At 70.3% G+C, this 56,867-nt stretch carries 49 protein-coding genes (1 of these 49 running past the window's edge); 27 read left to right on the top strand and 22 right to left on the bottom strand.

Annotation, left to right across the window (positions count from 1 at the left end; translation table 11 throughout):
* On the bottom strand, positions 1-247 hold the 5' portion of the coding sequence (locus P1Y20_RS18575; protein ID WP_304450185.1) for a MaoC family dehydratase. 203 nt of this gene lie to the left of the window's left edge; only the first 247 of its 450 coding nucleotides appear in the window; the start codon lies at positions 245-247; its stop codon lies off the left edge, out of view.
* A gap of 93 nt (positions 248-340) precedes the next feature.
* Positions 341-1,129 carry an enoyl-CoA hydratase/isomerase family protein gene (locus P1Y20_RS18570; protein ID WP_304450184.1) on the bottom strand — a complete coding sequence of 263 codons (789 nt, stop codon included), beginning with the start codon at positions 1,127-1,129 and terminating at the stop codon, positions 341-343.
* 112 nt (positions 1,130-1,241) lie between these two features.
* On the opposite strand from P1Y20_RS18570, the gene P1Y20_RS18565 reads away from it, so the two are divergent.
* From P1Y20_RS18565 to P1Y20_RS18555, 3 genes are read left to right on the top strand one after another with little or no spacing between them, the layout of a single operon-like run.
* Positions 1,242-2,234 (top strand): hypothetical protein, encoded by a 993-nt coding sequence (locus P1Y20_RS18565; protein WP_304450183.1) that lies wholly within the window; start codon positions 1,242-1,244, stop codon positions 2,232-2,234.
* Positions 2,231-2,662, top strand: coding sequence for a Zn-ribbon domain-containing OB-fold protein (locus tag P1Y20_RS18560; RefSeq protein ID WP_304450182.1), 432 nt, complete (start codon positions 2,231-2,233; stop codon positions 2,660-2,662). The genes P1Y20_RS18565 and P1Y20_RS18560 overlap by 4 nt, the downstream gene beginning before the upstream one ends.
* A complete protein-coding gene (locus P1Y20_RS18555) occupies positions 2,659-3,810 on the top strand; it encodes a thiolase family protein (RefSeq protein WP_304450181.1) in 1,152 nt (383 codons plus the stop codon). Before P1Y20_RS18560 ends, P1Y20_RS18555 begins: the two co-directional genes overlap by 4 nt.
* A 9-nt stretch (positions 3,811-3,819) precedes the next feature.
* Here the strand turns inward: P1Y20_RS18555 and P1Y20_RS18550 are convergent, their stop codons facing one another.
* From P1Y20_RS18550 to P1Y20_RS18510, 9 genes are all read right to left on the bottom strand, one after another.
* Positions 3,820-4,350, bottom strand: a complete 531-nt coding sequence (locus tag P1Y20_RS18550; RefSeq protein WP_304450180.1) for a DUF7344 domain-containing protein — start codon at positions 4,348-4,350, stop codon at positions 3,820-3,822.
* Between the two features lie 271 nt (positions 4,351-4,621).
* Positions 4,622-4,822 carry a hypothetical protein gene (locus P1Y20_RS18545; RefSeq protein ID WP_304450179.1) on the bottom strand — a complete coding sequence of 67 codons (201 nt, stop codon included), beginning with the start codon at positions 4,820-4,822 and terminating at the stop codon, positions 4,622-4,624.
* Between the two features lie 172 nt (positions 4,823-4,994).
* On the bottom strand, positions 4,995-6,041 hold the full coding sequence (locus tag P1Y20_RS18540) for a lipid II:glycine glycyltransferase FemX (RefSeq protein WP_304450178.1): 1,047 nt from the start codon (positions 6,039-6,041) through the stop codon (positions 4,995-4,997).
* A gap of 133 nt (positions 6,042-6,174) precedes the next feature.
* On the bottom strand, positions 6,175-7,818 hold the full coding sequence (locus tag P1Y20_RS18535) for an alkaline phosphatase family protein (RefSeq protein ID WP_304450177.1): 1,644 nt from the start codon (positions 7,816-7,818) through the stop codon (positions 6,175-6,177).
* The gene (locus P1Y20_RS18530; RefSeq protein ID WP_304450176.1) at positions 7,815-9,707 is read right to left on the bottom strand and encodes an asparagine synthase-related protein; all 1,893 of its coding nucleotides are present in this window, start codon (positions 9,705-9,707) and stop codon (positions 7,815-7,817) included. The genes P1Y20_RS18535 and P1Y20_RS18530 overlap by 4 nt, the downstream gene beginning before the upstream one ends.
* 190 nt (positions 9,708-9,897) lie before the next feature.
* Positions 9,898-11,331, bottom strand: a complete 1,434-nt coding sequence (locus tag P1Y20_RS18525; protein WP_304450175.1) for a flippase — start codon at positions 11,329-11,331, stop codon at positions 9,898-9,900.
* 7 nt (positions 11,332-11,338) lie between these two features.
* Entirely contained in the window at positions 11,339-12,454 is a 1,116-nt protein-coding gene (locus tag P1Y20_RS18520) for a DegT/DnrJ/EryC1/StrS family aminotransferase (protein ID WP_304450174.1), read from the bottom strand.
* A gap of 111 nt (positions 12,455-12,565) precedes the next feature.
* Positions 12,566-13,783: an MFS transporter gene (locus P1Y20_RS18515; RefSeq protein ID WP_304450173.1), complete on the bottom strand. Its 1,218-nt coding sequence runs from the start codon at positions 13,781-13,783 to the stop codon at positions 12,566-12,568.
* Positions 13,780-14,925 (bottom strand): SAM-dependent methyltransferase, encoded by a 1,146-nt coding sequence (locus P1Y20_RS18510; RefSeq protein WP_304450172.1) that lies wholly within the window; start codon positions 14,923-14,925, stop codon positions 13,780-13,782. The genes P1Y20_RS18515 and P1Y20_RS18510 overlap by 4 nt, the downstream gene beginning before the upstream one ends.
* Before the next feature lie 188 nt (positions 14,926-15,113).
* Here P1Y20_RS18510 and P1Y20_RS18505 point away from each other — a divergent pair, with 188 nt between their 5' ends.
* Together P1Y20_RS18505 and msrA are read left to right on the top strand one after the other, a co-directional pair.
* Complete coding sequence (locus P1Y20_RS18505; protein WP_304450171.1) at positions 15,114-15,980, top strand: helix-turn-helix transcriptional regulator; 867 nt, start codon at positions 15,114-15,116, stop codon at positions 15,978-15,980.
* A gap of 66 nt (positions 15,981-16,046) precedes the next feature.
* Positions 16,047-16,577: a peptide-methionine (S)-S-oxide reductase MsrA gene (gene msrA, locus P1Y20_RS18500; protein ID WP_304450170.1), complete on the top strand. Its 531-nt coding sequence runs from the start codon at positions 16,047-16,049 to the stop codon at positions 16,575-16,577.
* Here msrA and P1Y20_RS18495 read toward each other — a convergent pair.
* Together P1Y20_RS18495 and P1Y20_RS18490 are read right to left on the bottom strand one after the other, a co-directional pair.
* On the bottom strand, positions 16,552-18,237 hold the full coding sequence (locus tag P1Y20_RS18495) for a glycosyltransferase family 39 protein (RefSeq protein ID WP_304450169.1): 1,686 nt from the start codon (positions 18,235-18,237) through the stop codon (positions 16,552-16,554). The two genes, msrA and P1Y20_RS18495, sit on opposite strands and share 26 nt — an antisense overlap.
* Before the next feature lie 42 nt (positions 18,238-18,279).
* Positions 18,280-19,422 carry a glycosyltransferase gene (locus P1Y20_RS18490; RefSeq protein WP_304450168.1) on the bottom strand — a complete coding sequence of 381 codons (1,143 nt, stop codon included), beginning with the start codon at positions 19,420-19,422 and terminating at the stop codon, positions 18,280-18,282.
* Positions 19,423-19,636: 214 nt separating this feature from the next.
* Between P1Y20_RS18490 and P1Y20_RS18485 the strand changes: the two genes are divergently transcribed.
* The gene (locus P1Y20_RS18485) at positions 19,637-20,896 is read left to right on the top strand and encodes a glycosyltransferase family 4 protein (protein ID WP_304450167.1); all 1,260 of its coding nucleotides are present in this window, start codon (positions 19,637-19,639) and stop codon (positions 20,894-20,896) included.
* Here P1Y20_RS18485 and P1Y20_RS18480 read toward each other — a convergent pair.
* The 4 genes from P1Y20_RS18480 to P1Y20_RS18465 all read right to left on the bottom strand — a co-directional run bounded on the left by P1Y20_RS18480 (position 20,885) and on the right by P1Y20_RS18465 (position 26,665).
* Positions 20,885-21,817 (bottom strand): glycosyltransferase family 2 protein, encoded by a 933-nt coding sequence (locus P1Y20_RS18480; protein ID WP_304450166.1) that lies wholly within the window; start codon positions 21,815-21,817, stop codon positions 20,885-20,887. The genes P1Y20_RS18485 and P1Y20_RS18480 overlap by 12 nt on opposite strands.
* Positions 21,814-23,661 carry a class I SAM-dependent methyltransferase gene (locus P1Y20_RS18475; protein WP_304450165.1) on the bottom strand — a complete coding sequence of 616 codons (1,848 nt, stop codon included), beginning with the start codon at positions 23,659-23,661 and terminating at the stop codon, positions 21,814-21,816. The genes P1Y20_RS18480 and P1Y20_RS18475 overlap by 4 nt, the downstream gene beginning before the upstream one ends.
* 83 nt (positions 23,662-23,744) lie before the next feature.
* Positions 23,745-25,166 carry an oligosaccharide flippase family protein gene (locus P1Y20_RS18470; protein ID WP_304450164.1) on the bottom strand — a complete coding sequence of 474 codons (1,422 nt, stop codon included), beginning with the start codon at positions 25,164-25,166 and terminating at the stop codon, positions 23,745-23,747.
* A 53-nt stretch (positions 25,167-25,219) separates the two neighbouring features.
* A complete protein-coding gene (locus tag P1Y20_RS18465) occupies positions 25,220-26,665 on the bottom strand; it encodes a sulfatase-like hydrolase/transferase (protein ID WP_304450163.1) in 1,446 nt (481 codons plus the stop codon).
* Positions 26,666-26,759: 94 nt separating this feature from the next.
* On the opposite strand from P1Y20_RS18465, the gene P1Y20_RS18460 reads away from it, so the two are divergent.
* On the top strand, positions 26,760-27,818 hold the full coding sequence (locus P1Y20_RS18460; protein ID WP_304450162.1) for a glycosyltransferase family 4 protein: 1,059 nt from the start codon (positions 26,760-26,762) through the stop codon (positions 27,816-27,818).
* On the opposite strand, the gene P1Y20_RS18455 is transcribed toward P1Y20_RS18460, so the two are convergent.
* Together P1Y20_RS18455 and P1Y20_RS18450 are read right to left on the bottom strand one after the other, a co-directional pair.
* Entirely contained in the window at positions 27,791-28,861 is a 1,071-nt protein-coding gene (locus tag P1Y20_RS18455) for a glycosyltransferase family 4 protein (protein WP_304450161.1), read from the bottom strand. The two genes, P1Y20_RS18460 and P1Y20_RS18455, sit on opposite strands and share 28 nt — an antisense overlap.
* A gap of 75 nt (positions 28,862-28,936) precedes the next feature.
* Entirely contained in the window at positions 28,937-29,773 is an 837-nt protein-coding gene (locus P1Y20_RS18450) for a ZIP family metal transporter (protein ID WP_304450160.1), read from the bottom strand.
* A 256-nt stretch (positions 29,774-30,029) separates the two neighbouring features.
* On the opposite strand from P1Y20_RS18450, the gene P1Y20_RS18445 reads away from it, so the two are divergent.
* The 11 genes from P1Y20_RS18445 to P1Y20_RS18400 all read left to right on the top strand — a co-directional run bounded on the left by P1Y20_RS18445 (position 30,030) and on the right by P1Y20_RS18400 (position 43,246).
* Positions 30,030-31,223, top strand: a complete 1,194-nt coding sequence (locus P1Y20_RS18445; RefSeq protein ID WP_304450159.1) for a tyrosine-type recombinase/integrase — start codon at positions 30,030-30,032, stop codon at positions 31,221-31,223.
* A 652-nt stretch (positions 31,224-31,875) separates the two neighbouring features.
* A complete protein-coding gene (locus P1Y20_RS18440) occupies positions 31,876-32,691 on the top strand; it encodes a ParA family protein (RefSeq protein ID WP_304450158.1) in 816 nt (271 codons plus the stop codon).
* Complete coding sequence (locus P1Y20_RS18435) at positions 32,688-33,287, top strand: DUF8160 family protein (RefSeq protein ID WP_304450157.1); 600 nt, start codon at positions 32,688-32,690, stop codon at positions 33,285-33,287. Before P1Y20_RS18440 ends, P1Y20_RS18435 begins: the two co-directional genes overlap by 4 nt.
* A gap of 1,368 nt (positions 33,288-34,655) precedes the next feature.
* On the top strand, positions 34,656-35,855 hold the full coding sequence (locus tag P1Y20_RS18430) for a Cdc6/Cdc18 family protein (protein WP_304450156.1): 1,200 nt from the start codon (positions 34,656-34,658) through the stop codon (positions 35,853-35,855).
* 679 nt (positions 35,856-36,534) lie between these two features.
* On the top strand, positions 36,535-37,110 hold the full coding sequence (locus tag P1Y20_RS18425; protein ID WP_304450155.1) for a DUF7344 domain-containing protein: 576 nt from the start codon (positions 36,535-36,537) through the stop codon (positions 37,108-37,110).
* Between the two features lie 201 nt (positions 37,111-37,311).
* Positions 37,312-37,503, top strand: a complete 192-nt coding sequence (locus P1Y20_RS18875) for a DUF7563 family protein (RefSeq protein WP_438359936.1) — start codon at positions 37,312-37,314, stop codon at positions 37,501-37,503.
* A 451-nt stretch (positions 37,504-37,954) separates the two neighbouring features.
* Positions 37,955-39,763 (top strand): glutamine--fructose-6-phosphate transaminase (isomerizing), encoded by a 1,809-nt coding sequence (gene glmS, locus P1Y20_RS18420; protein ID WP_304450154.1) that lies wholly within the window; start codon positions 37,955-37,957, stop codon positions 39,761-39,763.
* 171 nt (positions 39,764-39,934) lie between these two features.
* The gene (locus P1Y20_RS18415) at positions 39,935-40,669 is read left to right on the top strand and encodes a DUF4129 domain-containing protein (protein ID WP_304450153.1); all 735 of its coding nucleotides are present in this window, start codon (positions 39,935-39,937) and stop codon (positions 40,667-40,669) included.
* Positions 40,666-41,286, top strand: a complete 621-nt coding sequence (locus P1Y20_RS18410; protein ID WP_304450152.1) for a DUF7269 family protein — start codon at positions 40,666-40,668, stop codon at positions 41,284-41,286. The genes P1Y20_RS18415 and P1Y20_RS18410 overlap by 4 nt, the downstream gene beginning before the upstream one ends.
* Positions 41,283-42,566, top strand: a complete 1,284-nt coding sequence (locus P1Y20_RS18405; RefSeq protein WP_304450151.1) for a DUF58 domain-containing protein — start codon at positions 41,283-41,285, stop codon at positions 42,564-42,566. The genes P1Y20_RS18410 and P1Y20_RS18405 overlap by 4 nt, the downstream gene beginning before the upstream one ends.
* Complete coding sequence (locus P1Y20_RS18400) at positions 42,563-43,246, top strand: DUF7519 family protein (protein ID WP_304450150.1); 684 nt, start codon at positions 42,563-42,565, stop codon at positions 43,244-43,246. The genes P1Y20_RS18405 and P1Y20_RS18400 overlap by 4 nt, the downstream gene beginning before the upstream one ends.
* Positions 43,247-43,372: 126 nt before the next feature.
* Here the strand turns inward: P1Y20_RS18400 and P1Y20_RS18395 are convergent, their stop codons facing one another.
* Positions 43,373-44,347, bottom strand: a complete 975-nt coding sequence (locus P1Y20_RS18395; RefSeq protein ID WP_304450149.1) for an AAA family ATPase — start codon at positions 44,345-44,347, stop codon at positions 43,373-43,375.
* Between the two features lie 514 nt (positions 44,348-44,861).
* Here P1Y20_RS18395 and P1Y20_RS18390 point away from each other — a divergent pair.
* The 3 genes from P1Y20_RS18390 (at position 44,862) to P1Y20_RS18380 (ending at position 45,703) form a co-directional block, all read left to right on the top strand.
* On the top strand, positions 44,862-45,008 hold the full coding sequence (locus P1Y20_RS18390; RefSeq protein ID WP_304450148.1) for a hypothetical protein: 147 nt from the start codon (positions 44,862-44,864) through the stop codon (positions 45,006-45,008).
* A 78-nt stretch (positions 45,009-45,086) separates the two neighbouring features.
* Positions 45,087-45,350 (top strand): HalOD1 output domain-containing protein, encoded by a 264-nt coding sequence (locus P1Y20_RS18385; RefSeq protein WP_304450147.1) that lies wholly within the window; start codon positions 45,087-45,089, stop codon positions 45,348-45,350.
* 131 nt (positions 45,351-45,481) lie between these two features.
* A complete protein-coding gene (locus tag P1Y20_RS18380; RefSeq protein ID WP_304450146.1) occupies positions 45,482-45,703 on the top strand; it encodes a DUF7511 domain-containing protein in 222 nt (73 codons plus the stop codon).
* Between the two features lie 176 nt (positions 45,704-45,879).
* Here the strand turns inward: P1Y20_RS18380 and P1Y20_RS18375 are convergent, their stop codons facing one another.
* Entirely contained in the window at positions 45,880-46,428 is a 549-nt protein-coding gene (locus P1Y20_RS18375) for a DUF7344 domain-containing protein (protein ID WP_304450145.1), read from the bottom strand.
* Positions 46,429-46,777: 349 nt separating this feature from the next.
* Here P1Y20_RS18375 and P1Y20_RS18370 point away from each other — a divergent pair, with 349 nt between their 5' ends.
* From P1Y20_RS18370 to P1Y20_RS18350, 5 genes are all read left to right on the top strand, one after another.
* The gene (locus P1Y20_RS18370) at positions 46,778-47,053 is read left to right on the top strand and encodes a PadR family transcriptional regulator (protein WP_304450221.1); all 276 of its coding nucleotides are present in this window, start codon (positions 46,778-46,780) and stop codon (positions 47,051-47,053) included.
* Between the two features lie 138 nt (positions 47,054-47,191).
* Positions 47,192-48,286 (top strand): DUF1616 domain-containing protein, encoded by a 1,095-nt coding sequence (locus P1Y20_RS18365; RefSeq protein WP_304450144.1) that lies wholly within the window; start codon positions 47,192-47,194, stop codon positions 48,284-48,286.
* The gene (locus tag P1Y20_RS18360; protein ID WP_304450143.1) at positions 48,286-48,864 is read left to right on the top strand and encodes a metal-dependent hydrolase; all 579 of its coding nucleotides are present in this window, start codon (positions 48,286-48,288) and stop codon (positions 48,862-48,864) included. Before P1Y20_RS18365 ends, P1Y20_RS18360 begins: the two co-directional genes overlap by 1 nt.
* 401 nt (positions 48,865-49,265) lie before the next feature.
* Complete coding sequence (locus P1Y20_RS18355; RefSeq protein ID WP_304450142.1) at positions 49,266-50,261, top strand: glycosyltransferase family 2 protein; 996 nt, start codon at positions 49,266-49,268, stop codon at positions 50,259-50,261.
* Positions 50,262-50,404: 143 nt separating this feature from the next.
* Positions 50,405-52,642 carry a hypothetical protein gene (locus P1Y20_RS18350; RefSeq protein ID WP_304450141.1) on the top strand — a complete coding sequence of 746 codons (2,238 nt, stop codon included), beginning with the start codon at positions 50,405-50,407 and terminating at the stop codon, positions 52,640-52,642.
* A 174-nt stretch (positions 52,643-52,816) separates the two neighbouring features.
* On the opposite strand, the gene P1Y20_RS18345 is transcribed toward P1Y20_RS18350, so the two are convergent.
* Complete coding sequence (locus P1Y20_RS18345) at positions 52,817-53,722, bottom strand: alkaline phosphatase family protein (RefSeq protein WP_304450140.1); 906 nt, start codon at positions 53,720-53,722, stop codon at positions 52,817-52,819.
* A 536-nt stretch (positions 53,723-54,258) separates the two neighbouring features.
* On the opposite strand from P1Y20_RS18345, the gene P1Y20_RS18340 reads away from it, so the two are divergent.
* The gene (locus P1Y20_RS18340) at positions 54,259-56,835 is read left to right on the top strand and encodes a hypothetical protein (RefSeq protein WP_304450139.1); all 2,577 of its coding nucleotides are present in this window, start codon (positions 54,259-54,261) and stop codon (positions 56,833-56,835) included.
* The last annotated feature ends 32 nt before the right edge of the window (positions 56,836-56,867 follow it).

The raw sequence follows: 56,867 nt of genomic DNA, 5'->3' as shown, positions 1-56,867 counted from the left end.
CGCCGAGCGCGCCCATCCCCGCCTGCTCGCCGAGGACGCCGTCGACGAGCTGGCGCATACAGAGCGCCGCCGTGTGCCACCCGCTGGCGATGAGCCCCCCGTAGGGGGAGTCGGCGGCCGCCTCCTCGTCGACGTGGAACGACTGGGGGTCGTACTGGGTGGCGAAGTCGATTATCTCCGCCTTCGTCACGGTCCGACTGCCACACTCGGTCACGTCGCCGACCTCGATGTCCTCGTAGTACTGCATCGAGGCGGGAGTCGGGTGAGGGGGACAAGAAGCTTCGGTACTCGGTACCGCAGACCACCGTCGGACGCGAGCGCCGGCGGGCGCGGTCCCCGGTCAGCGCCCCTCGAACGCGGGGTCGCGCCCCTCCGTGAACGACCGGACGCCCTCCTCGAAGTCGGCGGTGCGGGCGGTCCGGGCGATGGTGTCGGCCTCGGCGGCGAGGTGCGCCTCGAACCCCCGCTCGAAGCTCTCGGCGAGCAACTGCCGGGTCCGCCCGAGCGCGACGGTGGGCCCCGCCGCGAGGGCCTCGCTGACGGCGGTCAGTTCGTCGTCGAGGGCGTCGGCCGCGACGAGGTCGGTCGCGAGGCCCATCTCGACCGCCTCGGCGGCCGCCACGCGGCGGTTGCGCAGCGCGAAGTCGAGCGCCCCGCGCAGGCCGAGCAGGCGGGGGAGGAAGTACGTCGACCCCCCGTCGCCGGTCAGCCCGATGCGGGGGTAGCCGAACTGGAAGTACGACCCCTCGCCCGCGAGGACGACGTCGCCGAGGATGGCGAGGCTCAGGCCCGCGCCGACGGCCGGCCCGTTCACGCCCGTCACGACGGGCACCTCCGCCCGCCGGAGGTGGACGACGGCGTCGTGGAGGAGCGACGCGCCGCGGCGCATCTCCGTCGACGGGTCCGCGTCGGCGGCGAACCCGGCGACGTCGCCGCCGGCGCAGAAGACGCCGTCGGAGCCGGTGAGCGCGAGACAGCGCACGTCGTCGCCGTGCAGCGAGACGGCGAGGTCGAGCAGTTCGTCGGTCATCGTCCGGTTGAGCGCGTTCATCTTGCTCGTGCTGTCGATGGCGACGCGGAGGACGTCCCCCTCGCGCTCGACGCGGAAGTTCTCGTAGTCGTACGGCATACCCGCACCACAGCCAGCGCCGCCATAGTCCTTGCCGACCAGTAGTTTTTACTCGGCCGCTGTCGGAGTCGCGATGTATGTCATCACGACACAATGACGGAGGCGGGCAGCGGTGGTCGTAGTCGCCGGCTGCGGGGGGTACGTCCCCCTCTACCGCATCGAACGCGACACCATCGCGGCCCAGTTCGGCGAGTCCGGCCGCGGCGAGAGCGCCGTCCCCGCGCGCGACGAGAACCACGTCACGCTGGCGTGCGAGGCGGCCGAGACTGCGCTCGCGCGGGCGGCCCTCGCGGGCGACGACCTCGACGCCGTCCTCGCCGCGAGCGTCACCGACCCGTTCGCCGAACACGGCATCGCGGCCCACGTCGCCTACCGCCTCGGCGCGACCGGCGACGTCCGGACGGGCGACTTCCGGGCGACGCCGCGGGCGGCCACCGACGCGCTGTTCGCGGCGCGCGACGCCGTCGAGGCGACCGAGTCGACGGTGCTGGTCGTCGCGAGCGACGTCCTGCCCGCCGAGTCGGGCGACGACGACGAGCAGTACGCCGGCGCCGGGGCGGGTGCCGTCGTCCTCGCGCCCGACGCCGACGCGCCGGCGGCGTCGCTCACCGGGTGGGGCCAGGAGACGACGGGGTTCGTCGAGCGCCACCGCGAACACGGCGAACGTGCACGGAGCGGCGACGCGCGCTTCGAGCGCCGCCACGGCGTCGCGCCGGCGACCGAGGCGGCCGTCGAACGCGCCCTCGACGGTGGCGAGGCGCCCGCCCGCGCCGTCGCGAGCGCGCCGGACGCGCGACTGGCCCGGACCGCCCTCCGGAGCGTCGACGCCGAGCGGGTGAGCACGTTCGACGACGTGGGGTCGGCCGGCGTCGCCTCCTTCTTCCTCGACCTGGCGCACCTGCTGGAGACGACCGACGCGGGGACGCCCGCGCTCGCGGCCTGCTACGGCGCGGGCGGGGCGGACGCCGTCGCCCTCGAGGTCGGGTCGGGGTCGACCGAGGGACCGACCGTCTCGGCCCTCCTCGACGCGAAGGAGTACGTCACCTACGCGAAACACCTGGAGTATCGCCGGCCGGTCGAGTACCAGGGGGTGAACCGCGCGTGAGCGGCCCGCGCTACGAGCGGACGAAACGACAGGACCAGCGTCTCGTCGGCTTCGAGTGCCAGTCGTGCGGCTGGGTGTCGTTCCCGGAGGAGAAGCGGACGTGCAAGCGCTGCGGGGACGCGCCGGCCGATTTCGAGGCGGTGCAACTCGCCGAACGGGGGACCGTCGAGACGTTCGTCGTCCAGCAGTACCTCCCCGAGGACATCGAGACGCCACAGCCGGTCGCCGTCGTCTCGCTCCCGCAGGCGTCGGGGGCGGGCGAGGCGGCGCGCGCCTACGGCCTGCTGACCGAGACGCACCTGGCGGAACTCGACGTCGGCACCGAGGTCGAGGCGCGCTTTCGCGAACTGTTCAGCGACGGGCGTCGGCCCATCAACTCGCTGAAGTTCGCCGTGCCGCGCGCGTCGAAGGCCGGAGGTGAGGAATGACCCGCGACGCCTACGTCGTCGGCTCGGGCATCATCGAGTTCGGCGAGCGCTACGGGGACTCCTTCGACGACCTGCTGGAGGCGGCGTACCTCGACCTGCTCGGGAGCGTCGACGGTCTCGCTCCCGAGGACATCGACGCCGCCTGGTACGGCACCATCGACATCGCGGGCGAGGGCTCCTCGGGGTCGGCGCTCGCGCACGCGACGGGGCTCTTCGAGACGCCCATCACGCGCGTCGAGAACGCCTGCGCGACCGGGAGCGACGCCTTCCGTAACGCCTCGCTCGCCGTGCAGGCCGGCGCGGCCGACGTCGCGCTCGTCATCGGCGCGGAGAAGATGCTCGACGACACCGCCGGCCTCATCGGGAGCGCCGCGCTCGAACGCCTCTGGCGCGGGCGGGGCGTGACGATGCCCGCCTACTTCGGGATGCGCGCCACCCGCCACATGGCGGAGTACGGCACGACCCGCGACCAGATAGCCGAGGTGAGCGTGAAGAACCACGCCAACGGCGTGAAGTACCCCTACGCCCACCAGCAGTTCGAGTGCTCCGTCGAGGACGTCCGGAACTCCCCGACGGTGAGCTACCCGCTCAACCTCTACGACTGCTGTCCGGTGACCGACGGCGCCTGTGCCGTCCTGCTCGCGAGCGAGGAGCGCGCCCGCGAGTTCACCGACGCCCCCGTCCGCCACGCCGGGTGGGGCCTCTCGGCGGACTCCTTCCAGCGGGGGAGCGACCTCGCGCTGACGAACTTCCCCGCGACGCGACAGGCCGCGGAGCGAGCCTACGAGCGCGCCGGCATCACCGCCGCCGACGTCGACGTCGCCGAGGTCCACGACTGCTTCTCCATCACGGAGCTCATCACGTACGAGGACCTCGGCTTCTGCGCCGACGGCGAGGGCGGGGCGTTCGTCGAGCGTGCCACCCTCGACGGCGACACGCCCGTCAACCCCTCGGGGGGTCTGCTCTCGAAGGGCCACCCCATCGGCGCGACCGGCGTCGCCCAGGTGGCGGAGATATTCGAGCAGTTGCGCGGCGAGGCGGGCGACGTGCAGGTCGACGCGCCGGCGGTCGGCCTCCAGCACAACATCGGCATCGGGCGCAACGCGACCGGGGCCGTCAGCTGCGTCAACGTCCTCGAACGCACCTGAGCGGACTGGTCAGTCGGTGACGGGCATCGCGCCGTCGCTCCGCCACTGGAGGGCGCGGAGGCCGACCAGTACCGTGCCGCCGCCGGCCGCCCAGCCGAGAGCGGGGACCGCCGCCAGTCCCGGCAGGCCGAGGCAGGCGCCGGTGACGGCCGCGAGGCCGGCGAGGCCGGCGGCGACGTAACAGTCAGCCCACGGGAGCGGCTGGGGGTCGTCGAGACCCATGTACCGTTCGACCTCCACGGCGAGGTCGGTCAGCGTCACGACCTTGCGCTGGCGGTCGTACTCGACGACGCCGGCGGCGTCGAGTTTCGGGAGGTGCGACTGGTGGAGCGAGTTGTAGACGCTCTGGCGGACGTTCCGCGGCGGCGGCGACTCGCCCGTCTCGACCGTGGCGATGGCCTCCGCCAGCGTGGCCACCTCGGCGCGCTCGCCGTTCGCGCGTAACTGCTCGATGGCGTACCGCCGGCGGTCGTTCTGGAGGATGTTGTAGACGTCGCTCTCGGCGAGTGTCCGCTCCTCCCTGACTACGTTCGTGCTCATGGGTCCTCGGGCGCCCCGCGGTCGGGGCGATGCGCCGCTCCCCCGGATGGTCGACGACGTATCTGACAACTAGTACGAATGCACCGGAGAAAAAACTACCTGTTAATACAGAATTACCACGTTCAGTAAATATCTGTCGCGGCGCGACTCCGCTGCCCGGGAGGCCAACGAGCCGCGCGCTCCGGGGCGAACGGGGTCTGGCCGCCGTCGCGCGACGGCGACCGAATGAAGTCAATGACCTGCGGTTTCCGCGCGGTACGATGCTGTTCGCCTAGTCGAGGGACGTCCCGACGACGCACCCGCGGAGCTCGTCGGTGAGCGACTGGACGCGGGTGGAGAGGTCGGCGGCGTCGTCGTCGGTGACGACGCCCCGGGCCTGGAGGTCCTGGACGATACCGGCCAGTCCCTCCTCGGCGACGTTCAGTTCGATGATCTCGGCGGTCGTTACGTCGGTAGTTCGTGTGCCAGACATGCCGTCATCGGTGCTACGAGCGGGGGCCGGATACCCCTTACAGCTACGGGCGTGGGCGGACCGCGCCGACCGGGCTAGATGTGTAATGAGCGTGCAGTTTCCGAGACAGTGACACGAAAGGACCGGTCGGTCCGGCGACCGGCACGCGTGACGGACGGTCAGGGGACGGCGATTACTTCACGCGCGTCCGGAGGTCGTCCGCCCGGTCGAGCACGTCCGCGGCGAGCGCGCGCGCCCCCTCGGTGAACGCGTCCAGCGGGGCCTTGCGCTCGATGTTGTAGTACACCTCGGGTTCGGGGCCGAACTTGGCCTTGTACGTACAGAGGCGGGGCATGTTCGCGCCGACGAGGTCGTAGCGCGCGACGTCGCGGTCCATCGCCTCGCACATGATGTGCCAGTCGAGGAGGTCGGCGGCGGGGACGTCGCCGCCGTACTTCGCGCCCCCTTCCCAGCGGTAGATGGTGTCACCGTACTCCAGCGTGATCATCCCGCAGGCCAACTCGCCGCCGTGTTCGAGGACGTAGGGGCGCACCTGCCCCTCCGGGAGCGCCTCGTAGAGGTCGATGACGAACCCCGGGTAGACGCGGTACTCCTTCCCCTGTTCGTCGTGTCGGTCCTGTACCTGCTCGACGATGGCGCGTATCTCCTCGACGCCGCCCTCGTACACCTCGACGTCCTCGGTGTCGGTCTTCCGGATGTTGCTCCGGGCGTCGCGGCTGAACTCCGCCATCACCGCCTCCCGACCGGGCGTGAGGTCGACAACGTAGGTGTAGTACGGCGACGCCTCGTAGCCGTTCCAGAGGAACGGCCGGACGTCGGTGAAGCGCCCGCCGAGGCGGACGTGCGTCTCCGCGGGGGCGATGTCCTCCTCGACGTACTCGAGACAGCCCTCGACGAACTGGCGCTGGTGGCGCTCGGCGCGCCGGCGCTTCGTCCCCGCGAGGTTGAGCAGCGCCGGGCCGAGCGAGAAGCTCTCGAGGAGGTACGGCGGGCACTTCACGATACGGCGACGCCCGCGTTCGACCTCGAAGACGGGCATGATTCCCACGGGCTCCTGACCGTTGTAGCCGATCAGCGGGTGGAGGGTCGCCCCCGAGTGGGCGACGAGGAGCGAGAGCGCCTCGTACTGGTGAAAGAGGTTCGTCTGGTCCGACTGTTCGACACAGCGGTTCCAGACGTCGCGGTCCGACTCGTCGAGGGTGGTGACGTCGATGCTCATAGCGGTGTGTGCGTGTGGTCGTGTTCGTGACGTCCGTCTGCGGGGTCGGTCGGTCGGCGGTGCGTGGCGTCCGGACCGGCTCGCGCCGGCCCGATAGTTCGGTCGGTTCGGAGGGGTCGGGCGGTTCGGACGCTCATTCGAGGTAGCCGAGGTCCGCGAGGCGGTTCTCGACGCTGTACCCCGTGTCGCCCGTCCGGTCCTCGCGCGGCCCGGGACGGGGGTAGGTCGCCTCGCCGACGGGCGCCACCGGGTCGAGGACGCGCCCGTCCATCCGGTCGCTCGCCGGGACGCCGAGGCTCGCCAGCACCGTGGGCGCGACGTCGAGCAGGTGGGCGCCGTCGACGTCCGCGGCGGTGTCGACGCCCGCGCCGGCGGCGACGAGAATCCCGTCGCGCTTGTGGTTCCACGGTTCGTTGGGCGGCCCGAAGTGGTCGGCCCCGAGCCGGGCGGAGGGGAACTGGTCGTAGTTCGCGGGAATCGTCACGACGTCCACCGCGTCCTCGAGGTTCGGCCCCGAGAACACCTCCTCCCGGGGGACGACGCGCTCGAAGACGGGGTCGCCCGCGGGCGTCCGCACGCTCGAGAGCAGGTCGATGAGTTCCTCGCGCAGCGCCTCGTAGCGCTCGGGCGGGACGACCCCCTCGGGTTCGCGCCCCTCGAGGTTGATGCGGACGCCGAGTTCGACGGGCAGGCGCATGTACGCCCGCGAGGCGGCGAAGTCGACCTGCTCCTCGCCGGCGGCCGCCTGCACCAGCGACGCCGGGAGGAGGCGCGTCACGGCGTCGTCGAGGCCGACCCGCGAGAGCAGCGCCACCAGCCGGTCGGGGGTCACCCCGGCGCGGCCGGCGACGGCCATCCCCCGGTCGAGGGTGCGCGCGGCCAGCGGGCGGTCGTCGTCCCCCTCGTCGCCGCTCAACCGGTCGTGGAAGATGGGGACCCACGAGGGGCGCCCCTGGCCCGACCGGGTCGTCTCCAGGTAGCCCCGGTCGCGCAGGAAGGCGTTGACGCGGAACTCCTGGCCGGCGTACGGCCCGATGCCGTGGTCGCTCACGACGAAGACGGTGTCGGGGTCGCACTCCTCGAGGATGCGCCCGAGCTGCATGTCGATGGCCTGGTAGACCACGCGCAGTTCGTCCAGGTCGCCGGGCATGTCGTGGACGACGGTGTCCGACTGCTGGAACTGGACGAACCCGAAGTCGGGGTCGAAGCGCTCACAGAGGTAGCGAAACGCCTTCCCGCGCATCCTGACGAGCTTCATGTACTCGACGTGGCGGGTCGTCGGCGACGCCCGCGAGTTGAACTCCTCGCGCGAGTAGACGCGGTACTCACCGATGGCGTCCTCGACGTCGGCCAGGAGCCCGTCGGGGTGACACGGCGGCGCCTCGGGGGCGGTGAACCCCGGGACGATGGCCCCGTCGATGGCCGACGGCGGCGCCGTCACCGGGACGTTGACGACGACGCTCGACAGCCCACGGGCGTCGAGGATGTCCCACAGCGCGGGTTCCTCGACGTCCGTGGCGTCGAGGACGTCCCAGTCGTAGCCCTCGTACCGGAGGAAACTGTACGCGCCGTGCTTGCCGGGGTTCGTCCCCGTGAAGAGCGACGGCCAGGCGCTCGGCGTCCAGGGCGGGACCTGCGATTCGAGGGGCCCGGCGACGCCCGACTCGACGAGCGAGCGGAGGTTCGGCAGCAGGCCGCGCTCGAACATCGGGTCGAGCACCCCCTCGCAGGCCGCGTCGATGCCGACGACGAGCGTCCGGAGGTTCCGTCCGGTCATCGCGCGTCACCGGAGGTGAGGTCGATGTCCACGCCCCGCGAGGGGACGACGCCGGTGGACGTCGGTTCGATCCCCGCGAGCGCCCGCACCGCCGGCATCTCGAGGAAGCCGACGAGCATGAACAGCTCCCAGTAGAAGTTCTCCCCCTCGGCGTGCCGACGGTAGGTCTCGAGGACGCCGTCCCAGTCGAGGAACGGGAGCGCCTCGACGACGTCGCGGTTCGCCAGCAGGCTCTCGATGGCGAAGCGGTCGTGGCGGAGCAGTTCCGGCCCGTGGACCCACGGCCGGTGGCCGTAGTAGGGGACGTCGGGGGCGGTGTCCCGGCGCTGCCGGCGCATCGACGTCAGGTAGCGCCCGACGAAGTGGAGCGGGTAGGGCCGGTCGAGGCTGACGTCGGTGCTCGCGTGCGGGATGGCCGCGAGGTCGGGGGCCAGGCGCTCGATGGCCGTGTTGACGATGTCGCGACGGAGCTGGTACTTCACCGGGAGGCGCAGCGCGAGGTCTATCATGCGGTTGTCGAGGAACGGCGTCCAGTGGGGCATCGACTGGGTCAGCCCGTAGTAGAACAGGTCGGGGTCGTTCGACATGGGGTAGAACTCCCGCAGCGAGACGAGTTCGCGCATCGAGGGGTAGACGACGCCGTGGTGGTCGATACCGCGAACCGTCTCGCGGACGTTCGCCTCGAACGTCTCGCGCATCGTCATCGGGACGTCGAGGTACGGCGGGAGCGACTGGACCGCTCGGTCGACGTACGCCTCGACCGAGTCGACCGAGCGCTCGACGGGGAGCGTGAGCGTCCCGAGCGGCCCGAAGTCGGCCACCGCCGTCGGGAGCGTCGCGCCCTTGAACAGCACGTCGGCGTACAGTCCCGAGACCACGACGTCGACCTCCTCGCGGAGGCGGTCGTTGAACCCGGCGGTGTGAGCCTGGTCGAACCGACCGTAGAAGGGCATCATCGACGGGTTCTCCACGAGACACTCGCGGTGGTGGTCGGGGCCGCGCTTCAGCCAGACGAACGGGCAGTCGGCGGCGAGCGCGGAGCGCTCGGCGGTGCCGGCCTCGTCGCTCATCCAGTCGGAGAGGTGGTAGGCCGTGGTGTCGTGGTCGGCCGCCGCCGCGAGCACCAGCCGCGAGTCGCTCCCCCCGCTCAGCAGCACGCCGTACCGCCGGTCGTCGCGGAGGTAGTCCGCACAGACGGTCCGGAACGTCTCGACGAACTCGTCGACGAACGCCGAGAACGACCGGTCGACCGGTCGGTAGCGCGGCGTCCAGTAGCGACGCACCGCGGTGTCGCCCGTCTCGACGTCGACCGTGAGCACCGACGACGGCGGCACCTCGTCGATGCCGGCGAACGGCGTCCGACAGCCCGAGACGCGCCCCGTGGTGAAGAACTCCGGGAGGTACGTCTCCTCGAACTCGGCGTCGGTCGCCGCGGCGAGCGACTGGACGTGCGAGGAGACCGCGACCCCGCGCTCGCCCGCGACGTACAGCGGGTGGCTCCCCATCCGGTCGGTGACGAGGTGGACACACCCCGCGTCGGGGTCGGAGACGACGGCGGCGAACGTCCCGTTCAGGCGCTCGACGACGTCGAGGCCGTACCGGCCGTACAGGTCGGCCACCGTCCGCGCCGGCCGGTCGCGCTCCAGTCCGGAGAAGGCGGTGTACCCCGACGGCGACTCCACCCCGTAGACGTCCCCCCACAGCCACACCAGTTCGCCGTCGTCGGTCCGGGCCGGCTGGTCGCCGAACCCGTCGTTGACCGCGACGGAGACGGCCACGTCGCCCGCGGCGTGGTCGAACACCCGCTCTCGGCCCGACCACCGGAGCCCCTCTCGCAGTCGGTCGATATCGCACTCGGCGGCGCCGAGTGCCCCACACAACCCTGGCATTACCTCCCGATTCCGACGGAACATACTTCGTTAAGCAGCGACATCTGCTCTGATGTCCGCGTTTATACCTATCTTTTCTGAAAATACATACTTCGAGTGGTTCTCGGGTACTAAAACGTCGTGTTTCGATGATAGTGTGGTCGCGTCGTCCGGTATGGAGCGTCGCAACGGTCGGCTAAACGGTCCGGCGTCACGCGGCGGGACGGGGGACGAGGTCCGAGACGTACCCGAGGAGCAACGACCGCAACGGTGGGTAGAGGAGGACGACGACCGCGTACACCGCCGCGCCGACGGCCACCGTCGCGAGCAGGCGCGGGACCGTCGTCGTCGGCAGTTGCGTCCGGACGGCGACGACGACGGCCGCCATCACCCCGGAGGCGACGACGCACCACGCGAGGTTCGCGTAGGGGAGACGGAACGCGATGAACTCCCGGAGGTAGTGGACGCGCAGGACCATCCCGACGGTGAACGAGAACGTGGTGGCGACGGCGGCGCCGAGCAGGCCGAACTCCGTGATGAGCGCGACGTTGAGGACGACGTTGAGCGCCAGCGCGACGACGGTGGCCCGCGCGACGAGGTTCGGCTTGTCGAGCCCGAGCAGACACTTGCCGACGACGAGCTGGATGGCCTCGGGAATCTTCCCCGCGACCAGCACGACCAGCGCGAGCGAGGCGGCGCCGAAGTCCTCCCCGAAGACGAGGCCGAGCACGTCGGGCGCCAGCAGCGCCACGCCGAAGATAGAGGGGATGATGAGCAACAGCGAGGGGACGATACTGGAGGAGACGAGCCGTTCGATGCGGTCGGTCTCCGAGTTCGCGTCCCACGCGCTCGTCTGGGGGAGGACGGACATGCTGATGGCCGCCGCGAGCAGCGTCGTCACGCCCGCGACCCGCCAGGCCACCTCGTAGGCGCCGACGGCCGACTGGGTGAGGAACAGCCCGATGATGAGGACGTCCGTCCAGCTGTGGACCTCGATACCGATGCTCGGGATGAGGTTGTACTTCGCGTAGTGAAAGAGCGAGGTCGCGTCGTCGGTCCGGGGGCGCGACAGCGGCGGCCGGTTCCGGACGAGCGCCCACGCGGAGCTGAGCGCCGAGCCGACGAGCACCCCGAACACCAGCGCCAGCACGTCGACGCCGAGCAGGATGAGCGCCACCGACGTCCCCATCTGGAGGAGCGAACTCAGCAGCTGGATGTCGGCGGTGTCGCCGACGCGGAGGTCGCCGCGGTACCACGCCATCGTGAGGCGTTTCACCTGCGTCAGCGTGATGGCGAGGACGAGCCAGCCGGCGAGGTCGGCGCCGATGTAGGCGTTGAGCGGCCCGCGAAACAGCAGCACGCCGAAGGCGACGAGCGAGAGGAGGCCGACCATCAGCGCCGCCGCCGAGGAGACGACGCTGCCGGCGTCCTGGCCGCCGCTGATGCGTTTCTCCATCGCCGTCGCGAGGCCGAGGTCCGAGAGCATCACGAGGACGCTCGACGCCGCCTGGAACAGGAAGAACACGCCCATCTGCGCGCTCCCGAGCTGGCGGGCGAAGAACGCGAGCGCGACGAACGAGACGGCGTTCGTGGCGAGTTGCGCCCCGAACAGCTTCAGGCTCGACCGGGAGATGTTCATCGACATAGGTGGGTCACGGGAGGCGGGCGGCGAGCGCGTCGACGTCCGCCGGCGTCATGTCCTGGTTGACCGGGAGGACGACGAGACTGTCGGCCAGGTCGTGCTCGACCCGGAACGCGCGCGAGACGTCCGCAGGAAGCGTCGGCCACGTGAAGACGGTGACGAACTCGGAGAGCGCGTCGACGACGGCCCCGGGGTCGGCCGCGCGCACCGGGAAGTACCACGGGCAGACGCCCGCCGGGAGGCGCTCGAAGACCGGGGTGAAGCGGTCGTCGGGGGCGAGGTGGTGGAGCCACCGGGCGAAGACCGCCCGCCGGGTCGCGACCACGTCGACGGCGTCGATGCGCGTCAGCGCGAGCGCCGACAGCCGCGACAGCCGCCGTTTCACCCCCTGGTACTCGCCGACCGGGTCCGCCGAGGGCGGCGCGGCGGGGGCGCCCCCGTTCGACGCCGCCTTCGCCAGGCTGTCGACCGCCGCCCCCAGTCGGCCGGTCCGGGCCGCGAGGACGCCCGCGACGTGTCTGACGTCGGCGGCGGTGTAGCGCTCGCGGGTGCCCATCAGGGGGTACCGCGTCGCGGGGTCGACCCGCGGGCCGTTGAAGTAGAGGACCGCCCCGTCGGGGATAGGGAGCGTCTTGTGGAGGCTGGAGAACCCCACGTCGCCGCGCGTCCCGAGGAGGCGTCCCTCGTGGCGACTCAGCACGGAGTGGGAGGCGTTGTCGACGAGCGCGAGGTCGTGGCGCTCGGCGAGGTCGGCGAACGCCTCGAAGGAGGGCTGGGGGAACCCGAAGTAGTGGACGACCATCACCGCCGCCGTCTCGTCGTCGACGCGGGCCTCGGCGTCGGCCACGTCGAGCGTCAGGTCCGGGCCGATACCGTAGTACCGTGGCTCGAGGTCGAACTCGCGGAGCGGTTCGACGATACCCGGCGGGAGGTACGCCGGGAGCAGGACGTTCGACCCGGCGAGGTCGAGCGCCGCGAGCGCGGTGCGGAACGCGACCTTGCTGCTGGAACAGCGTCGATAGGGAACGCCGGCACGGTCGAGCGTCCGGCGGACGCTCCGGCGCGACGGTGACCGCAGCGGCCAGAGGTGCTCGCGGGGTTCGGAGGCGACGTCGGGGGCGGTCATCGCCGGACGGCCGACACGACGCTCGGGAACCGACGGTACTCGCGGGGACGGGCCATCTGTCGTGGGGGGACCCGTCGACCGGGCATTGTTATACGCGGCTTACGCCGCCGCTCAGTCGCCCGGGTCGGGGTGGGGCGTCCCGTGCGGCGACTGTCGCCCCGTGAGGAGGGTGGCGACGGCGAGCGCGAGCGTCCCCGCCGCCGCGACGGCCAGCAGGGGGCGGTAGCCGACGACGGCGCCGAGGCCGGTGAACAGCACCGGTCCCGCAGCGCGCCCGAGGAAGGTGGTGCTGTTGCGGATGCTGAGCGCGCCGGCGCGGTAGCGCTCGGCGACGAGGTCGCTCACGGCGGCGTCGACCGCCGGCATGCTCACCCCGAGGCCGGCGCCGAAGACGCCCACCGCGACCGCGACCGCCGCCGGCGTGGGGGCGACCCACATCGCGGCGAGGCCGACGCCGAAACAGCCGTAGCCGACGGCGACGAGCTGGCGGTTCGTGAAGCGCCGCGCGAGGCGACCGTTCTGCATCGAGACGACGATGGCGGCGCCCTCGGAGGCCAGCAGCGCCACCCCGATGAACAGCGGCGCGAGGGCGAACTCCGCCGACAGCAGGAACGGCAGCGCCGTCGCGATGGCGCCCAGCGTGAGCAGTTCGGTGACGAACGCCGCGCCGTAGTACGTCCCCGCGTCGCGCCCGACGAGCGCGGAGGCGGCCCCGCGCAGGTAGGCGAGGCTCCGCGTCTCGCGGTCGCTCGTCGGCTCCTCGAGGGCGACGGCCGCCACGAGCGCGAGGGGGACGCCGACGAAGTACACCAGGAAGGGCGCGCTCCAGGACACCGCGGCGAGCGCCCCGCCGAGGAGGGGGAACACCGCCGCGCCGAGCGACAGGGCGGCGATGTTCGCCCCGAAGACGGCGTTGCGCTGGACGCCCTCGTAGGCGTCGGCGATGATGGTGACCGTGGTGACGAAGACGCCCGCCGAGGCGACGCCCTGGACGAGGCGGAGCGCGAGCACGACGTCGAACGTCGGCGCGAACGCGATGGCGCCGCCCGTGACGCTGAACCCGAGCAGCGACCAGACGAGCACGCGCCGACGACCCACGCGGTCGACGACGAGGCCGATGAACGGCGAGAGGACGATGCCGACGGCGAAGTAGGCGCTGACGAGCAGGCTCGCCCGCGCGTCCGTCAGCGCGAAGGCGTCCCTGACGACGGGGAGCGCGGGACTGACGAGCGGGACGCCGAGGGGCGCGAGGAGCGTGCTCGCGAGCACGATCTGCACCGTCGGCGAGCGCCACGGGACCCGCGCCCGGTCCGAGTCGCTCCCGGTCATCGCTCCTCCACCTCGATGTCGGTCGCGCGCGCGTCACCCTCGTCCCCGCGCTCGACGGGCGGAATCAACCGGTAGAACCGGAAGAAGTAGTTCTCCACGGGGAGGGTTTCGACCGCCGCGAAGCCGGCGGCCTCGGCGTACGCCCCGAGCGTCGAGGGGCGCATGACCGTCCCCGTGGCCGCCGAGGGATGCTCGGCCCGGCCGACGGGGAGGCAGTGGAGGACGCTCCAGCCGTACATCATCCACTCGACGTCGGTGCCCTCGGCCGTGAACGTCTCGCCGACCCGCTCGTCGACGACGAGCACCGCCCCGTCGGGGCCGGCGAGGCGGCGCATCGTCCGCAGCGCCCCCTCCGGGTCCGACATGTCGTGGACGCACTCGAACGCCGTCACGAGGTCGTACTCGCCCGCGAGCGACGGGTCGCTCGCGTCGCGCTCGTGAATCGAGACGCGGTCGTCGAGGCCGGCGGCGGCGACGTTCTCGCGCGCCAGTGCCACGCTCGCCCGGTCGAGGTCGTAGCCGTCGACGCGCACCTCGGGGTAGTGCTCGGCGAGACCGATACAGGCCCACCCGCCGCCGCACCCGATGTCCGCGACGTGGGCGCCGCCGGCGTGCAGGCGCGCCTCGACGTCCGGCATGGCGGGGAACCACTCCTCGCTCAGGTCCGAACGGAACGCCGGACGGTTGACCCGCGACTGGCCCTCGCGCAGGTCGCGGCCGTACGCCTCGTAGGGGACGCCCGCGCCGGTTCGGTAGGCGTCGACGACGGCGTCGAGCGGCCGGACCGCCCCCGCGAACACCTGGAACAGCGGGACGACGTAGTTCGGGCTGTCGGGGTCGACGAGCGCCTCGACGTGCGCCGCCGGGAGGCGGAACGCCCGGTCCGCGGGCGCGGCGTCCTCCTCGCGCACCTCGAGGAACCCCGTCACGGTCTGCTGTTCGAGCCACTCGCGGACGTAGCGTTCGTCGCAGTCGGTCCGCGCCGCCAGGCCGGCGCTCGTGACCCACTCGCCGTCGGCCAGCGCCTCGTAGAACCCCAGTCGGTCGCCGAGGTAGACGGTGAAGACCTCGAAGGCCCCGCGCGTGGCGTCGAGCAGTCGGTCGACGAACGCCTCGGTCGCGTCGATGTCGGTCGTGGACATACCACATGGTTGCGCGCCGACGGCGTTATAGTTAATTTTCGAGAGAGGTTCGGGGAGGTGGAATCGCTCGCCGGGGTCGGACACCGTTCGCGGCGTGAGACGCGTCTCGTCGCCTGAGATAGGCTTATCCGCGACCACGGCATCCGGTCGCACGGGAGGGTCGAGCGAGACGCTCGGCGATTCGTATCATGACTTCGACAATCGCGGAGGAGCTTCGACAGGAGGCGGCGCGACTCGACATCCGGACCCGGCTGGACGAGGAGCGGCGCATCGACACCGACCGACTCTGCGAGTACGTCCGTCACGGCCCGCTGTTGGAGGCGCTGTTCGACGGTCCGCTCGACCGGCGCGACATCGAGGCGGCGCTCGGCGTCTCGCGGGCGACGAGCCACCGCTTCACGCGCTGGCTGGAGGACGAGGGGCTGGCGACGAAGGTCGACGGGGAGTTCGCGCTGACCGGGCAGGGGGAGGTCATCGCCGAGGAGATACTCCGCTTCGAACTCCACGTGGCGGCCGCCCAGCGCCTCGCACCCCTGTTGTCGAGCATCTGTGAGAACCACAAGGAGTTCGTCATCGAGCCGTTCGCCGACGCGACGGTGACCACCGCCGACCCGGCCGACCCCTACCGCCCGGTGCGGCGGTTCGTCTCGCTGGTCGAGGCGTCGGCGACCCTCCGCGGGTTCAACACCACCGCGATGGCACCGCTGACGATGGAGACGTTCTACGAGCGCCTCTTCGAGGAGATGGAGACGGAGTTCGTCTACCTGCCGAACGCCGTCGACGCGCTGCTCGCGACCTATCCCGAGCAGGCGGGGCGGGTCCTGGAGACGGGGCGACTCACGCTGTTCACCCGCGAGGCGCTCCCCTACGGCCTCGCGCTGTTCGACGACCGGGTCGGCATCGGCGGTTACGACGAGGAGACGGGACTCCTGCACGTCTTCGTCGACACCGACGCCTCGCGCGCGCGTGACTGGGCGGAGCAGGTGTACGACCTGTTCAAGGCGGACTCCGACCCGCTGGAGGGCGTGGCGGGCCTCGACGCGGAGCGGGAGTGAGTCGCGACCACCACGGACGCGGACGCGGACGCCAGGTACATACTCCTCTGTCACCTCTCTCGACCCATGACGGAGCGAGCCACGTTCGGCGGCGGGTGCTTCTGGTGTACCGAGGCGGCGATGAAGGAACTCGACGGCGTGGCGTCGGTCACGTCGGGCTACGCGGGCGGCCACACCGAGAACCCCACCTACCGCGAGGTCTGTAGCGGTACCACCGGCCACGCGGAGGTCGTCCAGGTCGAGTACGACCCCGACGTCATCGGGTACGACGAGCTACTGGAGGTGTTCTTCGCCACGCACGACCCCACCCAGTTGAACCGCCAGGGGCCGGACGTCGGGACCCAGTACCGCTCCATCGTCCTCGCCCACGACGAGGACCAGCGACGACAGGTCGAGGCCTACGTCGAGGCGCTCGACGAGGAGTACGCCGACGAGGTCGTCACGGAAATCACTGAACTGGAGACGTTCTACCCGGCCGAGGAGAAACACCAGGACTACTTCGAGAAGAACCCCCGCGACGCCTACTGTCGGATGCACGCGGCGCCGAAGGTCGAGAAGGTCCGCGAGACGTTCACGGCGAAGCTGAAGCAGGCGTAGGCGGTCTCGCCATCACCCGGTTCGAGGGGGCACGGGTGGGGGTCCCCTGCCGGTCCGAACCCGCGGCGTCGACGGTTTCGACCGACTGCGCTTCGGGAGCGCGCTCGTAGAGGTAGAGGTCGATACCGACGAACGAGCGCTCCCAGGTGCGCGTGTGGTCTCGCTCGACGTGGTCGAGGACGCGCTCGCGGTCGTCCTCGGTGATGTGCGAGAACACGACCCACACCCGGTCGCGCCCCTCGACCATCTCGCGTATCGTCTCGTTGGGCGTCGGGGCGTACCCAGTCCCCGAATCGACGGCGATGACGTCGCGGACGACCAGGTCCTCGCCCGCGCGCGCGGAGTAGTGGTCGACGCCGCGGCGCGTGATGCGGTCGGCCACGAGGACGAAGTCCCCGGCCTCGGCGCGCTCGTCGAGCGTCGCGCCCACCTCGTCCCACTCCTCTTTCTGCGTGGTGGTGTGGTACTGGACGACGCCGGGCAGGAGGCTACAGACGAGCAGGAGCGCGACGACGGCCCGGAGCGGCGGGCGGGGGATGTCCCGGACGCCCTTCGCCATCAGCACGAAGAGGGCGGGGGAGGCCGCGATGGTGTAGCGCGGCCAGAACACCGGCGTCACGAGGTAGGAGACGACCACCGGGACCAGCAACGGTCCGAGGAACCAGAGGAGGACGAGCGCGGTGTTCTCGCTCTCGCCGTCGCGCGGGAGGAGGCGGCGGACGGTCGCCGCGAGCGTCGTGGCGGACCCGCGCGCGCCCCGCCAGCGGCCGAACGCGCCGCGGGCGTCGACCAGACCGACGGCGACGACGGCTCCCGAGAGCGCGAGACCGGCGAACAGCACCCAGCGCGGCGCGCCGGCGTAGCCGACGTGTTCGGCGATGGCGCCCACGACCTGCCGGGGCGTCGGCGGCGGGATGTAGGAGTACGTCGCCGAGCGTCCCCGGAGGAGGGCACCCACGAGCAGCGGCGCGACGGCGAGCGTCACGCCCAGCGCCGGCAGTCGCCAGCGCGGCGGCACCGTCGGCGGCCACCCCTCGCGGTGGAGCCACCGGCCGAGGAGGTACGTCCCCTGGGCGGCGACGACGAACAGGGCGAAGGGGTGGGTGTAGAGGAGCGCGAGCGTGACGAACAGGTACCCCACCCGGTCGCGCCGGTCGTCACCGTCGCGGACGCGGACGAGCAGCAGGTAGGAGACGACCGTCAGCAGCGTCAGCAGGCTGTACATCCGCACCTCCTGGGAGTGATAGACGTGGAAGCGCGAGAGCGCGAGCACCGTCGCCGCCAGCAGGCCGACCCGGCGGTCGAACAGGGTCGTCCCGAGCGCGTAGAGCGCGGCGACGGCCGCGACCCCGAACACCGCCGACGGGAAGCGCAGGGCCGCCTCCGAGGTGCCGGCGAGCGCCGTCCACAGGTCGAGGAGGACGTAGTAGACCGGCAGGTGGGGCTGGTTGAGCGGGATGACCCACAGGAGTTCCAGGGGACCGTTCGCGGTGACGAAATCGAGGGTGATGAGTTCGTCCGTCCAGAGGCTCTCCGCCCCGAGGGTCGCGAACCGCACCACAGCGGCCAGCGCCACGACGAGGAGCCAGCCGTGGGCGAGGAGGGCCCGTCGGAGGCGGGCGGTCGGGGTCGTGGGGCGGTCCTCGCTCGCGTCGGCCACGCGAGTCACCGTCCCTGGGGGACGACCGCCGTGGACGCGCGGTCAGTCATACGCCTCGCGGAGTTCGGCGTCGGGTTCCCACAGTCCGTCGGTGCTCGTCAGCGGCAGCCTGACGGCCGCGCTGAGCAGCGACACCTGCGCGTCGAACAGCGCGTAGAACGGCTGGAACGGTCCGAGGACGTCGCGCGACCCGGCGGCGACGAAGGCGAGGAGCGCGGCGGGCAGGGCGAGGCCGGCGACCCCCGCCGTCGTCACCGCGCCGAGGACGAGCGCCGCGAGGCCCGTCGCGAGCAGCCACGGCGAGACGAGCATGAACAGCCAGTTGAACGGGAGGACGACCCGACCGTAGCGGCCGTGGCGACCGAGCGCGTCGCGCTGCTGGACCAGCAGGCGGACGAGGCCCATCGCCCGGCGGTCCTTCTGTTTGCGGCGCTTCGCGAACGCCGAGTGGGCCGCCTCCATGTACGCGACGGCGGGGTCGAAGACGACCCGGCCGCCGTTACGCCGGATCCGCAGCGCGAGTTCGGAGTCGTCGGCCAGCGACCCGGGGTCGATGGGGACGACCGCCTCGCGGCGAAACGCCGAGAACGGCCCGTGGAAGATGAACGTCGAGTCGAGGTGCGACTCGAGCGTCTGGATGTGCGACTGGATGCCGCGGTAGTCGGTCTCGACCTCGCTCCCGCCGAGGACCTCCGCGTTGCGGCCGGTGACGCCGTCGACGGCGGGGTCGGCGAAGTTCGCCATCGCCTCGCGGAGCGCGTCGGGCGCGAGGCGGGCGTCGCAGTCGGTCTTGACGATGATTTCGTTCTCGGCGGCGGCGTAGCCGTCGTTGAGCGCGCGCGCGAGGCCGCGGCGGTCGCCCTCACGGATGAGCGTGGAGGCGGGCGCGTCGCGGTCGGCGAAGAACGACTCGACGAGGTCGGGCGTCTCGTCCGTGCTCGAATCGACGACCACGATCTCGACCTTCTCCATCGGGTAGTCGAGCGCGACGAGGTCGCGGAGCTTGTTCTCGACGATGCGCGCCTCGTTGTACGTGGGGAGGACGACGCTCACGGTCGGTTCGGACGGTCGCTTCGCGGCCGGCGACCCCGACGGCCTGACCCACGCGTACAGCGCGAGGAAGCCGACGTAGGGGAGTGCCGTGGCCGCGAGGAGCGCGACGCCGAGGGCGACCAGCGCTAGCACGACCCGCCGCGTTCCCTGTTACGCCGACTCCCCCCACGACACATCACTCCCGGTTCCATACATTCGGAGAACAGTGACAGTCGGATTACTATACGGTACGTACTGAGGAGTAGGAGCCCCATACTGCGCGCGAGCGGCCCCGTGGCCGTCTGACGCCGCTCGCGCCGACGGTACCGGCTCCATAGTTATGCCCCTGGTCCCGCTACGCCCGCCAATGAGCGAGCCAGCGGCCGGCGACGCGTCGATGCGCATCGGGATGGTGTTGCGGGGGTTCTTCCCGCACGACGTCCGCGTCGAGAAGGAGGCGCGGGCGCTGTCGGCGGCCGGCCACGACGTCCACCTCCTCTGTCTGGGCCGGGAGGAGGGACGAGAGCCGACCTACGACCGCGTCGGTCCGATAGCGGTCCGGCGCATCCACCGCCGCGAGCGCTACACCACCGTCCAGCGGACCGCCAAGACCGTCCGCTACCTCCTGACGCTCACCGACGTCATCTGGCGCCGCGAGATGGCGCGCTTCGTCGAGGAGGAGCGCCTCGACGCCCTCCACGTCCACGACCTCCCGCTCGTCCGGACCGGCCTCGCCGTCGCCGAGGCGTACGACTGCCCGCTCGTCGCCGACCTCCACGAGAACTACCCCGAGGCGGCCCGCCAGTGGCGCACCGGGATGGCGCTCCCGCGCCGGACGGTACAGACGCTGTTCACGCCCGTTCCCCGCCTCAAGCGCCTCGAACGCGACGGCGTCCGACGGGCCGACCGCGTCCTCGCCGTCACCGAGGAGGGGAAGGCCCACTACGTCGCCGACTGCGGCGTCTCCCCCTCCTCGGTGGCCGTCGTCTCGAACACCGTCGACCTCGACACGTTCGACGCCGAGACGCCACCCGTCGACGGCTACGAGGAGGAGTTCGTCCTCGGCTACGTGGGCAGTTTCGGCCCTCACCGGGGGCTGGAGACGGCCATCGAGGCGATGCCGGCCGTCGTCGAGCGCGTCCCGAACGCCCGCCTGCTCGTCGTCGGGTCGGCCGGCGAGGCCGCCTACGACCGCCACCTGCGCGAGGTGGCCGAGGAGACGGGCGTCGGCGAGCGCATCACCTTCACCGGCTGGGTGGACTTCGAGGCCGTCCCCGCTCACATCGCCGCCATCGACCTCCCGTTCGTCCTCCACCGCGACAACCCCCACACCGCGACGACCGTCCCCCACAAGCTCTTCCAGTACATGGCGATGCGAAAGCCCGTCCTCGTCACGGACGTCGGCACGCTCGGTCGGGTCGTCCGCGAGGCCGACTGCGGCCGGGTCGTCGCCGACGGCGACAGCGCGGCGGTCGCGGACGCGACGGTCGAACTGGCCGAGGACCCCGCGCTCCGTGAGCAGTTAGGGGAGCACGCCCGCGGGGCGGTCGAGCGGACGTACAACTGGGAGCGCGAGACGGCGACCCTCAGAGGGGTGTACCGCGACCTCGCGACCTCAGCGCGCTAGGAGCGACCGGACGCGGCGGGCGACGGCGAGGCCCCGGGGGCCGAGCGGCGCGAGGGCGGCGAGCGCGAGGTGGTCGGGGGTCGGGGCCGCCCGAAACGCGGCCGCGAACCGCCGGGTCGCCTCCCATCGCTCCCCGCGGTCGAGCGCGAGCAGTCCCCGCTCGCGCGCGCTCGCGGCGGCGAACGCACGTGCGACGCCGGTTTCCTCGATTGCTCCCTCGAACTTCTCGGCGACGAGCGCCCGCGCCCGGACGTCGTAGCCCGGGTCGCCGGTGACGTTGTCCCCACCGTGGGTGCGCTCGACGAGCACCTCGGGGAGCAGCGCGACCTTCCACCGGCGACAGAGGCGAACCGTGAGGTCCCAGTCGCAGGCGACGTCGAACCCGTCGTCGTAGCCGCCGACCGCCTCCAGACACGTCGCGCGGGCCATGTGCCCCGAGTGGGGGAGTATCGACATCTCGACGAGCACGTCCGGGTAGACGTCGCCGGCGGCGTCGGACTCGACGCGCGCCTCCAGGCGGCCCTCGCGGTCGACGATGCGGCCGTGGGTGTAGACGCCCCAGTAGTCGTCGTCGAGCGAGTCGAGCGCCGCGACCTGGCGCTCGACCTTCGCCGGGTGCCAGCGGTCGTCGTCGTCGAGCGGGCAGACGTACTCGCCGCGGGCGGCCGCGAGGCCGCGGTTGCGCGCCGCGGGGATGCCCTCGTTCGTCGCGCTGTGGACGACGCGGACGCGCTCGCGGTCGGCGGCGTAGTCGTCGAGGACCGCCCGGGTGTCGTCGGTGCTCCCGTCGTCGACCACCACGACCTCCAGGTTCGAGTACGTCTGGTCGAGGGCGCTCTCGACGGCCCCGGTGACCGCGCCCGAGCGGTTGTACGTGGGGACGACGACGCTGACGAGCGGCCCGTCGGTGCGAGGACTCACGGCGAGCGGTCGGTCGCGTCCGGCGCGCGACGCCGCCCGACGCGGGGCGTCCCGCCGCGGGCGCGCGCGCGTTCGTGTTCGACGAGGTCGGTCAGCGCCATGACGTACGCGCCGACCTCGTAGGCGCCCTTGAACTGCTGGTCGGCCACGTCGAGGCGGCCGTCGGTCGTGAGGAACCGAACCGGGACGCCGAGGCCGCTCACCTCGGTCAGGTCGGCGCCGAGGTCGTTGCGGCCGTAGATCCAGCGCATGGCCTCGCCGAGGGCGTCGTCGTAGTCGCGCTCGCCGCCCGCGGCGTAGTAGTGCGCCACCGCGACGACGAAGAACGTCTGGTGACACGGGTAGAGGAACTCCCAGTGGGGGGGTCGCGAGAAGCCGGTGCCGAGGCGGCGGCGCAGTTCCGCCCCCGCGTACGTCCGCCGGGAGGGGTCCTCCCAGATGAACGCGCCGTCGTCGCGCATGCGCTCCTCGATGGTGTAGTCGAGGACCGCCTCGACGTTCTCCAGGTAGCCGGTGCAGCCGGTCACCTCGACCGCCCGCGAGAGCGCCCAGAGGGTGTACATCTGGTTCTGGTGGCGGCGGGTGGTCGGGTTGTCGAAGTAGAAGAGCGTCTTCCAGGCGTTCTGTCGCTCGACGAGTTCGTAGAGCGCACCGTCGATGGAGCGCCGGAGGTCGGCACCCGGGTCGACCTCGTAGAGGTAGGTCCAGCCGTAGAGCAGGAGCGAGTCCTCGCTGTCGTCGAAGTCGAAGCGCTCGTCGGCGTGCTCGTAGAGGTCGCGCGCGACCGTCGCGTACTCGGTCCCGTAGACGGTCGCCGCGCGCGCGAAGGCGTAGGTGAGCGCGCCGATGCCGTAGCTCGGCATCTCGCGAAGGGTGTCGGGGTCGGCGACGCGCTCGCGGAAGTACGCCAGTTCGCGCTCTATCTTCGCGTCGCGGCTCCCGTCGCCGAGCGACGAGCACCGCCAGCGCAGCGACCCCATCAGCGCGAACGGGGCGTAGCGCCACACCACGTCGTCGGTCGGCGTCCACCCCGCGATGGTGCCGTCGGCGACGTCGTACTCCAGCGCCCGGACGATGTGGCCGCCCTCGGCGTCCCAGAAGCCGTTCTCGTCGGTCGGGCGATAGAGGCAGTCGAGCGCCCGTTCGACGTGGCGCTCGTAGTCGAGGGGCCGCGCGCCGAGGACGAGGTAGGAGGCGTCGTCCCAGTCGTCGCGCGCGTCGAGGCGGTCGTCGAGGCGCTTCGCGGCCGTGACGAACGGCCGCTGGAGCGCCGGCGGCGCCATCGCGAGCTTCGAGTGCAGCCAGTAGGGGTGCTGGTAGACGAGGTCGTAGTCCGCCAGTTCCCACCCGGGGGCGAGCAGCGAGCGGGCCGCCCCGGGCGTGTAGTAGCGCAGGCTGAACCGACCGCCGGTGTGGTACGGCGAGCGGGGCGTCGGCACGGAGAAGACGAACAGGCCGTCGCCGCGCGTCACGCGGCGCACCTCGGCGGTCAGGGCCGTCACGTCGAGGAACTTCCAGTCGTAGGGCCCGATGGAGACGCCGCCGTCGAAGTGGTCGTCGGGGAAGGGCAGCCGGGGGGTCTCCGGGTCGACCCACTCGTAGCGGTCGACCTCGTCGCCGAGCACCTCGCGGGCGTAGTCGATGGCCGTCGACGAGAAGTCGACGCGGGCGACGTACGCCGCGTCGAGCCCCCGGGTGACGTTCGCCTCGGAGGCGATGTCGAGGACCCGCTCCCGCGCCCCGAGCACCTCCCACGCCGACTCCTTCTCCGCGTCGCGGAGGTACTGGTAGACGGGGTCGGCGGGCGGCTGGTTCACCCAGCGGGTGAGCACCTCGTCACGCATCCGGGTCCCTCGCGGTCGGCGCGTCGCTCGGGTAGGCGATAGGTCGCATCGTGAGGGGATAGACGCGAGAGGGTTATTATAAGTCACGAGCTACCGGGGCGGGGAAGGACCGCGAGGAGGCGCGTCCGCATCCCGCCGTGGCCGAGGACGCACAGTCCGTAGACGGCGACGCCGAGGCCGATGAGGCCGAACAGCCGGGGGACGGTCGTCGGCGGGACGGCCCGCGAGGCGAGGACGACCGCCGCGCCCATCGCCAGCGCGGCCCCGACCTGCCAGGCGACCGCCCGGCGGTCGACCCCGAACGCCATCGAGCGCCGGAGGACGGCGACCTGGAGGACCGCGGCGGTGCCGGCGGTGGCGAACGTGGCGACCGCCGCCCCGAGCATCCCGAAGACGGGGACCAGGAGGAGGTTGAGCGCGACGTTCGCCGCGACGGTGACGGCGTTGGTCCAGAAGACCACCCGCTCGCGCTCGGTACCGAGCAGCGTGCTCTGGGCGACGTCCTTCACCGCCTGCAGGAGTTTCTCGGCGACGAGGACGACCAGCACCAGCCCCCCGGTCTCGAAGCGGTAGACCACCTCCATGAACGCCTCGCCGAGGACGGCGACGCCGACGACGGCGGGAACCACGAGCAACAGGGCGTAGGTGACGGCCTCGCTGACGGCGCTCTCGATGCGGTCCCACTCCTCGCTGGCGTGCCAGCTGCTCACCGAGGGGGCGAGCGCCACGCCGATGGAGGAACTCGCGAGCATGACGACGAGGCTGACGCGCCAGGCCGACTCGTAGACGCCGACGGCGGCCTTCGACGCCAGCAGCGCGAGCACCAGCGTGTCGAACCAGCTGTAGGCGAGGTGACTGACGTTCATTCCGGCGGCGTACTTCGAGAACGAGAGGAGGCTCCGGACGGTCTCGCGGGTGGGACGGCGCAGCCGCGTCCGGATGAGGCCGGCGGCGGCGACGGCGCGGAGGAACTGTCCGAGCATGAGGCCGTAGACGAGGCCGACGGCGCCGAAGCCGGCGAGGACGAGGCCGACGCTCACGCCGATGCGGGCGAGTTCGCCGAGCAGTTCCAGGCCGGCGGTGGTCGCGATGCGCTGCTCGCCGCGGAGCGCCGAGATGAGCACCCACTGGGCCGTCTCGACGGCGAGGACGACCACCAGGAGCGGGACGAGCGCGAGTTCGAACAGCGCGTCGAGCGGCCCGCGCGCGAGGAGGACGACCAGCGAGACGCAGACGAACGGGACGGTGACGACGGCGAGCGCGCCGGTGAGGTACCGTCCCCGCTCGGCGTCGGTGTCGGCCGCGCTCATGCGCTTGATGACGGCGTTGTCGACGCCGAAGCGCGAGAACACCGCGAGGACGTTCACGACCGTCTCGAACGTGAAGTAGAGGCCCAGCCCCGAGGAGCCCAGTTCCCGCGCGAAGTAGACCGTGCTGATGAAACCGACGAGGCTGATGACGATACGGGCGCCGTACAGCGCGACGCTGGAGCGGTCGAGGTCCACGGGTTACGCCCGCCCTCCCGTGGTCACGCCTCCCCCCGCGAACACCCGAACGGTCATCGGTAGCCGAGGTCCGCCAGTCGCCGGTGCACGTCGGCGTCGAGCGGGTCGGCGTCGCGCTCGTCCGCACGGGCGCGGGCGCGCTCGCGGAACGCCGCGAGGTCCGGTTCGGTCGTGAAGAACTCGCTCGCCCAGTCGGGCACCGTCGCGTCCCCCTCGACGGGCGTCTGCTCGCACGGGCGCGCCGGGTCGAGGTCGTAGGCGCGAACCGTCCCCGCGTCGTCCCAGACCCACTTCCGGTCGTCCTCGTAGACGCAGCGCCGGGCGCGGTCCCAGCGCTCGCCGGTCAGGGCGTCGTTGCTCGGCGTCCGTCCGACGAGTTCCGCCGCCGCCCGGTCGCGGACGACGTCGGGAGTCTCCCCGCGCGCGAGGCCGACGAGGAGCCGACCGAGGTCGAGGTGCGAGACGGACCCCTCGACGGTGCCGAGGTTCTCGGGGGCGTTCAGGACGCACAGCGGGACGTGCAGGAGGCCCTCCGAGAGGCTCCCGATGTGGCCGAACAGGCGCTCGTCGTCGGTGTACGCGAGGTTCTCGCCGTGGTCGGCCGTGACGACGACGGTCGTCTCGCGGTCGGTCGCGTCCTGCAGACGGTCGACGAAGTCGACGGTCCAGCGGTCGAGGTAGTCTATCGACGCGCCGTACAGCGCCCGGTAGCGGCGCACGTCCGTCATCCGGCCCGGCACGTCGCCGACGACGTCCGCCGGGTCGAGGGACTCGGAACTCCACCCCCGGGGGACGCCGCCGGGGCCGTCGTACCCTCGAACGCGACGGTGGGGTTCGTGGGCGTCCATGACGTTCACGAAGAGGAAGAACGGTTCGCTGTCGAGGCGAGAACGGGCCGCGCGCCCGGCGACGCGCGCGCCGTCGTCGAACAGTTCGGGGAGCGCGCCGAGCGGCCCGTGGCGCACGAGGTCGTTCGCGCGGTGGGCCGCGACGTTGGCGAGGCTTCGAGCGGGGTGGTCGTGGGCGGCGACGGCGCGCGCGAGGGCGCGGTAGGTGGCGAGCCCCTCGCCCGCGTGCTCGTCGACGAAGGCGACCGGGTCGAGCGCGTCGGGGTAGCGCCGGTAGCGCGTGACGTCCGCGAAGTCGTCGAACAGGCCGTCGAAGCCGTAGGCCGACCCGGCGTAGACGTTGGCGCTGACGCCGACCGCACGGTGGTCCGGCAGGTCGCCGAGGAGCGTCGCGGAACGGTCGAGGCCGGTGAACGACGGGGCGTAGGTGTGGACGCCGTGGTCGTGGGGGAGCCGTCCCGAGAACATGCTCGCGTGGCTGGGCGTGCTCCAGGCGCTCGCGGCGCGACAGCCCGCGTACTGCACGTCGGCGCGCTCGCGGATGCGGGGGGCGAAGGCGTCGAAGTAGTCCTTCCTGACCGTGTCGAGACAGAGGAGGACGACGTTCCGCGCCTCGTCCTCCGGCGGGGGGTCGCTCGCGGCGTGGGCCATCGTCTCGGCGGTGGGCCTGCCCCCGTATAAACAGGCACGGACTATCCCGACCGGTAGTCGGTAGCGTTTACCCCCGGTCGGCCGACCGGGCGGTATGCGCCGACCCGGCCGCCGGAGTGCGAGAGACGACCCGCGCGTGGCGATGCTCTGTACCGACCCCCACCCCGCCCACCGCGGGTTCGCCGAGGCGGTCGGCGCCGACCTCGTCGACTTCCGGCGTCTCGACGCCGGCCCGCTGTCGGGGACGCTCCTCGAGGACGCCCTCAACGGCCTGTCGTATCCACGATACGACGTCTACCTCGTCGAGGGGTCACAGCCGCTGTACGCGGCGCTTCTCGCGCGCGCCCGGACCGGCGCGCGCGTCGTCTACCTCTGTGCCGACCACGGCCTCTACGAACTCGGCCGCGGCGACTTCGCGGGGCAGTCGGCGGCGAAGTCGCTGGTCGGGCGGTTCGGCCGCCCCGCCGCCGAACGCGTCGGCCGGTGGGGTATCGACGGCTGCGTCGCCGTCTCGTCGTTCGCCGCCGACTTCGTCCGACCGTTCGTCGGCCCCGACGCACCCGTCCGCGTCGCGCATCCGTACGTCCAACCGGAGCGCTTCGACGCGCTCGGACGGGTCGACCCGGCGCTCGCGTCGACCCGGGCGGTCGTCGTCGGACGGAACGCCCGCTACAAGGGCGTCGACCTGCTCGTCGAGGCGTGGCCGCGGGTGCGCGAGCGCCACCCCGGGGCGACGCTGTCGGTCGTCGGGCGCGGCCACCCCGAGGCGTACGGGCACGTCCCGGGCGTCGAGGTTCGGGGGTTCGTCGAGGACCTCCCGGCGGCGCTCGGGGAGGCGGCGCTCGCGGTCCAGCCCTCGCGGATGGACACCTTCCCGGTGAGTACGCTGGAGGCGCTGCGCGCCGGCGTGCCGCCGCTGGTCACGGCGACGACGGGGACCCGCTCGGAGGCGTACGCGCTCGACCCGGCACTGGTCGTGCCGCCGACGGTCGAGGGGCTCGCCCGCGGGGTGTGTGACTACTTCGACCGGTCGGTCGCGGCGCGCGAGACGCTATCGGCGCTCGCCCGCGACCGGGGGCGGACGTTCGACGCGACGACCCGACGGGCGGCGTTCCGTCGGGCGTTTCACGCCGTGTGCGACGCCCGCTCGTAGACCGAGAGGACGCCGTCGACGGTGTCCTCCCAGTCGGGGAGGGGGGCGCTCGGTGCCGACAGGTCGGCCGCCGCCCGGACCGCTCGGGCGACCGACGGCGGGTCGGTGTGGTCGACGCCGACGCAGTCGGCGCGCTCCGCCCACTCGGAGAGCGCCGTCGTGTCGCTGACGACGCAGGGCGTCCCGCTGGCGAGCGCCTCGGCCACGGTGACGCCGTACGCCTCCAGTTCCGACAGCGAGACGAAGACCGACGCGCCGGCGTACAGCGCCGGCAGGGCCGCGTCGTCGACGTAGCCGAGGAACGTCGTCCGGTCGCGGACGCCGGCCAGTTCCGCACACCCCTCCAGCGTCGAGCGGTACGGTCCGGTGCCGGCGACCAGCAGGTCGTACTCGGGGAGACCCTGGAGCGCGTGGACGAGGTTCCGGACCCCCTTGTAGTCGACCAGACGGCCGACCGCGAGGAGGTAGGGACGGTCGGTCTCGAGGGGCGTCACCCCCGCGAAGCGCGCAAGGTCGAGGCCGTTCGGAACCACCGTGGCGTCGACGTCGAACCGGTCGGCGAGGCGGTCGCGCTCCCACTGGCTGACCGCGACGACCGCGTCCGCGCGCGCGAGGAGGCGCCGGCCGACCGGTCGATAGAGGGCGAGCAGTCGGTCGCGGAGTCGGGACGCGCTCCGGCCGTGGTAGTGGGGGGTGACGACGAGCGTCGCGTCGCCGGCCGCGGCGGCGGCGAACGCCGCCGGCAGGGAGTGGTAGTTGTGGGCGTGGACGACGTCGGCGTCGCTCGACAGGACCGACCGAAGGACGCCCGGTGCGACGTGGAACGCGCCGCCGGGCGCACAGCCGCGGTGACGAGCGACGGGGACGCCGCCCCCGTCGGTCTCGTGGACGTCGCCCTCGCCCTCGCCCTCGACGGGGGCGTCTGCGGCCACCACCGAGACGTCGTGTCCGCGAGCCGAGAGCCGTTCGGCCAGCTCGTGGACGTGCGTCTCGACGCCACCGACGTTCGGCGGGTAGCGATGTGTGACCTGCAGAACTCGCATCGTTTATCAGGACTTTCCTCGACCGGATTAATCGTTCGGTCCGGTCGACGCGTGCGAACCGAGGACGTGACCGGGTCAGCCAAGCGAGACGTCCAGGTAGAGCATGACGACGACGCCGAGGAGCGTCCCGAGCGTGGCGACGCGCTCGTGACCCCTGACGTGCGTCTCGGGGACGATCTCGTCGCTGATGACGAACAGCATCGCGCCGGCGGCGAAGCCCATCGCGTAGGGCAGGAGCGCCGACACCGTCCCGACGGCGTACGCGCCGAGGACGGCCAGCGGAACCTCGACGAGCCCCGAGCGGACGCCGGCGACCGCGGCGTAGAACCGCCGGTCCAGCCCGGCGTTGACCGCGGCCACCGACACCGCCAGCCCCTCGGGGACGTTCTGGAGGCCGATGGCGAGCATCAGCGGGATGGCGGTGTCGAGGTCGCCGCTGCCGAAGCCCACGCCGACCGCGAGTCCCTCGGGCATGTTGTGGAGCGTGATGGCGAGGACGAACAGCACGACGCCCGCGAGGCGCTCGTCGCTCACGGGGATGTCCTCGCCCGGGTTCGCCGCGTCGGCGCGCTGCCGGCCCGAGAGGAGGTAGTGCGCGTGGGGCACGAGCACGTCGGCGCGGTCGAGGAAGAGCGCGCCGAGGGCGACGCCGACCAGTACCGGGACCGGGTCGCCACCCGAGTACGTCTCGATGCCGGGGAGGATGAGGCTCGTGAAGCTCGCGGCGAGCATCACGCCCGCGGCGAACCCGAGCGCGCCGTCCAGCGCCCGCTCGGAGGGGTCGCGCCAGACGAGGACCAGCGACGCCCCGAGGAGGTTGAGCGACGCGATGACGAGGCCGCCGACCAGCCCCTGCACGACCGGATTCGACCCGACCACCTGGACGAACTGGTCGCCTACCACCCCCACCACCTGTCGAGTGAACTCATCGTCGTCGTCAGGGGAGTGTACGCCCGACCGTATAGGTCTACGAGTCGCCGCGGGGCTGTCGGTAGCACGTCATTTTCGGGGAGAATCGTATAGCCACATGCAGTATACATCACGTCGGAACGCCGTATCCACGACTCTCGGATGCTGTATCGCGATAATCCTGAATCGGTGATTCACTTCGTTGTAGTCCAGTACAACGAAGTAGACTTACGTGGGGCCGCGCCGTCGGTCGAGCCGAATGGGACTCGACGAGCGCGACGGCGGTGACGGGCGTGAGGACACGGGCCCTGCCCCACTCGGACGGGACGAGGAGAACCTCGAGACGCTCGTCGCGCGCTACCTCGATTCCAAGAGCCGAGGGGCGCGCGGGGACGGGACGCCGACGGGGACCTACCGGGCGAGCGCGGCGTCGGAACTCCGCCGGTGGCGCGCGTGGATGGACGCGCGGGACTACGGGCTCGTCGACCTCGACGACGACGGCCGACGGGTGATGCGCCGGTACGCCGCCCACCTCGCCCGGCGAACCCGGGGGGACGACGGCATCGCACCGACGACGGCCCACACCTACTTCGCGTACGTCTCCGGCTGTCTCTCCTACGCGGTGCGCGACGGCGTCCTCTCGCGGAATCCAGCGCTCGCCGACCGTGCGCGCGAGGAACTCCCCGACGCCGAGCGCGACCGGACCGACCAGCAGTTCTGGTCGCCCGAGCAGCGCCGGCGGCTGGTCGCGTTCGTCGACCGGCGCGCGGCGACCGCCGTCGAGACCGACGGCCTCGACGCGGGGACGCCGGTGCGCGACCGGGCGCTGGTGCGCGTCTTGGCGTACGCCGCCGTCCGGGGCGCGGAGGTCCTCAGACACCCGAAGGACGACCGGCCGGGGCGTCAGGGGCTCCGCTGGCGCGACGTGGACCTCGACCGGGGGACGATGCGCGTCCTCGGGAAGGACCAGCGCCGGGAGGCCGCGCTGTTGCCACGCGTCGCCGCACGGGGACTGGAGCGCTGGCGAGCGGTCCAGCGCCCCCCGAGCGACGACTGGCCGGTGTTCCCCACCGCCCACGCGCCGAGCAAGTACCGCGCCGTCCGCGAGGCGCTCGGCTCGGACGCCGACGAAATATTGGAGGCGAAGGACGTCGAGTGCGTCCTCCGCGAGCACGACGTCGCTCCGCCGGCGCTCACGACGGCGGGCGCGCGCTCGCTGCTGCGCCGACTGACCGACGAAGCCGGCGTCGACGTCGACGAGGACGGTCCGGGCTACCTCCAACTCCACGGTGCGCGCCGCGGGATGCTCGAGGCGGTCTACCGGCGCGACCGGGGGGACGCCCAGGACCTCGCGCGCCACAAGTCCCTCTCGACGACCCGGGAGGCCTACCAGCACATCGACGCCGAGGAGCGGACCGAACGCATCGACGCCCACCTCGACGAACTCGAGTGAGCGACGGCCGCGAAGCAACGCTCACCGGACCTCGTTCGACCGCGAACTGTCGTCGAACTCGTCCGAATGGGACAAACGATACTAACTGTACAAACTGTACAAATAATACGAACGGGACGAGACAGCCCATAGAGTTTGGCTGTCAGACCTGTTCGGGTCGTGGCTCCTCCAGTGGGACCCGGGCGCACGTTCGTGTGTCGCCGGAGCACACACCCGGGAGGACCGCACGACGAGTTGTCCGAGATATCCCAATCGTCCAAACTCGCCGAACCGTCAGAACCACCCGAGAGAACCGAATGGGTCGGACGAGGCCGTGAGCCGTCCTGTGGTGAGTAGGGGAACGGAGAGGAGAGGAGAGGAGAGGAGAGGAGAGGAGAGGAGAGGAGAGGAGAGGAGAGGAGAGGAGAGGGGGGTCGGGACGTCAGCCGAGCGCGTCGAGTTTGTACGAACTAGTACGTACGTCAGAGATAGCAAGTTCGTCCAAACTGTACGAGAGGTACGAACGTAAAGAGAGAGCCGAAACGTCCGACCGGCGTCTGACGTACGATTAAGGTCGCAGGTCCGAACGATAGAGTATGACCGTCCCGAAGTCCGGAACGACAGACCGAGCGAAGCGACGACCGGTGGGGTGCCGGTCGCGGAGGGGCCGGTGATGCCCGCTCGACTGGCCGTCTCGAACCAGAAAGGTGGCGTCGGGAAGACGACCGTCGCCATCAACGTCGCCGGCGCGCTCAACGCTCGCGGGCGCGACGTCCTGTTCGTCGACCTCGACCCGCAGGGGAACGCGAGCGAGGGCCTCGGCCTCCGCGAGGCGTACGACGCCGCGCCGCCGAGCCTCTTCGACGTCCTGACCGACGCGGAGTCCCGGGGCGCCATCGCCGACCTCGTCCACGAGCACCCCGCGATGGACGTGATCCCGAGCAACATCGACATGACCGCGGCGGAGCCGGAGCTGACGCTGTCGCGTCGCGGCGGCGAACAGTTGGCGCTGGCGCTCGACCACGTCGAGGACGACTACGACTACGTCATCGTCGACTGCCCGCCGCACCTCGGCTACCTGACCGACAACGCGCTGCACGCGACGGGGAACGTGCTGATTCCCGCGCTCGCGGAGTCGACGAGCAAGCGGGCGCTCGAACTCCTCTTCGACCACGTCGAGGCGCTGGAACTCGACTACGACATCACGGTCCGCGAGCGCGGTCTGGTCGCCAACCGCGTCGAGACGACCAACGAGGCCCGCGAGATGATGGCCTGGTTCGAGGACGCCTTCCCCGACATCCCCGTCTGGGAGGTCAGGAAGCGCGTCGCACTCCAGCGGGCGTTCAGCGACGGCGTCTCGCTGTTCGAGTACGAGGAACCCGTCGACATGGCCGAGGAGTTCCTCGCCATCGCCGCCGACCTGGACGAACAGTTCGGGTTCGGTTCGGCGGCGGCGACCACCGCGTCCGGCGTGGAGGCGTCGCGATGAGCGGCGAGGAAAGCCGCGCGGACCGGCTTCGAAACCGCCGAGGGCGTGCCCGCCAGCGCGCTGAACGGTCCGGCGAGGACGTGTCCCCCGAGATGGACGAGACGGACCAGACCGACGCATCGACGGACCAGACCGACGCATCGACGGACGCGTCGATAGAGACGGTGGACGAACCGGACGGTTCGACGAGCGGTGGTGCGACGAGCGATGGTGCGACGAGCGGTGTCGAGTCGGACGGCGACGGTGGTGACGGTACACTGGAACAGGAACGGGAACGGGGACGTGGTGGCGACGGTACTGACGACGGCGACGCAGGGACGGATTCGACGTCGCGGACGGGGCCCCCGAACGGAGAGACCGGGACGACCAGCGGGGGCGTCAAGAGCGAGCGGGTGGGGACCTACATGTACCTCCCCGACGCACAGAAGCGCGAACTGGACCGGGTCTACGGGACGCTCAAGGTCGCATACGAGTACGAGTACGACCGGGAGTTCGAGAAGAACCGCCACTTCTTCCCACTGGTCGTCAAACACGGCTTCGAGACACTCGACGGGGCGGACGCGAACCGTATCGCGTCCCTTCTGGACGACCTGTAGGGCGCGACCCGGTCGTCCCTCCGGTGTTCCTCCAGTGTCCCTCCAGTGTCCCCCCAGTGTCCCTCCGAAGGGACACCTCGCTTCCGGTGAAACCACCCGGGGACGAAGCGTCGCACTCGAGTAACGGCGAGGACGGCATCGAGGGCGAGGGGACGGGAGTGCGAGTCGCCGAGGGGACTGGGAAACGAGAGGAGGGAGAACGAACGAGAAAGGTGCGGACACACCGTGTTTCCGGTGGAAGTCGATAAATTCTTTAAATAGATAGTGTATTCAAAAAGAGAGTGTGTCGCCGATTCACCGGAAATTCGGTGTCCTCGCTCTCTCCCGTTCCGCTACTCATCCGTAGTGGTGTTCGGTCCCGGCCGGAATCGTCACGCTCGCGGACACCACGTTTCCGGTGAAATATCGACGGAGAGGCAATCGGCAGCGAACCGGCGTTCATCGTCGGACGGATTCGATCGAACCCTCGGCCGTCGACGCTCGGTTCCAGTCGTTCCACTGGAACCGATCCCTCAAGTCGGTCGGAAACGTCGAGACACACACACCGCGTTTCCGGTGAAACGGGGAGAGAGGCCCCTCCCCCCCAGGCCAGAAGAGGCACTATTTGCCGAGGACGGGGAGGAATCATCGTGACAGATACCGATCTGAACAGAAAAGTCAGATATAGCACGAGGAGTTGAGCTAGCTCCTCCGACGACGCCGATACTAGATACCAAAACAAATAAGCAGTAGCTAGTGCAACAGTCCATTAACTTACCGTTGGAGAGTAAGAGGAGAACGGTTACCGTTCTCAGGTCGTTCTCTCGGACCTGAAGGAGTGGACGAACAGGAACGAGGTGAGTGGCGCTCCGTGTATGGGGAGGCGAAGCTCCGTCGAGGGCTACGTGAACGAGGTCGCGCGGATGCGTCTACAAGCGGAGTCCCGCGGGGAGCGTCGAGGACGGAACGACGTGTAGAGCCCCCTCCGTGCGTCCCCCGAAGGTCCGTGACGGCCGCTCAGGCCGTCTTCGGCTCGTTTCGTGTCTCGTCTCGAAGCCGTGTTCCGGTCTCTCGACCCCTCGTTCGTCTCCCGTCGGGTGGCCCCACGGTTCTCGTTCGTCCGTGTCGTTTCTCCCTCGTCCACGTCGCTCGTTCCGTTTCGTCTCCCCCGCCGACCTCCCCTTCAACTGCACCCCACCCCCTCTCGCACCCCGTTTCACCGGAAACGCGGTGTGTGTGTCTCGCTTTTACGAACAACTCGTAATAAAATCACCTCCTCGACATAACACTACTAAACACCAGATTTCACAGAAGAACAGAAGTTTTCACTTCCACCCGGCTGTATGGGAAACAGTCAAGCAGTTTCACCGGAAACGTGGTGTCCAACGAATGACCGACACGGACGACCTATTCATCCGAGAAGACCCTATCTTCGTGAACAAGGAACTTCTCGAGATCAACCACCTCCCCGACGAGGGACGCATCGTCGGGCGCGACGAGGAGATCGGTCAGTTGGCGAACGCGGTCAACCCGGCTATCTTCGGCCAGAGCCCGAGCAACGTCCTCATCTACGGGAAGACGGGGACGGGGAAGTCGCTGTGTGCGAAGTACGTCTCCGGTCGCCTCATCAGGACCGCCGAGGAGGAAGGCGTGACGACGGCGTACGCCTACGTCGACTGCGCGCAGGACTCGACGGAGACGCAGGCGGTCCAGACCATCGCGAGTAGCCTCAACGACGCCGCAGCGACCGGTATCAACATCCCCGACAAGGGTATCAGCACGGCGACGTACTACAAGCGCCTCTGGACCATCCTCGACACCCGGTACGACGTCGTCCTCGTCATCCTCGACGAGATCGACAAACTCGACGGTGACGACATCCTCATGCAACTCTCGCGCGCGGGCGAGGCCGGGAAGCTCACGTCGTGCAAGATCGGCGTCATCGGCATCAGTAACAAGATCAAGTACAAAGACCGGATGGACGAGCGGGTGAAGTCGAGCCTCTGCGAGCGCGAGTTCGTCTTCCCACCCTACGACGCCCAGCAACTCGGCGACATCATGCAGGCACGCAGCGACGCCTTCCACGAGGGCGTCCTCGACGATTCGGTGGTCCCCCGGGCCGCCGCGCTCGCGGCGCGGGAACACGGGGACGCGCGCAAGGCCATCGACATCCTGCGCTACGCCGGCGAGATCGCCCAGTCCACCGGCGCGGACGTCGTCCGCGAGGAGTTCGTCGTCCAGGCGCGCCAGCGCGCGGAGACCGACCGGTTCAGGGAACTCATCCGCGGGTCGACCCCCCACTCGCGGTACGTCCTCCAGGCCCTCACGGTCCTCTCGCTCAACGAGCACGACGACGAGGCGTTCCGCACGACGCGCATCTACGAACTCTACGAGCAGGTCTGTCGCCAGGAGGGCTCGGAGTCGCTCTCGCTGCGGCGCGTCCGCGACCTCCTGAAGGAACACGCCTTCCTCGACGTCATCGAGCAGTCGCGCTACAGCGGCGGGAGCGCGGAGGGGAGCTACACCGAACACCGCCTGCTCGAGGACCCGACCGTCGTCCAGAGCGTCCTCGCCGACACCATCGACTGAGTCGCGGCGCTCCGGGTCCCCGTGCCCGCGCCGGTTCACTGGAAACGCGGTGTCAGCCTCGCCGATTCACCGGAAACGTGGTGTTCGCTCCGCCGATTCACCGGAAACGCGGTGTCTCACCCGTACCGGACCGTGGTCCCGCCTGACCCGTCGGTAGCCGAGGCTCTTTTAACCCCGGCCCTCGCACTCCGAAGCGACATGGTGCAGCACGTTGCCGGGTACGGCCGTCGCACCATCGACGCCGGGGACACGATGGGAGGGTCAGCGGACCCCGTCCTCGGAGCGACGTCGGTGGGCACCACGACCGCGCGCGCGGTCGGTCGGACCCCGGTACCACCCCTGGCACACGACGTCGTGCACCGTGACTCCCCTCCGACCGCGACGGTCGCGGGGACGGCGCACGACAGTGGTATGGCACGAACGCTCGGCCTCGACGGCCCCCCACGAGTCGAGCGATGAGACGGCGTCCCCCCGCCTCTCCGGTCGACGAGCGGTTCGCGACTCCTCGCCGCGTGCGACGGACGAGCGGCCGCGCCGGCCCGTCGCTGCGCCACGTGGCGTCGACGTGCACTTCGACCGGGGGCGAGCGACGAGAACACGACACGAACCTAACTGTTTGGGGGACAGGTTCAATACCCTTCACAGTCTCGAATAGTGTGAAGGTCTGGGTGATCTAGATATGGATGCAACGGCAGTCACGACTGGCGATGGCACGGCGGCGGTTGAGAGCGAGCAGGACGGGACGACCGAGGAGGTCGCCCCTATCCCGAAAGACGACCTCTTTCACCTCCTGCAGAACCAGCGACGGCGGCGGGTACTCAGCTACCTGCGCGACGCGGACGACCAGGTGGACATGCGCGACGTGGCGGAGCACATCGCGGCACTGGAGAACGACGTCGAGGTGACGGCGCTCTCCTCGGCCCAGCGCAAGCGGGTGTACGTGGGCCTCTACCAGTGTCACCTCCCGAAGCTCGACGAGGCGGGCGTGATACACTACGACCAGAGCCGCGGCACCGTCGAGCGGACGGGTATCACCGACCAGCTCTTCCCCTACCTCGAGGTCCCCGGCGAGACCGAGAGCCCCGTCGAGGACGTCAGGCAGCTCGTCCTGCGCTATCACGGCGTCGCGACGGTGCTCGGCGTCGTCCTCACGGCGGCGGCGTGGGCGAGCGTCCTCCCGGTCGCCGGCCTCTGGCTGGCCACGGTCGTGACGGTCCTGTTCGCCGCGGCGACGTTCGCCGTCGTCTACCGGTAACCGCCCCCGTTTCTTCACGGCTCGCACCCCCCGAGCGACGCGTCCCCCTCGGTAGCGAGCGTCTGTAGCTGTACCGGGTCCGTCGTGGTGTTCCGGCCGGCGCGCGCGGACATCCAGTCGCGATGATAAGTAGCTCATAACCCGGGTTATGTTGGGGATAGCAAAGCACCCCGATGCGAATGGGTGAACCGGTGTCGAGCAATGGATTGGGTCCACACCGTACAGTCGGCCGACGCACAACGCCGATGCAGCGCATGCGGAGCGTTCGTCACGCACCAGTTCGTGCGCGTCTTCGGGGACAACCACGACGAGGTCCACGGCTGCCTGAGCTGTCTCACGGCCCGGGACCTCCGTGACGGGAAACACATCCAGGACCCACGGTCGACACCGTAGTGGACTCCCACCGGGAGCCCGCACGTGTTCCTACCCTTGTGTCACGTGGCCGGCCGTCACACCCCGGCCACCTGACGTCCCACGCCGCCGAGCGACGCGTCCGACGGCCCCGGAACCGGGTGACCGGACGGCTATCGGTCGCACGCGTGCGTCGAGCATCCCACCGACCGGCCCGTGTCGGTCGCCGTTCCCTGACTCTCCTGCTCGCTGACTCGTGTCTGACGTTTCACGGGTTCTGACCGACCGTTCACGGCGTGATTACGTCCGAAAAACCGCCCGATGGCGACCTGATGGTCCGAGGGGTGTGAATCGACGTGAACCGTTCACGGCCCGACTGGTACTCGGCCTATAATAATGTACCGTACGAGAGTATCCCCGCCGATGAGGTGAGAGTCGGCCCACTGCGGCGGGTCGACGGACGCGAACCGAGACCACCCCTCAGACAACACTAATGTGTGGAATAATCGCATGCATCGGCACGGATGACGCGGTCGGCGAGCTCGTGACGGGGCTCGAGAACCTCGAGTATCGAGGGTACGACTCCGCGGGCATCGCGGTACAGAACGGCAGCGGCCTCGCGGTCCGCAAGCGGGCCGGCAAGATCAGCGAGCTGAAGGACCACATCGCGAGCGACGTCGGCGACGGCAGCGTCGGCATCGGCCACACTCGCTGGTCGACGCACGGCCCGCCCACCGACGCGAACGCCCACCCCCACGTCAGCCAGTCGGGCGGCATCGCCGTCGTCCACAACGGCATCATCGACAACTACGAGCAGTTGCGTCGGACGCTGCAGGAGGAGGGCTACGTCTTCACCAGCGACACGGACTCCGAGGTCGTCCCGCACCTCATCGAGTACCACGTCGACCAGGGTGCGGACATCGAGACGGCGTTCGCGCGTACGGTCGAGGAACTGGAGGGCAGTTACGCGCTCGTCGTCCTCGTCGAGGGGAGCGAGACGGTGTACGCGACCCGCCAGGACTCGCCGCTGGTCCTCGGCGTCGGCGACGCCGGCTACTACCTCGCGAGCGACGTCCCCGCCTTCCTCGAGTTCACCGACGAGGTCGTCTACCTGGAGGACGGCGACGTGGCGGTCGTCTCGCCGACCGGCGCCGACATCCGCGACCACACCGGTACGACCGTGAGCCGCGACAGCGAGCGCATCGAGTGGAGCGCCGAGGAGACCGGCAAGGGCCGGTTCGAGCACTACATGCTCAAGGAGATCCACACCCAGCCCGAGGCGCTCCGCGGGACGCTCTCGGGACGCATCGACGACGGGGCGGTCGACCTGGAGACGTTCTCCGAGGGGAGCTTCGAGGACGTCGAGCAGGTCCACCTCGTCGCCTGCGGCACCTCCTACCACGCGGCGCTCTGCGGCGAGCGCCAGCTCGTCCGCGCGGGCATCCCCGCCACGACGAGCCGTGCAAGCGAGTACTTCGACCTCCAGACGGTCGACGAGAACACCCTCGTCGTCGCGGTGACCCAGAGCGGCGAGACGGCGGACACGCTGAGCGCGCTTCGCCGGGCGTCGAGCGCCGGCGCGCGCACCCTCGCGCTCACGAACGTGGTCGGCTCGACCGTCTCGCGGGAGGCCGACGACGTGCTCTACATCCGCGCCGGTCCGGAGATCGGCGTCGCCGCGACCAAGACGTTCACCTCGCAGGTGGCGACGCTCACGATGCTCACCCACCGAATCGCCCAGGACTCGGCGCGGGGGACGCCCCGCGAGGACGCGGCGGCGTTCTTCCGCGAACTCGACGCCCTCCCCGAGCGCATCGAGGACCTCATCGACGCGACGACCGCCCAGCGCGTGAGCGAACAGCACATCGGCCGGCAGTCGTACTTCTTCATCGGCCGGGACTTCGAGTACCCGGTCGCGCTGGAGGGGGCGCTGAAGTTCAAGGAGATAACGTACGAGCACGCCGAGGGCTTCGCCTCCGGCGAACTGAAACACGGCCCGCTCGCGCTCGTCACGAGCGACACGACGCTGTTCGCGCTCCTGACCGGCGCGCGCGGCGACGAGACGCGTCGGAACGCGGAGGAGGCGCGCACCCGTGGCGCGACCGTCGTCGCCATCGCGCCCGAGGGGATGGCCGTCGGCGACGTCGCCGACGAGGTCCTCCGGGTCCCCGACACCCACCCGGACCTCGCCGGTCTGCTGGCGAACGTCCAGCTCCAGCTCATCTCGTACCACACCGCCTACGGCCTCGGCCGCGAGATCGACAAGCCGCGCAACCTCGCCAAGAGCGTCACCGTCGAGTAGCCCCCGTCGTTCGCGTCCACACATCACCTTTCTCGCTCGTACTCTCGCGCTCTCGTCGGTCCCTTCCCCCGCCGTAGCAGACGACTAACTATGACTATCTCGCGTGGATGTATTCTAACTGAACGTGAGTGTAGTCGCAACGAACAGGAGACGGCGGACGGTGAGCGCGGCGTGACGACCGACCGGGTCGTCTCGGCCGCCGTCGCGCTCATCTGCATCGTCGCGATGGGCGTCTCGGCGACGACGCTCGACTCCTCGCTCTCCTCGGACCCGGACGAGATCGTCGACCTCGACTACGACAGCCTCCCGCTGGCGCAGGACCAGGCCCGCGAGGTGAAAGACGAGGTCGAGCGCAACGAACGGAGCCAGCAGTCGGCGGGCGGCGGCGGTGGCGGCGGCGAGGACGGCCCCTCCGAACCGCCGTGGTGGACGTGGCTGCTCGCGCTGCTCGAACGGCTGTTGCCGTACCTCGTCGGCGCGCTCTGTCTCGTCGTGGCGCTGGCGCTCGGCCGCCGGTACGCAGCCCGTCTGCTCGCGCTGCTCGCCGCGTTCGTCCCCGCCGGAGACGAGTCGCCGTCCGACCCCGACGCCGAGTGGGTCGCCCGGCCCGCCAACGAGGTCGAGCGGGCCTGGCTCTCGCTCGTCGAGCGCGCGGGCGTCGACGCGCCGCGAACGAAGACGACCGCCGAGTGCGCCCGGGCGGCGGTCGACGCCGGCTTCGACGCCGCCGCCGTCCGCGACCTGCGCGACGCCTACGACCGGGTACGCTACGGGGGCGCCGACCCCGCCGAGGTCGACCTCGGGCGCCTCCGGCGGGACCTCGACCGGGTCGACGGCGCCGCCCCGTCCGGTGGCGTCGGCCGTCCCGGCGTCCCGACCCGGGCCGACGGGGGTGACTCGGCGTGACCGGGCGTCTCGCGCGCGCCCTCCGGTACGCCGTCGTGGCGGTCGGCGCGCTCGGGTTCGTCGGCGCGCTCGCCGTCCTCGCCGTCCCCTCCCTCGCCGGGGCGCTGCCCGTCGAGGCGGCCATCGAGGCGGCCGGCAGCGACTATCAGCTCCTCGCCGTTTTCGGCGGCCTCGCGGCCGTCGCGCTGCTGGGGATGCTCGTCGTCCGCGCGGTCGGCCGCGTCGAGCAGGCCGACCCGCCGACCCCCGAGACGGTCGAGGGCGTCCCCGTCGTCGGGAGCGAACTCGACGCGGTCGTGGCCGACGGCCTCGGCCTGCGCGCGACGCTCTTCTCCGACGAACCGGACCGCCTGCGCGAGCGACTGCGCGAGGAGGCGGTCCGCACGCTGATGCGCGTCGAGAACTGCCCGCGCGCGCAGGCCGAGCGCCGCGTCGACGAGGGGTCCTGGACCGACGACGCCGCGGCCGCGGCGTTCCTCGCCGGCGGGCGAGCGCCGGTCCGGAGCCGCCTCGCGGCGGCGCTCCGGGGCCGGTCGTGGCTCCAGCACGGCACGGCCGCCGCCGCGACGGCCATCGCGACCCGCGCCGAGGGGAATCCGGCCGGAGGTGCGCGATGACCGGGTCGGTCGAGACCGTCGCCGTCAGGCGGACCGGCCGGTGGCGCGGTATCGTCGCGGTGGCGCTGCTCGCGGGCGCCGTCGGCGTCCTCACGGCGCGCTCGCAGGTGCTGTTGCTGGCCGTCGTCGGCGTCGCCTACGCCGCGTTCCCCCGCGTCACCGGCCGACCGACGCCGTCGCTGCGCGTCGAGCGGACGCTCGCCGACGGGACGCCTCGCCGCGGCGACGAGGTCGAGGTGACCGTCACCGTCACGAACACGGGTCGCTGGCCGCTGTTCGACGTCCGCCTGGTCGACGGCGTGCCGGCGATGCTCGCCGTCCGTTCGGGGACGCCGCGCCACGCCGCCGTGCTCCTCCCGGGGCGGTCGACGACGTTCGCCTACGCCGTCGGCGCGGAGTACGGCCGCCACCAGTTCGACCCGGCGACGGTGTTCCTGCGCGACGCGAGCGGCGGTCTCGAAGTGGAGGCGCGCGTCCCGGCCGACCCGCCGACGGTGCTCACCTGCACCGACGCCGTCCCCGAGGTGCCGCTCCGTCGCCAGACCCGCCTCGACGCGGGGCGCCTCGTCACGGACGACGGCGGCAGCGGCATCGAGTTCCACCGCACGCGCGAGTACCGCCGGGGTGACCCGATGAGCCGCATCGACTGGAAGCGCCTCGCGCGCTCGGGCGACCTCACGACCGTCGAGTTCAGGGAGGAGCGCGCCGCCTCGGTCGTCCTGCTGGTCGACGCGCGCGCGGCCGCGTACCGCGCGAGCGAGGCGGGCGCCCCCCACGGGGTGGCCTACGCGCTCGCCGGCGCGGAGCAACTGCTGACGGCGCTCTCGGACACGCGCGACTACGTGGGGCTCGCGGCGCTCGGCCGGGAGTTCTGCTGGCTGCCGGCCGGGACGGGCGCCGAGCACGAGCGGACGGCCCGCGACCTGCTGGCGACGCACCCGACGCTCTCGCCCCGACCGCCGGAGACCGACGAGGGGGTCGACGGCCAGCTCGAGGAACTCGAGAAGCGACTGCCGCGGGACGCACAGGTCGTCTTCCTCTCGCCGCTGGTCGACGAGTTCGCCGCCAGCGCCGCCCTCTCGCTCGAGGCGACCGGCCACGCCGTCACCGTCGTCAGCCCCGAGGTCGCCTCCTCGTCGACGGTGGGTGGTCGCCTCGCGCGCGTCGCGCGCGCGAACCGTATCCACTCGCTGCGCGAGGCCGAGATACCCGTCGTCGACTGGGACCCCGAGGAACCGCTCGGGACGGCCGTCGTCCGCATCCAGGAGGTGACGGCGTGACGCGCGTGGTCCGTCGTCCCCGACCGGTCAGCGGCGCGCTCGCGGTCGGCGGCGCGCTCGCCGCCGTCGCGAGCGTCGCGAACGCGCCGGCACAGCTCGCGGCCGTCGGCGTCTCGCTGGCCGGCGTCGCCCTGCTCGCGCTCGGCGTCGCCGTCTTCCGCCGCGGCGCCCGCGTCGTCGGCGCGAGCGTCGGCCTCCTCGGCGTCCTCGCCTCGTTCGGCGCGCTCGGCGTCGGCCTCGCGCTCACGACCGCCGTCACCCAGCGGGCCGAACTCGTCGGCCTCCTCGGCGTTCCGGTACTCGCGCTCGGCGTGGTCCCGCTCCGGCGACGGGTCGCGCGTCGGCTCGTCTCGACGGGCGTCGCCTTCGTCGTCGTCGGGACGGTCCTCAGCGCGGCGACCAGCGCCGCGTCGGTGCCCGCCTCGCTCGCCAGCCTCGTCTGCGCCGTCGTCGCGTGGGACGCCGGCGAGCGGGCGGTGAACCTCGGCGACCAGCTCGGCGCCGACGCGCGCACCTGGCCGGTCGAACTGGCGCACTCCGGCTGGTCGGCCGCCGTCGGCGGCGCGAGCGTCGGCCTCGCGCTCGCGCTGTTCGAGATGGACGTCACCGGCGTCCCCATCGCCGGCCTCGTCCTGCTGCTCGCGGCGGCGGTGACGCTGATGGTCGTCCTCTACCGGTAGCGCGCTCCTCCCCTCCTCTCCCCCGGACCCCCTCTCCTCCCCTCCTCTCCCGTTCCCGCCGAGCGTTCCCGGTCGACGCCGTCGCTCGGCGGGCGTCGGTCGGAGAACGAGCGGACGGCGCGGCGCTTACTGGACGGACGTCCGTCGGGTGTACGACACCGTCGGCACCTCCACGGAGTCGAGGAGGTCTGCGACCACGCCGCGCTTCTCGACGTTCCCCACCCGGGCGTCGGCGGTGAGCACGAGGCGGTGGGCGAGGACGGCCGGCGCGACGGTCTTCACCTCTTCGGGGGTGACGTACTCGCGGCCGGTGGCGGCGGCGAGCGCGCGGCTCACCTCGAACAGCCGCTGGGTGGCGCGCGGCGAGACGCCCGTCTTCACGCGGGCGTCCTCGCGCGTGGCGCGACAGAGCCGCGTGACGTACCGGCGGACGTCGGGGTCGACGTGGACCGACTCGACGGCCTCGCGCATCGCCGTCGCCTCCTCGCCGGTACAGGCCGCCTCGACGCTCGGTATCTGGTCCGTCCGCTCGGCTCGCCGGTTCAGTATCTCCAGTTCGCCCTCCTCGTCCGGGTAGCCGAGGCTCGTCTTCAGGATGAAGCGGTCCTTCTGGGCCTCGGGGAGGGGGAAGGTCCCCTCCTGCTCGACGGGGTTCTGCGTCGCGATGACGAAGAAGGGGTCGGGCAGCGCGTAGGTCGTCCCGTCGACGGTGACCTGTCCCTCCTCCATCGCCTCGAGGAGGGCGGACTGGGTCTTCGGCGACGCACGATTTATCTCGTCGGCCAGCACGATGTTGGCGAAGACGGGCCCCTCCTGGAACTCGAACGCCCGTTCGCGCTCGTTGAAGACGTGCGTGCCGGTCACGTCCGAGGGGAGGAGGTCGGGGGTGAACTGTACGCGCGAGAACGAGAGGTCGAGGGCGGTGGCGACCGACCGCGCGGTCAGCGTCTTGCCCGTCCCCGGCACGTCCTCCAGCAGGACGTGCCCGCGCGCGAGAAACGCCGTCAGGACCGACCGCAGGACCGTCCGGTCCGCGATGACCGCCCGGGCGACCTCGTCGAGGATGGCGTCGCTCCGGGCGTGAACTGTCTGTACGTCCATACTCTCATCTCGAAGTGATAGTACTTCGTTATCGGTTACATACGCCTGAAAACTCCCCCGTTCGGGGCGCGCCCCCCGGTCGCACCGGGGGGCCGACGCCGGACCGTCCTCGCGCCCGTCGCGTCCCCCGCTGGGGTCGTGGCGCCGACGCGTCGGGGGACACCGCGCGACGCATCCCGCCACGATACTGTGATATAAAAGTGATAGTAATGACTCCGATACACTCGTAAAGCCGACGTTATTCACTTCCCGAGTGTGTAGAAGCTTGATAACTAAGCCGGTAGCTGTGTGAGTCCTGACTGCGCCCCTCCCCATCGGGGGGTGTCGAGTCGCATGGGCCACAACGGTCTCGGGGGCCCCACGTGCCATCGTCACTGCCAGCCATACCCCCGCTGCCCGTTCCCACGCGCCTTCGTTCTACGTGCGTCACACCCACAGCGTCGGCCCCCCGTGACTCGTTTCGATAGGTAGTAGTACCTCGACTCGCAGAACTGCACACCATGGTGAGTGTCACGTGAGTCTCCTCCGCGCTGTCGTCACCCGGTTCGACGCCCCGTCCGACCGCGTCTACGAGTGCCGGCGCTGCGGGACGACCCTCGACGCGGACGCGGAGGCGTGTCCGCGCTGCGACAGTACGTCCATCGCCTGTTACGAGTTCTGACCCCGACAGGGGGCCCGTCCGCGACGTCACCGGAAACAATCGGCACAGTTAAGCGTGGTGTGTTCGAGCATACCTCGAATGGGTTGGAGTCAGGCCGGCGGGGAGCGCGACGTCCCGATGAGCACCGCGGTCGTCGAGGCCATCGCGGCCGCCGAGCGGGTCGACCCCGTCTACCTCGACCCGCCGCTGCACGAGGTCATCGACGCCGACGCCCTCGACGCCATGTTCGAGGGGACGCTCTCGGCGGGCGTCGTCGCGTTCGAGTACGGGGCGTACCGGGTCCGCGCTCACGACGACGGCCGCGTCGAGCTCCGCCGACCGGCCGAGCCACCCCTCGAGTGAGGCGGTCCCGTGGGAGTTGGGCCGTCCCTACGGCGGCGGTGTGAGCGATTGAGTCCACGGCGCCGCGGCGTAACTCGTGGGTAACTATACTGTTCTCAGGCTTCTGTACCGGTACCCCTCGGGGAACACCCATGAGAGAGAACATCGACACGTCGCAGACGCGCGAACTCGAACCCGCAGAGGGCTCGCTCTTCGCGTGGCCGCAGTTCGACCTCGAGTACACCGTCGAGCCGCACGAGGACGCGGCGGATCTCTACACGTTCTACACGCGCGGGGCGACGGACGAGGACATCATCACGGGGTGGGTCTCCGCGACCGAGGACTCCGTCGTCGACATCACGGCCATCCGATAGGGCGACGGACGGTTCTCGGCGCTCCCCTCCGCTTCTACGGCGTTTCCCGATTCGTTCCACGAGCGTTACCCTACATTCGTTCTACGAACGCTACCCTACAAACCACATACGCGCGCGCGGCGACGGCTCTCACGGTCGGTGTCGTCTCTCACGCGTCGGTGTCGTCGGTCCCGCGCTCAATCCAGGTTCTCGAGCTCGAGGAGGTTGTCGTCGGCGCTCCGGTTCGTCAGCACGTACTGGTAGGCGACCAGCGCCACCAGGGCGACGGCGAAGACGGCGGCCACCAGCGCGCCCGGGACGACCGTGAACGGCGGGATGCCGAGCGCGACGCCGAGCAGCGCGAGGACGGCCGCGCCGGCGAGCGCGACGTAGTAGCGGGTGAACGCCGGGGTGTCGCGGCGCTCGACGGGGAGGTACCGGACGATCTCCTCGGCCTTCTCGGTCAGTTCGACGGTCCCCTCGTCGCGGTCGTAGACGGCGATACCGAAGTCGTCGAGTTTCGGCAGGTGGGTCTGGTAGAGCGAGACGTAGACGCGCCGGCGCGCGGTGTCGTCGAGGTCGTCGACCGGGATGTCGTTCTCCCAGGCGGCGATCTGACTCGCCAGCTCCTCGATGGTCGCCGACTCCCCGCGGGTGTGGAGGTAGTAGATGATGTACCGGCGACGCGAGTTGCTCAGGATGTTGAACGCGTCGTCGAGCTCCAGTTCGGTCGATTCCTCAGACATCAACGGGTCCTGGTGTGGTTCCGGGGTGACGCGTATCGCCGTGCCCGCGACTCTGCGCAGTGGTCGGACCCGTGGCGCGCTCGACACGGGGCGCCCGCGACGATACCAACATCAACATGAACATTACTGCGGCATACGCTCTCTTTGTTACCGAGTGGCTATCCGGGCCTAACGACCCCTGTGACGGGGCGTCGGCGGCGGTTCGGTACGCGCTAGACCCTGACTAGCGGTGGGGCGGCTCGGGAGACGACGCGTCGACGCGGCGGCGCCCCCGGCGGGTTTCAGGATACTGACTAGTTACACGGTAACTAACAAAATCGGTTATCCGATTATTTCACATGACATGCAGATATTCGACCTCACCGGGTTCCAACGCGATCTGCTGTACGTCATCGCGGGGCTGGATCGCGCATCGGGGCAGTCGGTCAAGGAGGAGCTGGAGGCCCACACGGGTCGCGAGATCACCCACGGACGGCTCTACCCGAACCTCGACGTGCTGGTCAACCGCGACCTCGTCGAGAAGGGGCAGATCGACCGCCGGACGAACTACTACGTCGTCTCGGACGAGGGGGTGGACGCGCTCCAGCAGCGACGCGACTGGGAGGACCAGTACGTCGACCTCTGACCGACGGACGTTTGACCCCGCGAGCCCTGTTTCGGGTAACACCCCTATAACAATGGCCGCGTATCGCCTCCCTCTCGCTACGAGCATGCAGCTTACCGCCACCAGCCACGTCCCCGCCGTCGACTGGGGGGACGGGCAATGAGCCGCCGCGGCGTGCGGTCGGTCGGTGCGATACCGTTCGACCTCGTCCTGGCGCTCGTCTACCTCGGCGCCGTCGACCTCCTCCTCCTCCTCAACGCGCTCGGCGGACCGGGGAGTTCCCTCCGGGTCGTCCTCACCCTCCCGGCCATCCTCTTCGTCCCGGGCTACGCCCTCGCGGCCGCCGCGTTCCCCCGTCGGGCGCCGGACTACGACGCCGAGCGCTCGACGGCGCGCTCGCGCGCCTCGCTGCTCGGTCGGCTGTCGGCGAACGCCGAGACCGGTATCGACAGCGTCGAGCGCGCCGCCCTCGGGTTCGGGTTGAGCGTCGCGCTGTTGCCCATCCTCGGGCTCGTCGTCGCGGCCGACCCCGGGCCGGTGACCGCCACGACGGCGGCCATCGTCGTCACCGTGCTGACGGCGGCGCTCGCGCTGGTCGCGACGCTGCGCCGCCTCCGCGTCCCGTCCGAGGACCGGTACGCCCTCCCCGTCGGTACCTGGGTCGCGGGCGTGAACGACGCGACCGACGACACCGCCCTCGACACGGCGCTGTCGGTGGCGCTCGCCGTCAGCGTCGTCCTCGCGGCCGGCGCGTTCGCCGTCGGGCTCGCCGCGCCGAAGGACGGCACGCAGTACGAGGACTTCACCGTCGGCGTCGAGACGGAAGACGGCTACCTCGTCCAGGCGGGCTACCCGACCGACATGAACGCCGGTGACTCCGCCGAGCTCTCGTTCCTCCTCGAGAACAACCAGGACCGGGCGACCGAGTACACGGTCGTCATCCAGCAACACCGCCTCGACGCGAGCGGGGAGGTGACCCAGGCGACCGAACTCGACCGCTACCGCAACACCGTCGAGCAGGGGGACTCCTGGCAACAGGAGCACATCGTCACCTCGCAGCTCGACGGCGAGCGCGTCCGCCTCGTCTACCTCCTGTACGTCGACGACGTGCCGGAGAACCCCTCGCCGGACAACGCCGACGGACAGACGTACATCGAGGTCCAGACCCCCGAGTCGGAGACCGACCCCGGCGACGAGAGCGAGGCGCCGCCCGAGTCACCCGCCCTCGTCGCGCCGGGGACGGGGGCCGCCTGATGTGGCCCTGGGAGCACCTCGCCATCGGCTACATCGCGGCGTCGCTGCTCGTCCACGTCCTCTGGCGTCGCGCGCCCGACGCGGCGACGGTCATCGCCATCGGCCTCGGTTCGCAGTTTCCCGACCTCGTCGACAAGCCGCTGGCGTGGGAGTTCGGCGTCCTCCCGAGCGGCATCTCGCTCGCGCACTCGGTGTTCACTATCGTGACCCTCTCGGCGCTCGTCGTGGCGCTCGCGTGGTGGCGCGGCTACGCACCCGTGGGCGTCGGCTTCGCCGTCGCGTACGCGCTCCACCCGCCGATGGACGCCGTCCACCCGGTCATCTACGGTCAGCCGGTGAACTTCGACGTGCTGCTGTGGCCGCTGGTCTCGACGGTCAACGACTCCGGGACGGGGTTCTTCGAGAACCTCACGTTCTTCCTCTCGCGGACGTACGACCTCGCCGCCAGCCCGGAGGGGCAGGCGTACGTCGCCTTCGAAGTCGCGCTCCTCGGCGTCGCGTTCCTCCTCTGGGTGTACGACGGGACGCCGGGGCTCCCGCGCCCCCGGGGACGGACCACGCCGCTCGAGGACCACTGAGCCGAGCGACGCGCCGAGGCCGTCGTCCTCGCTCGGCGACCGGTCGACGTCTCTTGACAATACGTTGCCACAACGGTGACTCTACGTGGCGTGGGACTCCCACTCACCCGAGAACGCCGTCTGCCGTGCGTCTGACGCCTGTGCGCGGTTTGTCACAGCCTGAACGCTTCGGTTTTCGGGAGCCTCGAGCCGAAGGAACAGCATAACAAAGCACGACAGACTACATTTCTTTCATAACTGAGTGCCACTGGCAAACGCCGGGGCATCGACCCCAGATGAAATGTACGTACTGACACAACCGACGGACGTTCCTGCGAGTCGTGATTGCGTGACCCGGTCGGACAGGTCGCGCTCGGTACCTTCCGGTCCGGCGAGACGGGCGCCGACCGGGGGGCGCTGAGATGTACCGCAACCACTCCGTCGGCGTCGTCGTCCCCGCCTACAACGAGGAGGGGCTCATCGGCCGGGTCATCGACACGATGCCCGGCTTCGTCGACCGCGTCTACGTCATCGACGACGGGAGCACCGACGGCACCTGGGAGGAGATACAGGAGCACGCGAGCGCGGTCAACGAACGCCGCGAGGTCGTCCTCGCGGACGGCGGCCACCAGCCGACGGTGCTCCCGTTCCGCAACGACCGGAACCTGGGGCGCGGCGGGAGCGTGAAGTTCGGCTACCGCGAGGCGCTCGACGACGAGATGGACCTCGTCGCGGTGATGGACGGCGACGGCCAGATGGACCCCGCCATCCTCGACCGGATGCTCGACCCCATCGTCGAGGGGCGCGCGGACTACGTCAAGGGGAACCGCCTCTCCGGGCGGCGCTCCTGGCAGGGCATGTCGCGCTTCCGGCTGTTCGGCAACGTCATGCTGACGTTCCTCACCAAGGTATCGAGTGGCTACTGGTCGGTCTCCGACTCACAGAACGGCTACAGCGCCATCTCGCGGCAGGCTCTGGAGCGCATCCCGGTCGACGAGCTCTACGACGACTACGGGTTCCTCAACGACATCCTCGCGAAGTGTAACCTCCAGGACCTCCGCGTCGCGGACGTCCCTCACTCGGCGATCTACGGCGAGGAACAGAGCACCATCGAGTACGGCTCGTTCATCCCGCGGGTGTCGCTCCTGCTCTTTCGCAACTTCCGCCGGCGCATCAAGCTGAAGTACCTCCTGCTCGACTTCCACCCCGTCGCGCTCTGCTACGGCCTCTCGGTCGTCGCCATGCTCGTGGGGCTTGTCGGCTGGCTCTACACCGGCGTCACGTGGGCACAGGGCGTGTTCGTCCGGGGGATGCTCTCGTCGCTCGTGTTCTTCGTGGGGTCGCTCTTTCTCGTCCTCGCGTTCGCCTACGACGTCGAACTCAACGACCACCTGATGGCGGACGCCGAGCGCAACTGAGCAACCGACCCGCGACGTCGGACGCAACCGACGGAAACTAACGCACTCGAACGGTAATACCCCCGTAACAAAGGACGAGTGGACACGTATGAGTGACCAACTAATGTCAGAGGGAGTGCCGGGTCGTTCCTCCCGGAGGGACGATGCTCGTTGACGACGGCCCCGGCCGTCGTGGCGCCAAAGCGGCGCTGACCGTCGGTTTTCTCGCGCTCGCGTTCGCCATCCTGGTGGCCCGCGAGTCCCCCGCGAGTAACTACGAACTCTCCATCTACGGCGCGACGCCCCTCCTCACCTGGCTGGGTCTCGCCGTCGCGTTCGTCGTCGCCGTCGCCGTCGCGGCGTGGGGGTCCGACGCCGACCGGGGCTGGCTGGTGCCGGCCGCGCTCGGCCTCCTCGTGATGGGGATGTCGACCATCATCTCGCTCCCGCTCATCAGGAGCTACCACGGCTACGGCGTGGCCGACGCGCTGACCCACCTCGGGTGGGCGCGCGGCGTCGCCAGCGGCTCACAGAGCGTCCTCGGTCTCGTCTACCCCGGCGGCCACGCCTTCGCCGCCACGCTGAGCGCGTTCACCGGGATGACCGTCTCGCGGTCGATGATACTCATCATCGCCCTCACCGCCACCGTCTACCTGCTGTTCGTGCCGCTCTCGGTGCGCGCGCTCGTCGGCGACCGCATGGCGACGGTCATCGGCGCCTTCTCCGGCGCCTTCCTGCTGCCCGTCACGAACATCTCGACGTTCATCGACTTCCACCCCTACTCGCTGACGACGTTCCTCTTCCCGCTCGTGCTGTTCCTGCTGTTCAAGTACCTCTCGGACGCCCAGCGCGGGTCGGCGCTCCGCAACATGACGTCGGCGACGGGGCTGTTGCTCGCCGTCGTGCTCCTCGCGAACATCCTCTTCCACCCGCAGGTGGCGCTGAACGTCCTCATCTTCTTCGCCACCATCGTCGCCGTCCAGCGGGTCTACCGGTGGCTCCCGAGCGGGGCCGCCATCGGCGAGGCGCGCTCGTTGCTCGCGCCGACGCTCGCCGGGTTCGGCCTCTTCGCGCTGTGGATCCTCCGCCAGCCGAAGGTGTTCAAGTTCCTCGGGAACCTCTCGGAGTCGGTCACCGGGTTCATCGGCATCGGCGGGGGCGAGAGCAGCGGTGGCGTCGGCGCGAACGTCGCCCAGCAGGGCGACTCCATCACCTCCATCGGCGCGAGCATGCCCGAACTGTTCGCGAAGCTGTTCCTCGTCCACGCGGTGTTCGCCGCGCTCGCGGCCGTGCTCGTCCTGGTCGCGTTCTCCGGGCGTCTCGGCGACCGGAACCCCGAGCGCAACGCCGCGGTCACCTACTTCGCCTACAGCGGCCTGACGCTCACGCCGTTCTTCCTGCTCCAGTTCATCGGGAACATCTCGGGGTACTTCTTCCGGCACTTCGGGTTCGGGATGGTCATCGTCACCATCCTCGGCGCCATCACGCTCCACGCCATCTACACCGCGACGCGCGGCACGCGCAGTTCGAACGTGCTGAAGACGCTCGCGGTCGCCGGCGTGCTGGTCGCGCTGCTGCTCTCGACGCTGGTGATGTTCCCCTCCCCGTACATCTACAAGCCGACCCACCACGTCTCCGACCAGATGGCGACGGGCCACGAGATGACCTTCGACCACCGCGCCGATGAGATTCAGTACACCGGCATCCGCAAGGGGCCGGGTCGCTTCGCGGAGGCACAGGAGGTCGACATCGGTCCGACGATCACGGCCCCCAGCAACGAGCGGTTACGGGCCGGGAACCTCACCGCCTACCACGACGAGCCGTACTACCTGGTGGTCAGTGACTACAACAGGCAGCTGGAGATGGGGGCGTACAAGGGCTTACGCTACAACCAGTCGGGCTTCGACGGCCTCGACGACGCCCCCGGCGTGAGCCGCATCCAGTCGAGCAACGGGATGCAGGTGTACTACGTCACCGGCTCCGGGTCCAACGCGGCGCCCGCCGAACTGAACGGCACCGGCGGCGGCGACGGGACGTTCGTCGGCGAGACGCCGAGCCCCACCGAGAGCGAACCCCCCTCCAGCGGGAACTTCGGCGGCGGTGGCGGCGACGACGGTGGCGACGCGGGCGGTGCCAACGACAGCGGTGGCGACGGCGACGGCTTGTCCGGCGGGAACTTCGGCGGCGGTGGTGGCGACGACGGCGACGCGGCCGACGATACGGACGGTGGTGACGGTGACGACGCGGGCGCGGGCGGTGACGACGGCGGCGACGCGACCAACGACACGACCGGCGGTGGCGGCGGTGACACGGACGACGGCGGCGACACCAACGACACCGACGGCGGTGGTGGCGGCGGCGAGAACTCGTCCGACGACGACGGCGGGTTCTTCTTCGGCTGACCGCCGCCTTTCGGCTCGTCTCCTCCCTTTCTTTGACGGGCGTACGCTCGCGTCGCGAGCGTGAGCGGTGCCGTCATCGCATCGGTCAGGACCGTTCGATATCGCATCCGAGCGTCGGAGAATCCCGCGTGCTCGACGGCGGGGACGGCTAGAACGGGGCGTGTACCCGGCGCGTCACTTGTAGCCGAGCTGTTCGAGGCGGTCGGTGACGACCGCGTAGTCGATGTCCTCTTCGACCTCCGCGGGGGGGTCGCTCGTGATGACGCGCCGGTCGCCGTTGTCGTGGACGAGCCACGGGACGCGGACGAGTTCGTCCATGTAGATGCCGAGCGGGTGGCCGTACTCGCGGACGGGGATGGGGTAACAGCGCTCGCCGATGACCTGCCCGTGGTCGGCGGTGACGACGCTGCGCCCCTCGAGCGTCTCCAGGAGGTCCTCGACGTAGGGGAGGACGACGTCGAGGTTCTCGCGGAACGCCCGCCACAGTATCTCGTCGGGGACGTCGAGCGTCCCCGCCTTCACCTCGTGCCAGATGGCGAGGCTGTCGAGCGGGAAGTGCTCCTGTCCGGTCGGTCCGAGGAACGGGTAGTGGGGCTGGAGGTAGTGGACGAGGATGCGCTTGTTCGGGTACTCCTCGGCCGCGCGGACGGCGTACTCCGTCGTGGTCTCCGGGAGGACGGTCCGGTACGTCTCGTCCCACCCCTCCTCCTGCCAGACGTTGACGATGGCGTGGAGGCGAGTGTCGAGTTCGTCCTCGTTGCGGTGGAGCATCGGACTCGCCGTCACGTACACGACGTCCTCGAGGCTGCGTCCGGCGAAGTTCCCCTGGAGGAACTCCCACGTCCCCGACCCCCGCGAGACACGCGATTCGAGCCGTCCGGGGAGATAGTGCTGCTCGGCGAAGATGTCGTAGCGACAGGCGTCGAGGACGACGAGGTTGTCCCAGTCCTCGGCGAACACGTCGACACCCCGTTCGTTGTACGACCATCGGTTCAGCCGCCGGTGGGCGATTCGATTCGTCTCCTCGATGAACAACGTTGGATTGTCGACCGCGCGTTTCAACTGCCGCAGTGAGTACATACTCCGCCGGACGCGTGGCGGACGTATTGTTACGTATCACGTATCCCCGATGTTCATTCCGGTCGATAGGTACATGAACTTGCTACTTTTCGAAGTAAATTGATATGAAATTTATGAAAATTACGTTTCAGTCACATTTCGAGGAGGGTTAACGTCACGATAATCGGTCGAACTCGCGCAGGACACGCTAACCGATATCCGGGGTGTGTCACCGCCCGCCGTACACCACTCTGTACGCCACAGTTTTCCATTTATATGACAGTCTCCGCCCACTAACTCACATTCGACCGCTCGTGTTCCTGTCGAGATTATCTACGCTGTGTATCATGAACTCGTATCACTCTCGAAGCACGTCGTCGGAAATGCTCCGTAGAAGGGGTAGTACACCTATTTAGCGGCGTTAATTGACTCGTTACCGGACCATTTTAGAACGATGAGTGTCCGACAGTTTCTGGTCTTATTCGTAGATAGTCATGCGTCCGAACTTATGTAAGACACGCAACACTTATTATCGTAAAGCGGAAGCTACGAAACGCATGGCACACGATTCGGCACGCGAACCGGAGACGCATCCGGAGGCGTCGACGGAGACGACGTCCGACGACGGGCGTAAATCTCTGCTTAACCGGCGTCAATACCTCAAGATGGGTGCTGCCGCCGCGGCGACCGTCGCAGTTGGCACAGCGACGGCCTCCGCCGCGACGGAGCACCGCGGTATCAGTTTCGACCGCGTCGTCAATGCGGTCGAGGACCTCGGGATGGACCCGAACGGGAACGAACCGATAGACGACGCGCTCTACGGGGCGATGGAGGACGGCACACTCATCGAGTTCCCCGCGGGCGAGTACGTCTTCCGGGACTACAGCATCCAGCAGGGGGTCAGCCGCTTCGGCATCCGCGGCCTCGGCGACGACAAGAGCGACGTCCAGTTCCGGACGGCCGACGGCAGTTCGCGCTGGTTCCTCTACCTGAAGGGCGGGAGCGACATCCTCCTCGAGAACGTCACCCTCCAGCAGGGGATGGACAAGGGGGCCGGCGACATCGGCCTCGGCTTCGTCATCGAGGACAACCTCCAGATCCACGACGTCGAGATGGCCGGGTTCAACACCTCGGGCGACACGGACCGCTGGGGGCTCATGCCGAAGCTCACCGACCCCGACGGCGAGGGCCTCGTCACGGGCTTCGTCCAGAAGGGCCCCTCCGACCACCAGCCCCACGCCGTCAACGACGGCGCGGGCGGCGTCTTCTCCGGGCACATGGGGACGCTCGTCTTCCGCGACTGTCACATCGAGAACGCGGCCGGCGACGGCGGCCTCTACACGGGCAAGCACAAGGGGTCGACGAACTTCGAGAACTGCTTCTTCAAGAACAACGACATGGCGGTCATGCGCATGGGCGCCGGGTCGTACATCCGCGACTCCACTATCGTCGCGGACTTCGACAACTGGCACCCCGAGAACACGGGCGACCCCGGCGGCGTCAACGGACTCTACTTCGCCAGCGGGCAGCACGGCAAGTCCGGCGGCGGCGTCTACAACTGCGACGTCATCGTGAAGTCGGTCCCCGAACCGGGGCAGGGCGCCATCGCCATCAACTCCTCGGACGGGAACCTGACCATCAAGAACACCCGCGTCCGCTGTGACGTCGACGGGATGGCACCCATCCGGGCGCTGGCCCCCGGCGAGCGCTTCTCGAACCGCGGGCACAAGACCCCGGAGAAGCCCTGGGGCATCACCATCGAGAACGTCTCGGTCACGGGGTCGGCGAACACCCGCGACGGCGCCATCAACCTCGACACCCGTCCCGGGTCGGTCGTCAAGGACGCCTGCGTCTACATGACCGGCAACAGCGACGGCGTGACGATGTCGAACTCCGGCGGGAGCGAGGTCGTCAACACGAACATCAAGGTGCCGGGCAAGGCGACGGTGTTCAACGGCTCGCAGGTCGCGACGAACAACATCACGAGCCGTGACTCCTGTCCCGCGCCGAACGCCGACTGGCGCAAGAGCGGCGGCGACGAGGAGCAGCCATCAACGGAGCCATCAGGACCCGAGCCCGAGGACGCGGATGCGGCGGAGGACGCGCTCCCGAACCGCATCGCCATCTCCGGCCCCGGCCCCGACGTCGACGCGCCGACGACCTACCAGTTGACCGTCGACGGCGCCCTCGAGGCCGGCGACGACCTGGAGGACGACGACGGTATCTCCGGGTCGAGCGCCGAGGGTACCGTCGCGGGCGGGACTGACACCTACCGCTTCGACGGCGAGGTCACCGCCTTCGAGTTCGACGGGGACCCCCCCGTCGTTGAGGTCGACGGCGAGAACGTCCCGCCGGCGTCGCTCGGCGAGGCGAAGCGCGGCACGAACATCCTCACGGTCCGCGGGACGGGCGACTACGCCGAGTACGAGTTCGCCGTCTCCGGGTCGCTCGAGGCCAACGACGGCGACGGGACGGTCGACGACGAGGACAACGTCACCAAGCAGGTCGCGGCCGGTGCGGTCACCGGCGGCGTCGACAGCTACCGGTTCACCGGCGGGCTGGTGAGCTTCGTCCTCGACGGCGACGCCGAGGTCGTCCACAACGGCGAGGTCGTCTCGCCCGAGGACCTCCTCCCCGAGAACGTCGTCGAGTTCGTCGGCGGCGAGGGCGTCACCTCCTACGGCGTCACCGTCGACGGCGTCATCGCGCCCGACCCCGAGGGGACGCTCGACAGCGAGGACAACATCTCCGGCGGCAGCGCCGAGGGTGCGGTCTCCGACGGCGTCGACGCCTACCGCTTCGACGGCGACATCACGAGCGTCACGCTCGACGGCGACGCCACCGTGCGCGTCAACGGCACCGAGGTCGCGCCCGAGCAGTTCGGCGACGACTCCCTCCCGAACCTCATCGTCGTCGAGGGCGACGGCGAGGAGAGCAGTTACCGCTTCGAGGTCGACGGCGAGGTCGAGAAGTACGCCGACATCGGCACCGTCAGCGCCGAGGACCGCATCGACGGCGGCACCGTCACCGGGTCGGTCTCCGGCGGCGTCGACGCCTACCGCTTCGACGGCGACCTGACGGCGTTCGACGTCGACGGCACCGCGACCGTCGGCTTCGACGAGCGCGACGACTGAGCGTCGCCCTCACCCACGTTTTCTGACAGGCA

The organism is Halomarina ordinaria, from assembly GCF_030553305.1.
Taxonomy (GTDB): Archaea; Halobacteriota; Halobacteria; order Halobacteriales; family Haloarculaceae; genus Halomarina; species Halomarina ordinaria.
Note: the sequence above shows the minus strand (reverse complement) of the source record. Positions and strands in the feature narration are given on the sequence as shown.

What these genes read in the sequence shown, in the direction of transcription:
- P1Y20_RS18360 (WP_304450143.1), top strand. Translation starts at nt 48,286, where the DNA reads ATGTGGCCCTGGGAGCACCTCGCCATCGGCTACATCGCGGCGTCGCTG.
- P1Y20_RS18435 (WP_304450157.1), top strand. Translation starts at nt 32,688, where the DNA reads ATGAGCGGCGAGGAAAGCCGCGCGGACCGGCTTCGAAACCGCCGAGGG.
- glmS (WP_304450154.1), top strand. Translation starts at nt 37,955, where the DNA reads ATGTGTGGAATAATCGCATGCATCGGCACGGATGACGCGGTCGGCGAG.
- P1Y20_RS18530 (WP_304450176.1), bottom strand. Translation starts at nt 9,707, where the DNA reads ATGCCAGGGTTGTGTGGGGCACTCGGCGCCGCCGAGTGCGATATCGAC.
- P1Y20_RS18430 (WP_304450156.1), top strand. Translation starts at nt 34,656, where the DNA reads ATGACCGACACGGACGACCTATTCATCCGAGAAGACCCTATCTTCGTG.
- P1Y20_RS18550 (WP_304450180.1), bottom strand. Translation starts at nt 4,350, where the DNA reads ATGAGCACGAACGTAGTCAGGGAGGAGCGGACACTCGCCGAGAGCGAC.
- msrA (WP_304450170.1), top strand. Translation starts at nt 16,047, where the DNA reads ATGACGGAGCGAGCCACGTTCGGCGGCGGGTGCTTCTGGTGTACCGAG.
- P1Y20_RS18425 (WP_304450155.1), top strand. Translation starts at nt 36,535, where the DNA reads ATGGATGCAACGGCAGTCACGACTGGCGATGGCACGGCGGCGGTTGAG.
- P1Y20_RS18345 (WP_304450140.1), bottom strand. Translation starts at nt 53,722, where the DNA reads ATGTACTCACTGCGGCAGTTGAAACGCGCGGTCGACAATCCAACGTTG.
- P1Y20_RS18535 (WP_304450177.1), bottom strand. Translation starts at nt 7,818, where the DNA reads ATGACCGGACGGAACCTCCGGACGCTCGTCGTCGGCATCGACGCGGCC.
- P1Y20_RS18395 (WP_304450149.1), bottom strand. Translation starts at nt 44,347, where the DNA reads ATGGACGTACAGACAGTTCACGCCCGGAGCGACGCCATCCTCGACGAG.
- P1Y20_RS18555 (WP_304450181.1), top strand. Translation starts at nt 2,659, where the DNA reads ATGACCCGCGACGCCTACGTCGTCGGCTCGGGCATCATCGAGTTCGGC.
- P1Y20_RS18545 (WP_304450179.1), bottom strand. Translation starts at nt 4,822, where the DNA reads ATGTCTGGCACACGAACTACCGACGTAACGACCGCCGAGATCATCGAA.
- P1Y20_RS18350 (WP_304450141.1), top strand. Translation starts at nt 50,405, where the DNA reads ATGCTCGTTGACGACGGCCCCGGCCGTCGTGGCGCCAAAGCGGCGCTG.
- P1Y20_RS18540 (WP_304450178.1), bottom strand. Translation starts at nt 6,041, where the DNA reads ATGAGCATCGACGTCACCACCCTCGACGAGTCGGACCGCGACGTCTGG.
- P1Y20_RS18875 (WP_438359936.1), top strand. Translation starts at nt 37,312, where the DNA reads ATGGATTGGGTCCACACCGTACAGTCGGCCGACGCACAACGCCGATGC.
- P1Y20_RS18355 (WP_304450142.1), top strand. Translation starts at nt 49,266, where the DNA reads ATGTACCGCAACCACTCCGTCGGCGTCGTCGTCCCCGCCTACAACGAG.
- P1Y20_RS18505 (WP_304450171.1), top strand. Translation starts at nt 15,114, where the DNA reads ATGACTTCGACAATCGCGGAGGAGCTTCGACAGGAGGCGGCGCGACTC.
- P1Y20_RS18570 (WP_304450184.1), bottom strand. Translation starts at nt 1,129, where the DNA reads ATGCCGTACGACTACGAGAACTTCCGCGTCGAGCGCGAGGGGGACGTC.
- P1Y20_RS18455 (WP_304450161.1), bottom strand. Translation starts at nt 28,861, where the DNA reads ATGCGAGTTCTGCAGGTCACACATCGCTACCCGCCGAACGTCGGTGGC.
- P1Y20_RS18525 (WP_304450175.1), bottom strand. Translation starts at nt 11,331, where the DNA reads ATGTCGATGAACATCTCCCGGTCGAGCCTGAAGCTGTTCGGGGCGCAA.
- P1Y20_RS18365 (WP_304450144.1), top strand. Translation starts at nt 47,192, where the DNA reads ATGAGCCGCCGCGGCGTGCGGTCGGTCGGTGCGATACCGTTCGACCTC.
- P1Y20_RS18515 (WP_304450173.1), bottom strand. Translation starts at nt 13,783, where the DNA reads ATGACCGGGAGCGACTCGGACCGGGCGCGGGTCCCGTGGCGCTCGCCG.
- P1Y20_RS18460 (WP_304450162.1), top strand. Translation starts at nt 26,760, where the DNA reads ATGCGCCGACCCGGCCGCCGGAGTGCGAGAGACGACCCGCGCGTGGCG.
- P1Y20_RS18375 (WP_304450145.1), bottom strand. Translation starts at nt 46,428, where the DNA reads ATGTCTGAGGAATCGACCGAACTGGAGCTCGACGACGCGTTCAACATC.
- P1Y20_RS18520 (WP_304450174.1), bottom strand. Translation starts at nt 12,454, where the DNA reads ATGACCGCCCCCGACGTCGCCTCCGAACCCCGCGAGCACCTCTGGCCG.
- P1Y20_RS18465 (WP_304450163.1), bottom strand. Translation starts at nt 26,665, where the DNA reads ATGGCCCACGCCGCGAGCGACCCCCCGCCGGAGGACGAGGCGCGGAAC.
- P1Y20_RS18445 (WP_304450159.1), top strand. Translation starts at nt 30,030, where the DNA reads ATGGGACTCGACGAGCGCGACGGCGGTGACGGGCGTGAGGACACGGGC.
- P1Y20_RS18340 (WP_304450139.1), top strand. Translation starts at nt 54,259, where the DNA reads ATGGCACACGATTCGGCACGCGAACCGGAGACGCATCCGGAGGCGTCG.
- P1Y20_RS18380 (WP_304450146.1), top strand. Translation starts at nt 45,482, where the DNA reads ATGAGAGAGAACATCGACACGTCGCAGACGCGCGAACTCGAACCCGCA.
- P1Y20_RS18385 (WP_304450147.1), top strand. Translation starts at nt 45,087, where the DNA reads ATGGGTTGGAGTCAGGCCGGCGGGGAGCGCGACGTCCCGATGAGCACC.
- P1Y20_RS18405 (WP_304450151.1), top strand. Translation starts at nt 41,283, where the DNA reads ATGACCGGGTCGGTCGAGACCGTCGCCGTCAGGCGGACCGGCCGGTGG.
- P1Y20_RS18510 (WP_304450172.1), bottom strand. Translation starts at nt 14,925, where the DNA reads ATGTCCACGACCGACATCGACGCGACCGAGGCGTTCGTCGACCGACTG.
- P1Y20_RS18475 (WP_304450165.1), bottom strand. Translation starts at nt 23,661, where the DNA reads ATGCGTGACGAGGTGCTCACCCGCTGGGTGAACCAGCCGCCCGCCGAC.
- P1Y20_RS18485 (WP_304450167.1), top strand. Translation starts at nt 19,637, where the DNA reads ATGAGCGAGCCAGCGGCCGGCGACGCGTCGATGCGCATCGGGATGGTG.
- P1Y20_RS18440 (WP_304450158.1), top strand. Translation starts at nt 31,876, where the DNA reads ATGCCCGCTCGACTGGCCGTCTCGAACCAGAAAGGTGGCGTCGGGAAG.